40 protein-coding genes are annotated in these 42,907 nt (G+C 52.3%); 17 read left to right on the top strand and 23 right to left on the bottom strand.

The features are described 5' to 3' along the window. Nucleotides 1–856: 856 nt before the first annotated feature. From dacB to VE954_RS39760, 4 genes are all read left to right on the top strand, one after another. A complete protein-coding gene (dacB, locus tag VE954_RS39775) occupies nt 857–2,311 on the top strand; it encodes a D-alanyl-D-alanine carboxypeptidase/D-alanyl-D-alanine endopeptidase (protein ID WP_324963678.1) in 1,455 nt (484 codons plus the stop codon). A 78-nt stretch (nt 2,312–2,389) separates the two neighbouring features. Then, nucleotides 2,390–3,784 (top strand): FAD-binding oxidoreductase, encoded by a 1,395-nt coding sequence (locus VE954_RS39770; RefSeq protein ID WP_324963676.1) that lies wholly within the window; start codon nt 2,390–2,392, stop codon nt 3,782–3,784. Further along, the gene (locus VE954_RS39765; protein WP_324963674.1) at nt 3,781–4,512 is read left to right on the top strand and encodes a helix-turn-helix transcriptional regulator; all 732 of its coding nucleotides are present in this window, start codon (nt 3,781–3,783) and stop codon (nt 4,510–4,512) included. The genes VE954_RS39770 and VE954_RS39765 overlap by 4 nt, the downstream gene beginning before the upstream one ends. Next, on the top strand, nt 4,509–4,796 hold the full coding sequence (locus tag VE954_RS39760) for a hypothetical protein (RefSeq protein WP_324963672.1): 288 nt from the start codon (nt 4,509–4,511) through the stop codon (nt 4,794–4,796). The genes VE954_RS39765 and VE954_RS39760 overlap by 4 nt, the downstream gene beginning before the upstream one ends. 3 nt (nt 4,797–4,799) lie before the next feature. Here the strand turns inward: VE954_RS39760 and VE954_RS39755 are convergent, their stop codons facing one another. The 4 genes from VE954_RS39755 to VE954_RS39740 are packed head-to-tail and all read right to left on the bottom strand — an operon-like array spanning nt 4,800 to nt 10,299. Next, nucleotides 4,800–5,813 carry an SGNH/GDSL hydrolase family protein gene (locus VE954_RS39755; RefSeq protein ID WP_324963670.1) on the bottom strand — a complete coding sequence of 338 codons (1,014 nt, stop codon included), beginning with the start codon at nt 5,811–5,813 and terminating at the stop codon, nt 4,800–4,802. Between the two features lie 14 nt (nt 5,814–5,827). Next, complete coding sequence (locus VE954_RS39750) at nt 5,828–6,376, bottom strand: PDC sensor domain-containing protein (RefSeq protein WP_324963668.1); 549 nt, start codon at nt 6,374–6,376, stop codon at nt 5,828–5,830. An 18-nt stretch (nt 6,377–6,394) separates the two neighbouring features. Next, nucleotides 6,395–8,089 carry a methyl-accepting chemotaxis protein gene (locus tag VE954_RS39745; RefSeq protein WP_324963666.1) on the bottom strand — a complete coding sequence of 565 codons (1,695 nt, stop codon included), beginning with the start codon at nt 8,087–8,089 and terminating at the stop codon, nt 6,395–6,397. 20 nt (nt 8,090–8,109) lie between these two features. After that, the gene (locus tag VE954_RS39740; protein ID WP_324963664.1) at nt 8,110–10,299 is read right to left on the bottom strand and encodes a response regulator; all 2,190 of its coding nucleotides are present in this window, start codon (nt 10,297–10,299) and stop codon (nt 8,110–8,112) included. 172 nt (nt 10,300–10,471) lie between these two features. Here VE954_RS39740 and VE954_RS39735 point away from each other — a divergent pair, with 172 nt between their 5' ends. The 3 genes from VE954_RS39735 to VE954_RS39725 all read left to right on the top strand — a co-directional run bounded on the left by VE954_RS39735 (nt 10,472) and on the right by VE954_RS39725 (nt 13,642). Next, nucleotides 10,472–11,482, top strand: coding sequence for a lysylphosphatidylglycerol synthase transmembrane domain-containing protein (locus VE954_RS39735; RefSeq protein ID WP_324963680.1), 1,011 nt, complete (start codon nt 10,472–10,474; stop codon nt 11,480–11,482). Nucleotides 11,483–11,552: 70 nt separating this feature from the next. Further along, a complete protein-coding gene (locus VE954_RS39730) occupies nt 11,553–12,788 on the top strand; it encodes a tetratricopeptide repeat protein (protein WP_324963662.1) in 1,236 nt (411 codons plus the stop codon). Between the two features lie 59 nt (nt 12,789–12,847). After that, nucleotides 12,848–13,642 carry an alpha/beta hydrolase gene (locus VE954_RS39725; RefSeq protein WP_324963659.1) on the top strand — a complete coding sequence of 265 codons (795 nt, stop codon included), beginning with the start codon at nt 12,848–12,850 and terminating at the stop codon, nt 13,640–13,642. Here the strand turns inward: VE954_RS39725 and VE954_RS39720 are convergent. Genes VE954_RS39720 through VE954_RS39650 form a run of 15 tightly spaced genes read right to left on the bottom strand, consistent with a single transcriptional unit; the run spans nt 13,639 to nt 26,429 of the window. Continuing rightward, complete coding sequence (locus VE954_RS39720; protein WP_324963657.1) at nt 13,639–14,235, bottom strand: hypothetical protein; 597 nt, start codon at nt 14,233–14,235, stop codon at nt 13,639–13,641. The genes VE954_RS39725 and VE954_RS39720 overlap by 4 nt on opposite strands. 22 nt (nt 14,236–14,257) lie before the next feature. Beyond that, the gene (locus VE954_RS39715) at nt 14,258–14,680 is read right to left on the bottom strand and encodes a PilZ domain-containing protein (protein ID WP_324963655.1); all 423 of its coding nucleotides are present in this window, start codon (nt 14,678–14,680) and stop codon (nt 14,258–14,260) included. 33 nt (nt 14,681–14,713) lie between these two features. Then, on the bottom strand, nt 14,714–15,124 hold the full coding sequence (locus tag VE954_RS39710; RefSeq protein WP_324963653.1) for a chemotaxis response regulator CheY: 411 nt from the start codon (nt 15,122–15,124) through the stop codon (nt 14,714–14,716). A gap of 12 nt (nt 15,125–15,136) precedes the next feature. Then, entirely contained in the window at nt 15,137–15,895 is a 759-nt protein-coding gene (locus VE954_RS39705; RefSeq protein WP_324963651.1) for a FliA/WhiG family RNA polymerase sigma factor, read from the bottom strand. Nucleotides 15,896–15,923: 28 nt separating this feature from the next. Beyond that, nucleotides 15,924–16,793 carry a MinD/ParA family protein gene (locus VE954_RS39700; RefSeq protein WP_324963649.1) on the bottom strand — a complete coding sequence of 290 codons (870 nt, stop codon included), beginning with the start codon at nt 16,791–16,793 and terminating at the stop codon, nt 15,924–15,926. Beyond that, complete coding sequence (locus VE954_RS39695; protein ID WP_324963647.1) at nt 16,790–17,965, bottom strand: hypothetical protein; 1,176 nt, start codon at nt 17,963–17,965, stop codon at nt 16,790–16,792. The genes VE954_RS39700 and VE954_RS39695 overlap by 4 nt, the downstream gene beginning before the upstream one ends. Before the next feature lie 22 nt (nt 17,966–17,987). Continuing rightward, nucleotides 17,988–20,087 carry a flagellar biosynthesis protein FlhA gene (gene flhA / locus VE954_RS39690; protein WP_324963645.1) on the bottom strand — a complete coding sequence of 700 codons (2,100 nt, stop codon included), beginning with the start codon at nt 20,085–20,087 and terminating at the stop codon, nt 17,988–17,990. Nucleotides 20,088–20,100: 13 nt separating this feature from the next. Next, a complete protein-coding gene (locus VE954_RS39685; RefSeq protein WP_324963643.1) occupies nt 20,101–21,177 on the bottom strand; it encodes a flagellar type III secretion system protein FlhB in 1,077 nt (358 codons plus the stop codon). Between the two features lie 8 nt (nt 21,178–21,185). Further along, nucleotides 21,186–21,968: a flagellar biosynthetic protein FliR gene (locus tag VE954_RS39680; protein WP_324963641.1), complete on the bottom strand. Its 783-nt coding sequence runs from the start codon at nt 21,966–21,968 to the stop codon at nt 21,186–21,188. A gap of 8 nt (nt 21,969–21,976) precedes the next feature. Further along, on the bottom strand, nt 21,977–22,246 hold the full coding sequence (fliQ, locus tag VE954_RS39675; RefSeq protein ID WP_324963639.1) for a flagellar biosynthesis protein FliQ: 270 nt from the start codon (nt 22,244–22,246) through the stop codon (nt 21,977–21,979). 12 nt (nt 22,247–22,258) lie between these two features. Continuing rightward, complete coding sequence (fliP, locus tag VE954_RS39670; protein WP_324963637.1) at nt 22,259–23,023, bottom strand: flagellar type III secretion system pore protein FliP; 765 nt, start codon at nt 23,021–23,023, stop codon at nt 22,259–22,261. Between the two features lie 12 nt (nt 23,024–23,035). Further along, on the bottom strand, nt 23,036–24,223 hold the full coding sequence (locus VE954_RS39665; RefSeq protein ID WP_324963635.1) for a flagellar biosynthetic protein FliO: 1,188 nt from the start codon (nt 24,221–24,223) through the stop codon (nt 23,036–23,038). A 16-nt stretch (nt 24,224–24,239) separates the two neighbouring features. Further along, entirely contained in the window at nt 24,240–24,668 is a 429-nt protein-coding gene (gene fliN / locus VE954_RS39660; RefSeq protein ID WP_324963633.1) for a flagellar motor switch protein FliN, read from the bottom strand. Nucleotides 24,669–24,679: 11 nt separating this feature from the next. Continuing rightward, nucleotides 24,680–25,663 (bottom strand): flagellar motor switch protein FliM, encoded by a 984-nt coding sequence (fliM, locus tag VE954_RS39655; RefSeq protein ID WP_324963631.1) that lies wholly within the window; start codon nt 25,661–25,663, stop codon nt 24,680–24,682. 13 nt (nt 25,664–25,676) lie between these two features. Beyond that, nucleotides 25,677–26,429, bottom strand: a complete 753-nt coding sequence (locus VE954_RS39650; RefSeq protein ID WP_324963629.1) for a flagellar basal body-associated FliL family protein — start codon at nt 26,427–26,429, stop codon at nt 25,677–25,679. 272 nt (nt 26,430–26,701) lie between these two features. On the opposite strand from VE954_RS39650, the gene VE954_RS39645 reads away from it, so the two are divergent. Both VE954_RS39645 and VE954_RS39640 read left to right on the top strand, forming a co-directional pair. Then, nucleotides 26,702–28,003 carry a hypothetical protein gene (locus VE954_RS39645; RefSeq protein WP_324963628.1) on the top strand — a complete coding sequence of 434 codons (1,302 nt, stop codon included), beginning with the start codon at nt 26,702–26,704 and terminating at the stop codon, nt 28,001–28,003. A 133-nt stretch (nt 28,004–28,136) separates the two neighbouring features. Next, nucleotides 28,137–28,628: a cytochrome c gene (locus VE954_RS39640; protein ID WP_324963626.1), complete on the top strand. Its 492-nt coding sequence runs from the start codon at nt 28,137–28,139 to the stop codon at nt 28,626–28,628. Nucleotides 28,629–28,694: 66 nt separating this feature from the next. Here VE954_RS39640 and VE954_RS39635 read toward each other — a convergent pair whose 3' ends face one another. Beyond that, nucleotides 28,695–29,954 (bottom strand): aspartate kinase, encoded by a 1,260-nt coding sequence (locus VE954_RS39635; protein ID WP_324963624.1) that lies wholly within the window; start codon nt 29,952–29,954, stop codon nt 28,695–28,697. Between the two features lie 121 nt (nt 29,955–30,075). Here VE954_RS39635 and rfaD point away from each other — a divergent pair, with 121 nt between their 5' ends. The 3 genes from rfaD to VE954_RS39620 all read left to right on the top strand — a co-directional run bounded on the left by rfaD (nt 30,076) and on the right by VE954_RS39620 (nt 32,720). Beyond that, entirely contained in the window at nt 30,076–31,056 is a 981-nt protein-coding gene (rfaD, locus tag VE954_RS39630) for an ADP-glyceromanno-heptose 6-epimerase (protein WP_324963622.1), read from the top strand. A gap of 70 nt (nt 31,057–31,126) precedes the next feature. Further along, nucleotides 31,127–32,356, top strand: a complete 1,230-nt coding sequence (locus VE954_RS39625; RefSeq protein WP_324963620.1) for a BamA/TamA family outer membrane protein — start codon at nt 31,127–31,129, stop codon at nt 32,354–32,356. Nucleotides 32,357–32,369: 13 nt separating this feature from the next. Then, nucleotides 32,370–32,720, top strand: coding sequence for a hypothetical protein (locus VE954_RS39620; RefSeq protein ID WP_324963618.1), 351 nt, complete (start codon nt 32,370–32,372; stop codon nt 32,718–32,720). Between the two features lie 68 nt (nt 32,721–32,788). Here VE954_RS39620 and VE954_RS39615 read toward each other — a convergent pair whose 3' ends face one another. The 3 genes from VE954_RS39615 to VE954_RS39605 form a co-directional block, all read right to left on the bottom strand. Next, complete coding sequence (locus tag VE954_RS39615) at nt 32,789–33,625, bottom strand: SDR family oxidoreductase (protein ID WP_324963616.1); 837 nt, start codon at nt 33,623–33,625, stop codon at nt 32,789–32,791. 12 nt (nt 33,626–33,637) lie between these two features. After that, nucleotides 33,638–37,261 (bottom strand): chromosome segregation protein SMC, encoded by a 3,624-nt coding sequence (smc, locus tag VE954_RS39610; protein WP_324963615.1) that lies wholly within the window; start codon nt 37,259–37,261, stop codon nt 33,638–33,640. Nucleotides 37,262–37,330: 69 nt separating this feature from the next. After that, on the bottom strand, nt 37,331–38,839 hold the full coding sequence (locus VE954_RS39605) for a hypothetical protein (RefSeq protein ID WP_324963613.1): 1,509 nt from the start codon (nt 38,837–38,839) through the stop codon (nt 37,331–37,333). A gap of 197 nt (nt 38,840–39,036) precedes the next feature. Here VE954_RS39605 and VE954_RS39600 point away from each other — a divergent pair, with 197 nt between their 5' ends. From VE954_RS39600 to VE954_RS39580, 5 genes are all read left to right on the top strand, one after another. Continuing rightward, nucleotides 39,037–39,501, top strand: a complete 465-nt coding sequence (locus VE954_RS39600) for a single-stranded DNA-binding protein (protein ID WP_324963611.1) — start codon at nt 39,037–39,039, stop codon at nt 39,499–39,501. Between the two features lie 365 nt (nt 39,502–39,866). Then, the gene (locus tag VE954_RS39595) at nt 39,867–40,745 is read left to right on the top strand and encodes a hypothetical protein (protein ID WP_324963609.1); all 879 of its coding nucleotides are present in this window, start codon (nt 39,867–39,869) and stop codon (nt 40,743–40,745) included. Nucleotides 40,746–41,225: 480 nt separating this feature from the next. Beyond that, a complete protein-coding gene (locus tag VE954_RS39590) occupies nt 41,226–42,005 on the top strand; it encodes a hypothetical protein (protein WP_324963607.1) in 780 nt (259 codons plus the stop codon). After that, nucleotides 41,989–42,219, top strand: a complete 231-nt coding sequence (locus tag VE954_RS39585) for a putative signal transducing protein (RefSeq protein ID WP_324963605.1) — start codon at nt 41,989–41,991, stop codon at nt 42,217–42,219. Before VE954_RS39590 ends, VE954_RS39585 begins: the two co-directional genes overlap by 17 nt. A 130-nt stretch (nt 42,220–42,349) precedes the next feature. Then, on the top strand, nt 42,350–42,907 hold a 558-nt coding region (locus tag VE954_RS39580), incomplete at its 3' end, for a S1 family peptidase (RefSeq protein ID WP_324963603.1).

Here is a 42,907-nt window from a genome sequence, read left to right as displayed (position 1 = left end):
TCATCTTTTATGGCCTTCTTTCATCACAACCATACATCATGCGGCAGCAAAGAAAAAACAAAATTATCTCCGACCTGGGAGATGGCGGCAGCCCTTATATCTCCAACCAAACCCGTCTGTCCCCTCGCTGACTCGGGACGGGCTATGGTTGGAGTATTACGGTCTGACTCGATAAAGAGGATCAGCGCAAAGAAGATGAAAGTCCTTGCACTTTGCTGCCCACTGCGGCGTGCGTTATAAACAGCATGCCCGATAAATAGCATGCCGGTGGCTAACACAGGATGAAAATATAGGGTATAGTGCGCAAAAACCTGAACAGGCGTGAAGAGGATAAGACCTCAGCAGACCAAGGCGGACGCCGTCATAAACCAGGCATACCAACGGCGCTTTTCACTGAATATTTCGGTCATTTGCGTGCCGGCTTGACGGAATTTTTTCCGCCCAATTTTCATACAGGGGCGAACATCATGATTGCATTGGAATCTTTCCGCTTATTTCATAATTCATCAAGTTGACTACCTGGCCAGGCAATCGCATGATAGCTGCAAGAAACACAGATTCTTTGCCGACTTCGGAGTCAATCGAATGGATATGAATTCAGCGTGGTGGCGTTTGGCCATCACCATGTTGGCCATCAAGAGAAAGTCGTTTTCTTCACGAAGCCAGGCGCATACCACAGCACGACGTTGCCTGGCGACCTTCGCATTTTGTGGACAGTCATAATCGTGGGAGCCCCATCGCAACGCAAATCCGAAGCCTGGCGGGCGTTTTAACACATCTGAATGGCATGTGCTCTTTTCCTAGCGCGGTGTTATAATGGGCCGGAATTCGGTACGGCCTGCGGAAAGGATGCCTCATGCGTTTACCTTCGATCTCTGGACTTCTTTTGATTGCTGTCTTTGGAACAGGCGTTGCCAAGCCTGCCTCCTCGCTCACGAATATGAATGGCAACGTTGAATCCATTCTGGTGCAACGTCTCAGTGATGGGAAAGTGGTTTATTCCAGCGGCCCGGAGCGGGCTCTCACGCCGGCTTCCGTCACGAAAGTGATTACCTCAGCCGCGCTGCTGCATTATTTTGGTCCTGCTCATACCTTTAAAACCCGTTTCTATTATAGCGGCATGCGCAGTGGCGAAATGATTCAGGGCAATCTTTATGTGAAGGGCGACGGCGATCCCCTGGTCATCAGTGAAAAACTCTGGCAACTCGCGGCCGATCTTCGTCATCTTGGAGTCAAAAGTTTCAGCGGTGATCTCATCATCGACAACGATCTCTTCGATAATGAAAAGCGCGACTCGTCCAGGCAGGACGGCATCACGTCATCCGATCGAGCCTATGATGCGCCGGTCAGTGCTTTTGGTTTGAATTTCAATACTCTGCCGATCGCTGTTTCACCCGGTAACGATCCTGGAATGAAGGGGCGCGTTGAATTTGATCCGTTTCCCATACCCAATCTCCCGCTCGTGAATAACACGAACACGACCAGCGGCAGCAAAAGCTCCATTCAAGCCGTGAGGCAGAGTCGTGGGAATCAATCCTCCCTTGTGGTGTCCGGAACCATCGGCACCCAGGCGCCTATGGTCAAGGTTTATCGCTCGATGGGTGATGCGGTCGAGGAAGGCGGTGAGCAGCTGCGATCCTTTCTCACGGCTTCGGGCATCATGATTCATGGCAAGGTGAAGGAAGGTTCCACGCCGGTCTCAGCACGCTTGCTTTATACTCTGGAAAGCTACGATCTGGGCTTTATCGTGCGTGGCCTGAATCATTATTCCAATAATTTTATTGCGGACATGCTGGTCAAACGATTGGGCGCGGCCTTTCCGGAACGGGGCGCACCCAACAGCGACGGCAGCGGCACCCTACGAAATGGTGTGCAGGCCATTGAACGCTTTCTGCGAGATGAAGTCGGCATCAAGGATAAATTTGAAATTATCAATGGCTCAGGCCTGGACAATCGCAATCGCTTCAGTGCGGAACAGATCGTCAAAGTCCTGGTCTATATGCAGCGGAACATGCAACTCTATCCGGAATTTCTAGCCAGCTTCCCCTCCTCAGGCCTGACCGGGACCTTGGAAAAACGCTTTAAAAATCTGGGCGGCGGGGACATTCAGGGTCTTGTTCGCGCCAAAACGGGTACGCTTTCCCAACCTGTATCGGTGTCGAGTCTGGCCGGATATATGGGCCATCCCAAACACGGCATGCTGGCTTTTGCCATCTTGAATAACGGGCAAAGTCCGAGCAACCAACCCACTGTGGCGGAGTTTCGCAAACGCCAGGATCAGGCTTTGTACGAGATTCTCGAGAAGTACTGAAACGCCCCTGGAACACGCTAGGCTCAAGGAAATTTCCCTGCTAAGATCCTGGGCCTAAGCCTCATGAAAGGATATGCCGTGAACGCCGCGCACCTTGAAGCCTTCAAAGCCATCGTTACCGACTCGCGTTTAACCGTAAAACCCGATGATTTGCAGGTTTACGGCAAGGATTGGACTCGTTCCACTCCCAATCCACTCGCGGTGGTTTTTCCTAAAACCACAGACGAGGTCAGTCGGATCCTGCGTTACTGCAACGAGCATAAAATCAACGTCGTCCCGAGTGGCGGCCGAACGGGTCTGGCGGGTGCGGCCAATGCCTCGCATCTGGAGCTCGTGATTTCCCTGGAAAAAATGAATCAGATCCTGGGCATTGACCCGATCAATATGAGCGTAACCGCCGAAGCGGGCGTCATCATTGAAACCCTGCAAAAAGCGGCAAAAGACGCTGGTCTTTTTTATCCTGTGGATCTGGCCGCGAAAGGCAGCTGCCAGTTGGGTGGCAACATCGCCACCAATGCGGGTGGTTTGAAACTCATTCGCTACGGCGGCACCCGTGAGCAGGTCCTGGGGCTCGAGGTCGTCCTGGCCGACGGCACGGTGCTCGATCTGAACTATGATTTGCGGAAAAATAATATCGGCTACGATTTGAAGCAGCTCTTTGTCGCATCCGAGGGAACCCTCGGCATCGTGACCAAGGCGACGATGAAGCTGGTGACGCTGCCGAAGGATCTGCGGCTGACCTGCATGGCCACCGATAGTTTTGAAAAGATCACACAGCTGCTCGGTCTTGTGAACCTGCGCGGGATTCATCCCACGGCCTTTGAATTTTTCACCAAAGCGTGTTTGAACCTTGTTTTGAAGCACCAAACGCAAAGGCAAAATCCGTTTCAGGACAAGCATGCGTTTTATGTCCTGCTGGAATTTGAAAAGCAGCCCGAGGGCGCCAAGGATCCCATGGAGCCCTTCCTGGAGGAAGCCTTTGAACGCGGTCTGATCAGCGATGCCGTGATTGCCACCAGTTCATCTGAATTCCATAATATTTGGGGCCTGCGCGAACTGATCAGCGAATCCGTGTCGATGGAAGGCCTCGTTCGCAAAAATGATATCGCGCTGCCGATCAGCAGTCTGCCGCCCTTTATCAAGGAAATGGAAAAGGTTCTGGGCAACGTCAAGGACGTGCAGATGTTCCTCTTTGGTCATATCGGTGATGGCAATCTGCATTTGAACTACTCAGGACCCACCAGCATGGACTATGAAGCCTTTCGCAAACTCACGCGTGAAACCGAGCTTGAGGTTTTCAAACTCGTTGAAAAATATCGCGGCAGCATTTCCGCGGAGCATGGCATCGGCGTCCTGAAAAAGGCCGACCTGCATTTCTGTGCACCCAAGGAAGTTGTGACGACCATGCGCAAGATCAAAGCTGTGTTTGATCCCCAGGGCATCTTGAATCCAGGGAAGATCTTCGACCTATGACAACGACCGCTCAATCACTGGCCGCCGCGATCTCCCGCTGGCTGGATGGACGGCACACGCGGAGCCTGCAGATGCTGGCCCGTCTGTCGTCAGTGAGCTATTCCACGGTGCGGCGTGTGGCCCAGGGCGAAGTGGACCCTTCCCAGGAAGTGGCCATTGCCATCGCCTCGATCATCATGCCGGAAGCGGAACTGCGGGATTTTGTCGGCAGTCGTTGGCCAGCGCTCAAACGCTTTGTGGTGAATGTCAGCTATCGCACCACGGAAGATGATCTGGCCAGATTCCTGCATTCCGAGGAGCATCTCAAGGTGCTGGTTCTGGCGAGTTATGTTCATGGTGTCGATGAGAAGGACGTGGTTGAAGCCTTTGGGCAGGGTCTCCTGCCTTATTTCGAAGATGTCGTGGCCTCGGGCGTCCTGACCCGTAAAGGGGATAAATGGATTTTGGATCAGGACGTGGGCAGTTCCTCGTTCGCCCATGCCCGCCGCACTCTGGCTACGTTTATAAGCATGTGTTCCCGCAAAAATGATGAGCTCAAAGGCGCATCGGCAGCCTATGTGGGCTGGGAATCCCTCAACAAGGAAGCCGCGCTGAAACTCGCGGACCTCGAAGCCAAATTCTGCGAGGACGCTTTCGCCATCATTGGCGACAAGAGCAATCGGGGCGACGTTCTGGTTTTTTTTGGAACTCTGTTTAATATCCTCAAGGGTCAGGAGAGATTGATATGAAAGTCTTTTGGTTGTGCATGGCCCTTGTCTGTTCGAGTCCGGCTCTGGCCGGCGGCGCCATCGGTGGCTCGACAGGTTCCAAATGCAGGGAACACATCATTCTGAACAGAGTGGAATTTCAGCGTCTCGTACAGACGGCCTTGAGTCAGGGTGAGCTCATCATTCAAGGCGAGAACATGCGCGTGGAATCGCTGGATCTGAATGAGCAGGTGCTTCAAATGCGCTCGCTTGACGATGACGACTTCAGCATCATCTGGATTATCGAAGTTCGCGACTGGGATTGAGTCCTAAGGAAGCTGGCGGCAGGCCGCGTAGGCCTTATCCGCATCAACGGTCTGCAGCCAACCCGCTTCATGCAAGGACAAGAGAAAGCGCGCCGCATAGTAGCAGTGCATCCGGCTGTTGGGATGCGTGTAGTCCCAGAATTTTACCCCAAAATAATCCGCACAAAAATCAGCTTTACCATAAAAATTGCCGCGATAGTCGCCCTGATAGCAGGCTTCGGTCGTACTGGTAAAGCCATAGTCATCAGGTCTGTCCAGCGTCGCCTGATTGATTTCATAAGCATCAAACAGCGCAATGGATTTGCTGGGGAATTCCTGCTGTAGGTCCTGAATCAAGGCTCTCATGTTCTGATTATGGGCGCGGGTGACCTCACGATAATGGTCCACCGGTATCGGATGCGCCGAAGCGGGCGATTTCAAGAGTGAGCCCAACTGCGCCATGGTGCTGATAACAAGCCGCTGGACGGGCCCCTGGAGGAGCACACGCGCTGAGGCTTGGATGTGATCCCGCACCTTATCAGGGCGCATCTCATGGTCGCTGAGATAATCGTTGGCGCCGATCCAAATCACGGCCACACTTGGGTCGGTGCGAGGCGCTGCACTGAGATATTCGTCCACCTGCGTATCGAGCGGTCGCAAAAACCAGCGCATAGGAATGGAATCCAGCCGAGACGGAGCACCCGCCACAGCAAAATTCTGTTGGCGACAGGGCAAGGCCCCGCACACATAATCCGTCCAGTTGGGTCCGTTCGTCACACGGCCCTGCCAGTAGATTTCAGGTGGCATATAAAGACCAAAGCTGAGATCGTGCAAGCGCCCTGTATCGGATACGCTATCACCAAAGACCACGAGCTCATGGATGCCATGGAATGCGTCGGTAGGGAGCGCCGCGCGCAGAGATAATTCCTGGCCCGGCTTTACGAGGGTCTGCACATGCGGACGCGAGGACACGCTGTGACAGCTGGTCACAAGGTTCAGAAGTGCACACCAACGCAGAGTGATGGATCTGGACCTCATGAAGTGCTGCCTTTTTAAAGCTTGTTGACAGCCACGCCTATAACGAGCGAACCGATGGGTTGGCCCGCATCCAGGATCGGCAACGCAAATTGCACCTGACTCAAACCAGTAGACGCATCTTTTTCCGGCTGCCCGATCCAGGTTTTTCCGGCCATGGGTTCATCATGTTTAGGCTTGCCTTTGTGGGACCAATTGCTGGTTTTCGAAAGAAAACCCACCTTGGTTCCATCGGCGCCTGATACAAACCCTTCTGACATGACTTCTGATTTTTTATTCTGCAGGAATTTGGCTGTTGCATTGGAACGTAGATCCTTGACGATGGGATCCATGATGGTGAGAGTGGCCCACTTGTCCTGATCCATATCCTGGGTGCTCGCGCGGCCTTTGCTATTATAATCGCGAACAGCGGCGACCAGCTCCGGATTTTTCGCCCAATCATTCACCTGTTTGATAAGCACTTCGAGTTTTTTGGATTGATCCGCTGTCATGTCGAGAGCTCGTGCCTCAAAGGGCAGGATAGCCATGACCCACAGAAAAGCTGGCAGAAGGCGTTGCAGGATCATAAGGACTCCACGTTTAAATTATCCAACCTGAGGCATGGATTCGTTCTCATCTTTGTCATCATCGACGTCATCCAGTTCTTCTTCAAACTGGTCAGGGGCAACAGCCGTGGCATGGAGCGGAGCGGCTGTGCCATCGAGAAAGGTCCGTAGATGCTCGACTGTTTTTTCCATTTTTTCCGCTGACGCCAGCAGTTTGTGAACAATATCACTGGAGTCATGGGCTTTATTGGCATTGGTATCGGCCATCTGATGAAGCTGATGCAGCGAATTGGCAATTTCCTGGATAGCCTGGCTCTGCTCACGCGTGGCCGTCGATATCTGATCGGTGTTAAATTTCACATCGATCGAATGCTGAACGATCGCTTTCAGTTGATCACGGCCTTTGTCCACGCAGGCAATCCCAGCCTTGACAGCGGTCGTGGCATGCGAACGCACCTGATTCGAGCTGTCCTGGATTCTCTCGGCAATGGCGTTGACCTTGACGGAGCTGTCAGCCAGCAAATTGGAAATTTGATTGGCCACATCACCGGTCATTTTTGAAAGCTTGCCCACTTCCTCGGCCACCACAGCAAAGCCTTTGCCATACTCACCGGCCCTTGCTGCCTCCACAGAGGCATTGAACGAGAGCAATTTGGTTTGAAACACAATATCATTGATGAGGCGGGCTTTGTCTGTGACATCATGGAAGATGTGGGCGATGGTCGTCACATCCTTCGCTCGATCCTCCATGTTGCGAACAAATTCCTGGGTCGAGGCTTCGATGGTCTGCATGGCTTCAGCAATTTGCGCCACCGATTGATCACCCGCGACACTCGCTTCCTGGGCCAGCGAGGCAAGCTGGGTGGAACGGCTGGCATTCTGATGAGCCTTGTCCACCATCTGCGTGATTTCGGTAAGGTTGGCCACACAGATCTGTAAGGACTGGGATGTGCCGTGAGCCCCTTCATCCAGAGTCTGACTCAGGCCTTCCACTCTTTGGGCGGATTCAAATACTTCATGGCTGTGGGTCAGGACGCTTTTCATAATGGAGTGCAAGGACCGATCGATATTCTGTATCAGAAAAAGCCCGCTCATGGCGATCACAAAGAGAAGAAAAGCCACCATCCCTAGCATGCCAAGTCGGGATTTTTGGGTGAGACTCTCGGCTGCCGCTCGCTGCTGCGAGCTGGCTTCGGTGTTCCGGGTCGAGATATGGTCCAAATTTTGTTGAATGGCGCCGCGCAGCACTTCGATTTTCTTACGGTAACGATCCGCAAAAATCTCCCGATCGGCAGCGGATCCCGTGATCACCTGATCAAGAGATTGATTGATTTCAGTTTGGAAATCCGTCCAGGAGTTTGCAATGGCCTGGATCGGCTCAGCCTCGGCCGAGTCTATCTTCAAGGTTGATAGTTTTTTGAGCTGGGTATCGAATTTTTGCAGTTCAGCCTTGGACCGATGATAGGCCGCTTCAATTTCCGCGTCCGTGATGCCTGGCAGGGTAATCTCCAGAAGACTGATCTGACAATCCTTGAGTGATTTTTCGAGGGAATTGATCATTTCCATCGAAGATATGGTATCCGAGGCGAGGCTCGCGACCATGCGGTTGAGCGATTGAACGGCAAAGAGTCCGACCCAGCCGATCAACAGCAGCGAGACGATCGAGATGATCAAAACGCTGCCGAGGCGCCAGCGCATCGCCATGGTCTGGGAGATATGGGCAAGGAACTTCAAACGTATTGACCTCGTTAAGACTAGCCGCCGGTTGCAGCCATTTTATCGGCGCCCATGGATTCGGCTCGCTCGATGGCTTTTCTCGGGTTAAAGCGCACCTGGCCTTCCAGCATTTTGGTGATTTTTGCGCTGTGCACCGAACTTTTATAAACCATATGACAAGCCATGTCCCCGGGCTTGTTATCGACCACGGCAAGGACCTTGCCTTTTGCGGCTTCCTTGGCTTCATCGGCTTTGTGGTTTTCACTAGACTTGCCGGGAGCCGTGCCATGCAATTCACCCATAGGGCGATTTTGGGCGTGATCATTCTTCGCAATCGTCAGCTGGGTACCTTTTTCAATCGCGTGTTGGACCCTTTTGAGCAGGGCTTCCGCACGGACTTGAGTCTTGGATGTTTTATGCTGGATCGCCTGTTCGAGCGACGTTCTCGCTTCGATCAGTTGATTGGCCCGCACATGCGCAAAGGCTATATTATAGTGAACGATGCCTTTGATGTCGGGACGCTCATCGGGAATGGCTTCCAGAGTTTTCTTATAGCCTTCAATACCTTCCTGAATCATGCCGCATCGGGCCAGGGCCACGGAACGGTTGTTCATATAGGCCACGACGTTTTCCATGGCCTTCAGCTGGGCCATGATTTTCTTGGCCACACTCGTTTCGCCATTGTTGATCGCGGCTTTGGCTTCGGCTTCCATCACCCTTTGACTATCAGGATCGATGTCCTTGGCCTCTTCCAAAATTTCATTGGCCTTGCTGGTATCGCCGAGCTCCGAATGAATTTCCGCGATCTGGCAAAGGCGTTCCAGGTTCAATGGCGCCAAGGTTTGGGCCTTTTGAAAGCATTTTAAAGCGGTTTCGAATTCCCTAAGGTTGATCAGGGCCTTGCCCAAAAGGTTCAGAATAAAGATGGATTCACCGGCGTGCTTGATCGCTTCAATGCCGAAATCCCGGGCTTTTTCGTTGTCACCGGAGGCGTAAGCGAATTCGGCTTCGATCAGTTCCTTGGAACCAATATTAATGGTCGTATCCGCGATGTAACGTTCTTTGATTTTGGCAGCCTCATCGAACTGACGTTCGGACAGCAATTGGCGCATCTTGCGCTCCATGCTGCCCTGCTCGGTCGGCTGACGGTCCTGTTGGATGGTCCAGATGATGGATTGCACCAGTTCTTTGCGTTGAAAAGGTTTCTGCAGGGTGTGAGCCACACCCATCTCGCGCACAAAAGGTATGTCTTCCTTCTGGATGAGCGAGCTTACCATGATCACCGGCGTAGCCTTGGCGCCTTCCTCCTGAGCCCTCTGCAAAAACAAAGGCCCTGTGAGTTTAGGCACGCGCCATTCCTGAAGAATGAGATCCGGGTTATTGTGCTGCTTGATATGCTCATGGGCACTGATACCGTCTTCGAACGAATGAATGTTTTCCACACCCATCTCGGTCAGGGCCGACTGAATTTCCGTACGAATCGAGGTGTCGCTGTCAAGGATGATGGCGGTCTTTAATCCGAGCATGTTCATGCCCGTGCCAGTCACCTGGGTCATGTCCTCACCGGGAAGATGAGTGGCGCAAATCTGTTTAATGGCGCCTTCCAGTGAGCTATCAATTTTTTTGACCTGCGAAATGATGGCTTTCGCCTCATCGATCTTGCCGGTTTTAATCATGGGCACAGCCAGATTCAAATACTGACCCAGATCCCCTGGTGATAATTTCAAAAGTTGACGCTCAAAGGCCAGCAGCTCCTCGAAGAGCCCAAGGTTGGTCAAATTCTGGCGCAAATAGGAACCGGCCATCGCACTCGACTGCCAGTTGGATTTCTCATAGCGTTGCAGAAAGTCTTTCAGCTCATGGATGAGCGAATCTTTCGTGAAAGGTTTTTTATGATAGGACAAAAGCCCACGCTCAAAGCAGGCTGGCAGCACATCCATTTCCGTTTCTTCCACCAAAGCGGAGACACGCAGCTGCTGCAGGTCGGGAACCGAGTTATAGAGATTGAGCACCTGGAGCAGGTTTTCATGTTGATCGGAGAACACGGGTGTGATTAACCAACGGACCTTTTCAACCTCCATGAAGCTCAAGGCATCCTTGAGGTTGGGAACGCCGTTAACATCGGTGAAGCCGAGACTTCGGATCACTTCTGACAGAAGGGTACGGGAAGCGCCCGATGGATCGACCACCAGGACCTTGACGACTCTGTCTCTAAAAAATATATCCATGGCCACCACCGCTTAACGTTTAAAGCTGGCTCCTCAGGATTATCGACAATCCTGATGCCAGGATGAGGTTGGGTGGGTCCGGACGCTATTAACCCGCGACAAATCCAGGCAATTTATTTACAATCAGGTCCCCATAGTACGAACACAAGGGAGGAGCATCTTCGTGCTTCGAATGAAACCCATACTCATCACTGCCTTAAAGCTCGGCTTGGCCGTGACTCTCATCGCCTGGCTGGTGGGATCTGGCAAAGTGGACCTTTCTCAAATGCGCCGATTTGCCACTGAATACGACCTACTGGCCGCCACGATTGGCTACTGGGTCGTCGCTGCATGCATGATGGGGACCTGGCGGTGGAAAACCCTGCTCGAAGGTGCTGGCTACAAAATTACCTGGAAACGTGCCCTGCAGCTCCAGATTACCGGCTTCTTTTTCAACACGGTCATGCCCGGTGCTGTAGGTGGTGACATCATTAAGCTGGCCTACGTAATCCGTGATAACAAGGATAAGTCCAAGACCCAGGCGATGATGACGGTTTTGCTTGATCGTATTGTGGGTCTCAGCGGCCTTTTTCTGATCGGCTGGCTGTTCATGCTGGGCAGTTTGAAGGATCTCGTTCAGGATGCGAGCCTGCTGCCTCTGGTCACCATGATGGGCGCCGTGAGTCTGGGTTTTGTCGTGTTCTACACAGCGGCTCTCTATCATTACCGCGGTCGCGATCCCTTCCTCCGGTTTTTATCACTGCCCATTCCTGGTGTTGGCGTTTTTTATAAGCTCTATAACGCCCTCCGCACCTATCGCTATGCTCGCGGGGCCATTGCCCGCAGTATCATGCTGTCCTTGGCGATTCAGGGCCTGAGCCTCTGCCTATTTTATCTCATCACCACCAAGATTCTGGGTAATGCTCCCGAGTTTGGTCGGATTGCCTCGATCTTTCCGATTGGCGTTTTGACGACAGCCATTCCCGTCACACCTGGTGGTCTCGGTGTGGGTCACGTGGCTTTTGATCGCCTGTTTAACATGATTGGCCTGAATCATGGCGCGACAGTCTTTAATCTTTACGTTATTTCACAACTGTTGCTGAATCTTCTAGGGGTGATTCCCTATATCAGCCTGCGGCGTCACCAGCCTCTGCCTGAGAGCAATACGGATGTGGATAGTTCCGCGGTGATTTCCGCCTATTAGAATGTTTCCATAAAGTCCATGGGCCACCTGCCGATTCACCATCGGGTTTGTTTTATTATATGGTGTGCTTATGGCAATTGATCGCTTTATGGTTTTGGATGATACCACCGGCAACACGCTCTTCTTTGAGATGCTGCTGAAGGAAATGGGCTTTTCCAATATCACGATATCTCCGACCGGCGATGACGCTCTCATCCAGGCTGATAAGAATCACATTCAGTTTTTTATCGTGGCCTGGGAACTCAAAGGCATGCCTGGCACTATTTTTATCCAGAAAGCACGCTCCAAGAAGAAGCGCCGTTTCGTGCCCTGTATCATCTATTCCAAACGCATGGCGTCCGATGACGTGAAGCTGACCAGGGATCTGGGCTTTACCAATATCCTCTCGCTGCCTTTTGATCGGCAGCAGGTGAAGGATATGATCACGAGCATAGTCAAATACGAGAGCAATCTCGAGCCGCGTGAAAACCAGCTGCGCAAGATCGAAATGTATGTCTGGGATGGATCGCCCGGCGAAGCTTATAAAATGTTCACCGATGATCTGTTCTCCCCTGGTCCCTACCAGACGCGCGCTCTGCTCGCGGCCACAGAAGTCTTTATGGGTCTGGCCAAGACCGATAAGGCGGAAAAATGTGTCAACGACGCCTTGCGCAATCAGCCTGACAACAATCGCGCCATGCAGCTGAAGGCTCGCCTTCTGTCCCGCAAAGGGCTGCATGATGAAGCGATCGGTATTCTGGAAAAACTGGTTTCCGGTTCACCGAAGAATATTTCCAACAAGATCAATCTCGGCAGCGCCTATATCGAAGCCGATCGCCATGATGATGCCCGCCGCGTCTTCAAGGGTATTATGGATGAAGATCCCGGCAATCAGGATTGCAAGGATCAGATGGCCACGCTGGCCTTCAAGGAAGGCGACTTCTCGCTGGCCGAGCAGTTGATCGCGGAAACGGAAAATGGCAACGAGCTGGCTCGTGCCTTTAACAACCTCGCCATCTCTCAGGTCGCCAAAGGTGATTTTGATAAGGGTATCAGCACCTATAATAACGCCATGCGTATGCTGGCGGACAAAGCCCGTCTCTATCTGCTTCAGTACAATCTGGGCCTCGCCTATCGCAAAAAGGGCGCGCTGGAGAAAAGCCTCAAAGAACTGGCTCGCAGCTATACCTCCGAACCCTCCTTTGAAAAAGCCTATGTCGCCATTGCCCGGGTGGTCCAGGAACTCAAGGCCAAGGGCGTGAAACCTGAGGCGACGCTGATTCGGGATGTGAAACAGGCCCGTGAGATCGCCAAAAAATCAGCTTAAATTCCCCGCGTGCTTCGCCTATTCTTCCCCTCGGAATGACCGAACGGGAAGGAAACCTTATGCCCTTCATGGTACGCGATGACGTTGAAATCTTTTATGAAGTCCTGGGAACCGATGGGCCCTGGCTGACCCTGGTCAATGGCCATACCCGGAGCAGCCGCGATTTTCGCCTGTTGGCCGGCAATCTTTCCAAACAGGGCGTCCGCTGCCTTCTCTTTGACAACCGTGGCGCCGGTGAAACGAAGAACAGCCCTCATTTTACCCTGGATGATATTGCCGAGGACATCCTGCAACTTTGGGATGAACTCGGAATCGATCGTTCCATCGTGATGGGCCTTTCCATGGGCGGGATTGTCAGCCAGATCCTCACGCACAAAGCTGAGGGACGCGTGCAAGGGCTGATTCTGGTTTCCACCGCCAGCTCAGAATCGTCGCTCTCGTCAGCCGCGTTCACACCCTGGGGTCAAACCGAAGACAGTGTCTTTCAAAAGTTGCAGGCGTATTTTACGGAAGGTTTTCTGCAGCGGAATAAACTTTTGGTTCAGGCCATGGCCAAGCAGATCCTGCAGAGCATCACAGCGGATCATTTTGAAGAACGCGCCCATCATCAAAGACAAGCCATGCGAGGCGTCGATACGCGGACGTTTCTCGGCAGTCTGCACCTTCCCACCTTGATCATTCACGGCACGGATGATCGCATCATTCCCGTGTCCGCGGGTGAGGAGCTGGCGAAGCTGATACCCGGCGCCCAGTTGAAGAAACTTCCGGACGTCGGACATTTGGTTTTGGCAGAATATAGTAAAAATCTGACTCAGGATGTGCTGGAATTCTTGAAGAGCAACGGTTGGCTTTAAGCCATCGAGGCAATCAAATTCACATCCGACTCGGGCATACCGAGTTCGGCAGCCACTTGGGACGAGGATAGGCCTTTGGAGAGAAGAAAGCGGGCATCGACATACTTTTTGTCTTCGATCTCGGCCAGCACTTCCTGATAGGGAATTTTCTTATCAAAAAAGCGGGCCAGTTGCTCGGCGCGGGCAATGGCTTTTTGCAGGATCTGACGTTCCTCGCGGCTTTTTTGAATCACCGAACTCAGCACCGTGCGCTGCTTCTGTGCCTTGGCCAGAGGTTCCTGGATCTGCTTCGTCACATCACCGACCACGGACGCGACTTCCTGAGCCAGGATGCTGCCGCTGGATTTCAGGCCGATTTCCGTTTCGGTGGCCATGGTCGCGACTTTTTCATAGAGATGCTTCATTTCGGAATACTTGGTGAGCAGCTCATCCCGTACCGAATCACGCAGCTCCTTCAGAAGGCGCTGCTCTGCGTGAATCTCCCGCAGGAGTTCAATGGGATCTGCCTGACTGCGCCGACGAAAGGCAATCATCACGGCGCCCACCAGAATCAGATCCATGGCAATGAGGATGACAAGCAGAATGGTGATCATGCGGAGCTCCCAGCGAACCTGATTAGCCTTCCTGGAGGAATGCCTTCAGGACCTGTTCATCGATCTCGTCCATGTTCACAGTGCGGCACAGGACAATCTTTTTCTTGCCACGCTTGCCGACGTCTTCGGTCGAGACAACCTTGGCGAGAATCTTGAAATTGCCTGGTGTATCAATGCGGCTATAATCGACGAAACGCTGCTTGCGTTCCCAGTAATCCGGCATATTGATATGAATTTTGAGCAGGTCGCCCTCTTCATAATCCTCAGTCACCCGGAATTGAATTCCATAAGGGCTGATATGCACAGTCAAGCCTTCTTCGGGATTCAGTTCGGCATTGAGACCGTACCGCGCCACCGCCAGACTCAAACGGCGGTTGGAACGGGGATACTTTTTGACGAGATCTTCATTAAATGACAAAGGATTTTCGTCGTTTTCCTGGCTCATCCATCACCCTCCCTGGGAACACTTGACCGAGGATCACTTGGCTTTTTGCTTCTTAAGCATTTGATCTATCTTTTCCAGCTTATCCTTCAAAGCCTGTCCTGTAAAGGGCTTCACAATATAATTGCTGACCCCGGCTTTGACGGCTTCGATGATATTTTCTTTTTCCGCTTCCGCGGTCACCATCAGAAAAGGCAAATGCTTGAACTTGGGATCGGCGCGAACCGTCTTCAGGAATTCCAAACCTGTCATGTTCGGCATGTTCCAGTCCGAGACGATCAGCTCGAAATCACCATGTTCCTGCAGCGCGCGGTAGCCCTGCTCGCCATCTTCTGCTTCGGTGAAGTTATTGAAGCCGTTCTGCTTCAACAGAGTCTTGACGATCCGCCTCATCGTGGGAAAATCGTCCACCACCAAAATTTTAAGATCAGGTTTCAAAATCGTCATCGAAAGACTCCATTAATCCGATAGGATGGGCTTAAGTCGGGACCGAAGTTTCTCCACCGCCTGGGTATGCAGCTGACTCACGCGGGATTCGGTGACCTCAAGGATCTTGCCGATCTCTTTCAGGTTCAAATCCTCGTAGTAATACAGCGAAAGGACCAGCTTCTGCTTCTCAGGCAACTCTTCGATGTGCTTGACGAGAAGCTCCCGGACGCCTTTGCTCTTCAGCTGCGTGAAGGGGTTTTTCGAACTGACGTTCTCCAGACATTCCAGAAGGCTCTTGCGGTCCTGCTGATTGGGGCCGGACAATTCATCGATCGAAAGCAGGGTGACAGCTTTCACCTTGGCGATCATATCGTAGTACTCGTCCAGCTCGATCCCGAGAGCCTTCGACAGTTCCTTATCGGAAACCGCGCGGCCGAATTTCTGCTCGAGTTCGGCATAGGTTTTTTCGATCTTCTTGGCCTTATCCCGCACCGAACGCGGCACCCAGTCCTGGGAGCGCAGCTCATCGAGGATCGCGCCTCGGATCCGGAATTCGGCATAAGTCTTGAACTTATTGTCCCGAGAAGGATCGTATTTCTCGATCGCATCCATCAAGCCGATCACGCCGGCACTGATGAGATCGTCGATATCAATATTGGACGGCAAGCGTGCCGCAATTCTTTGGGCCACAAATCGAATCAGTGGAGCGTAGTCCATGATCAACTGGTCCCGAAGTTTGCCATCAACGCCTTTGGTATCCTGCTTATAGCGTTTGACAAGTCCCTTCACCGGATTGCCCCCCTTCGTATTCTCTAGGCTAGATGGCGTTTACGCTGCGCAACGTAGGTTGCGGAAACATCAGATCCTGCCAGCCACGCTTCCCGGATGGGTCGCGATACTCGTTGAGTCGCTCAAGAGTCTTGCGCGTGATTTCGTTCCAAGCCTGACCTGAACGTGTGTGCGTTATATGCTCGTCCGCCGCCCTTTGCATCATGACCGATCGCTCGACCAAGGCGTCTTTGGGCACAGTTCCAGCCAGAGTTAAATCGATTTCCAGAAATCTTCTCGCTACATCGGCCACGCGCTGATAAATCTTGAGCCCCTGGCCTTCTGATATCGCCTGGTTCACGATTATATTAAAGTTCTTGCGGCCATAGTTTTCGTGCATGACTTTTAGAAATGCGTAGGCATCCGTTAAAGCATGCGGCTCAGGAGTGGTCACCACCATGATTTCATCGGCGATCGAATTCAAGTGCAGAACATTACTGGAAATTCCGGCGCCACTATCAATCAAGAGCAACTGATAAGGCTTGGAAACTTCAGCGATTTTATCGAGCAGCTGCACCCGCTGAACGAGCTTCATGTCAGCGAGTTGGGCCAGCCCGGAACCTGAAGGAATGATACGGACGCCAAGGGGACCTTCGAGGATAATATCCTTGAGTTCGCAGCGTCCCTCGAGCACATCACCCAGGTTGTATCGGGCACGCATGCCCATCACGACATCGACATTGGCCAGACCGAAGTCGCCGTCGAGAATCATTGTGCTGAGTCCAAGACGACGAGCCGCGAGAGCCATGTTCACCGTCGTGAGCGTCTTGCCGACTCCGCCTTTGCCACTGGCAATGCTGATAATCCAGGGTCGGTCAGCTGGCTTTGCATCGAGGTTCAATTCCCTGTCCTTTCTCATAAACCAAATATTCTTTCTACAACACGTTCCCGACTGGCTCGCTCCAGATCTTCCGGAACGGATCGACCCACTCCAAAGAAACTGATGGGAAGGCTCCAGCGCAGGCTTAGGTTAAAGATCTCGCCATAACTCCAGGATTCATCCAGTCGATTGAATATAAGGCTCTGCAGACCAAGATGGGAAAAGCCGCGGATCATGCGATCCATCTGCACTTCCTTTTCCGTCATCGCCAGGGTCAGATGAAAGCTCACTGGCAAATCGATATCGCGGAAATCAAGGAGGTCACCCAGATCATCCTTGGCCCGGGGACATTCGGCAGCGCTATCCACCACCACCAGATCCCAATCTTTTTTCTTATTCAGAATTTCCAGAAGATCCCGCGGGCGCTCGACGGACTCATAGGCCATGCCGAGGACCTTGGCGGTCACACGCAATTGTTCCCGAGCCGCAATGCGCTTGTTATCAAAAGATACCAGCAGAACGCGTTGTTTATGGTCTGTTTTGTAGTGATGGGCGATCTTGGCTGCGGCTGACGTCTTGCCAGAGCCCGAGGATCCGACCAGGACATGCACGGCACGTTCACCCATCACGGGATTCCAGGGCGGAGCCACCTTGATGCGCTTCATCATCCAGCGCACGGCCTGGGTCTGATAGTGCTGAAACAGCTGCTCAGTATCGCTGGATTTTTCGAAGGGCAGAACCTTGAGAAATTCGCCCAGTTTGCTCATCTCAGCTTCATCAAGACCCATCATTTTCAGGCGTTGAAATATCTTGCTGAGGCCGGGATTCATGCCTTCGATGAGGGAGCCCTTGGATCGAGCCATTTCCTCATAAACGATCGTCCGTAGTTCATGGAGACCGGCGTCCAATCGGAAAAGGTCCTGACGACGAGCCATATCTTCACTGAGCGATTTGATCGAACGCTCAATCGTTTTAAAGTATTCAACCATTTCCACGAGATTATCTTTGAGGTGGCTGGTATCCTGACTGCGGCTCGCGCCCTTGACCGATGCCTGGCTATTCTTCGCAGCCGTGACTTCGTAGACCTTGCCCTTGGACCCTTCCATTTTCTTTTCGCGGGTATTGAGGATCACTGCGTCGGTGCCAAACTGAGTTTTGACAGCTTTGAGAGCGTCGCGCATCGAGAAAGCTTCAAAGGTTTTGACGTCCACGTTTCCTCCTTTCCTTCAGGCATTAGATACTGACGATACCGATCGATTTGGTTTGTGTTCCTGCGGGAATCTCATCAAAGGCCAGGACCACGACACCGGGAATAAAACGATTCACTAGCTGACGAATATCCCAACGAATGAGCGAACCGCAGAGGATGACCGGCTGGGTACCGGTCGTCTGAAAGGCCTCGAGAGTTTCAGCGATTCCGTTGAGAATTCGCTGGGCCATTTCCGGTTCCAATTGAAGGGAGGTTGAACCATCTTCCCGATGCTGCAATCCCGCAACGATCAGGTCTTCGATGGCGCGATCCAGAGTGATCACAACCAGTTTGTCATCAGGTGTCATGTACTTCTTAATAATACCACGGCCCAGGGCTTTGCGTACATAACGGGTGAGCATATCGGGGTTCTTGATTGTACGGCAATAATCAGCCAGCGTTTCGAAAATGGAGCGCAGATCGCGCACACTCACCCGTTCCGCCAGGAGATTTTGCAGCACTCGCACCACTTCACCAAGACTGAGTCGATCACCGCCGATGACTTCCTCAACGACCTTCGGCGCCTCCTCTTTCAGGCCTTCGATCAGGTTCTGCGCTTCCTGGCGACCGAGCAGTTCCGCAGCATGCTCTTCCACCAGTTTCGTCAAATGCGTGACGATCACAGTCGCGCAGTTCACAACCGTGTAACCACGGAAACTGGCTTCCTCTTTTTGGGATGATTTGATCCAAACCGCTTCCAATCCATAGGCCGGCTCACGACCCGGAATGCCATCGATGGGCTCCACAATATCACCCGGATCCATGGCCAGATAGTAATCGGCCATCAGACTGCCGCGACCAATGCAGTTGCCTTTCAAGAGGATCTGGTAATCACCGGGCTTCAGCTGAATATTATCCTTCACCATCACCATGGGCACGACGATACCCATGTCCTGCGCAAACTGCTTCCGCGAGGAAACAATGCGTTCGAGAACTTCGCCATCCTGCTGCGAATCCACCAGAGGAATCAGGCCCACACCCACCTCAAGGGACAGGGCTTCAATATGCAGAAGCGATTCGATGGAATCCTTTTTTGGATCCTTTTGCAGTTCCAGTTCCTTGGCCTCGGCTTCGACCTTTTTTTCCGAAGCCGTCTGGACTGCGTAACGACCGAGGAAAAAAAGTCCAACAGCCAGAATTCCAAAAGGAATCGTGGGCATCCCGGGCACAATCGCCAGCAAAAAGAGCAAAACCGCGCAGATGAAAAGGGCCCTGGGATAGCCCATCAACTGGTTGTTAACGGTTTGCGAAAGGCCTTCATCATGATTTCCGGTTCGGGTGACGACGATACCGGCGGCGGTGGAAATAATCAGGGCCGGGATCTGGCTGATCAAGCCATCACCGACGGTCAGCAGGGTATAAAGCTGAGCCGCTTCCTGGAACGACATGCCGTGGAAACCCACACCCAGGATCAGACCCACGATGATGTTCACAGCCGTGATGATGATACCCGCAATCGCATCACCGCGGACAAACTTCGAGGCACCGTCCATCGCACCATAGAAGTCAGCTTGCAGTTCAATCTTTTGCCGGCGTTCCCGGGCCTCCTTCCGATCAATCAATCCCGCGTTCAATTCTGCATCGATCGCCATCTGCTTGCCGGGCATGGCATCCAAAGTAAATCGGGCGCCGACTTCAGCGACACGGCCAGCACCTTTGGTGATAACCATAAAGTTAATGACGACAAGGATAACGAAGATGACAAAACCAACGAAGTAGTTCCCGCCAATCACGAAATTACCAAAGGAGCTGACCACCGCGCTGGTATGCCCGGTATGAGCCTCGAGGAGAATCGTACGCGTCGTGGCCACGTTCAAAGCCAAACGGAACAGGGTCGTGACCAGAAGGACCGTGGGAAAGGTGGAAAATTCCATCGTGTCGCGAACATAGACGGACGTCATCAGGATCATGAGCGACGATGCCACCGAGGTCGCAAGCAGGACATCCAAAAGCCACAGGGGCATGGGCAGGATCATCGTGAAGATGATCGCCACCAGGGCCAGTGCAAACTGCACGTCCGGGGACTTCATTATCTTGAGGATCGAATTCGATTCCTCAACTTTTCCTACTGTGGCACCGGCCATGATTCAGCTCCTACTATTTCCGACTGATTTTTTTGCCTTTGAGCAGGAACACATAACGGATGACTTCAGAGACCGCCTTGTAGAGGGATTCAGGAATTTCCTGCCCAACTTTGCAGATCTTATAAAGCGTCCGTGCCAGGGGCTTGTTTTCGATAATGGGAATATCCGATTCCTTGGCAATCTCTTTCATTTGTTTGGCCACAAGGTCCTGGCCTTTGGCGACCACGATGGGCGCGCTCATGCCCAGTTCATAGTGGATGGCGACTGCAAAGTGAGTCGGGTTAGTGATGACAGCCGTCGCGGTGCGGGTGGCCTGGATCGTCTTGGCTTGCGACATTTCCCGCTGCATACGTTTCATGCGGCCTTTGACGTGCGGATCAAGTTCGCGCTTTTTGTATTCCTCTTTCACATCCTGCTTGGACATTTTCATCTTTTTTTCCAGGCTTAGGAAATTGTAGAGAAAATCGCCCGCACCCAGAAACAGGAGGAGACCGACGACCGACCAGATCAGTGTTTTGGTGATCGCCGTCCAGTAAGCCCAGGACTGCAGATAGGTCATATTGAGAAGCCCGGGCATCTTTACCCACTCACCTTTGAGGATGATATAGGTCATGCACCCGACGATAAGCATCTTGCCGAGACTTTTTATGACCTCGACCACAGCCTCGACGCTGAACATTTTCATGATCCCCTTCATGGGGTCCATGCGGCTGAAATCAGGTTCGAGTTTTTTCCAGGACCAATTCAGTCGAGTCTGAGCAAACGTCACGGCTATCGAGGCGACCGTTGTGGCCACAAAGATGGGACTGACCATGATGAGAAGTTCGCGGCCGACATTCGCCATATAAGCCGCTACCGTTTTACCGGTCACGTGCTGCGTATCCAGATGCTGAAAATGAACAATAAGAAAATGCTGCAGGCGATCCACCAGCCACATCATATAATAGCTAAACATCCCGACCACCGCGGCCAGCACCAGAACCGATGTCACTTCACGGGAGACAGCGATCTGACCACGCTCACGAAATTCGTCGCGTCGCTCGGGACTCGCTTCTTCGGTTTTGTCCTGGCTATCATCTTCACCCGACATAGCTCACCTTACGGGGCAATGCCCTTCAGAGTCAGAAGGATCTGCTCCTGGGACGTGTTGAAATGCTGGGCCACCCAACCTGGGAAAAAAGGCAGGCAGGCCATGTACACACCAAGGCCCACAAAGAAACCGACCGGAAAGCTCATGGTAAAAACGTTCAACTGCGGTACGGTTCGGGCGATCAGTCCCAGCGCGGTGTTGGTAAACATCAGGGCCACCAGGACCGGAGCCGACAGCTGCATGGCGACGCGAAAGATCCCCGAGGTCAAATCGATGAGAAACATTCCCATTTCCGCTTGCGGCGCGATGCCACCAGCCGGAATCAGGGCAAAGGTCCGAATCATGGCATCCAAATAGATGTGATGCAGATTCAAACCCAGAAATATCATCATCATAATGACCCTGTGAAACGCCGTAAAAGACGTCATCTGCACATCAGCATCGGGCATCATCAGATCCGCGGTACCAAAGCCCATCTGATAGCCCACCAGACTCGCCGCCATGAGGATGCCATCAAAGGCAATGCGCGCGGTAAAGCCAATGAAAAGGCCAATGCACAGTTCCTTGATGACGAGCAGGACATAGAGCAAGGGATCCTGAGGAAAGACCGTCAGCCAATCCGTCGGAACCAGACCTTGAACGGTAAAGGTCAAAGCCACGCTCAAAAGAATCCGAACACGAACGGGTGTCGGTTCATCACCGATGAACGGGAGCGCGAAAAGAATGCCGCCTATTCTGATAAATATCAGGGCCGCGGTGAGTATGGACTCAACGGTGATGCCGTAAATCATGCCGACCTTTAGTGCGTGAGGTTCGGAATATCACGAATCAGATTGATGGTAAAAGTCATCATCGTGCGCAGCACCCAGGGCCCACAGACAATCATGGCAGCGGCCATGGCCAGAATTTTGGGAATGAACGACAGGGTCTGTTCATTGATTTGTGTGGCAGCTTGAAAAATGGAGACGATCAGACCCATCACCAGGGTCGCCAGGAGCGCCGGGGACGAGATCTTGATCATAACCCAGATCGTATTCCAGCCGATATCAAGCACAGTCTGTTGAGTCATTGCAGGACTCCTTTAACTAAGGGAAAAGCTCCGAACCAAGGAATCGACAATCAATCCCCAGCCATCAACGAGGACAAACAGCACCAGCTTGAAGGGCAGCGACACGACAGTGGGAGGAAGCATCATCATACCCATCCCCATCAGGACCGAAGACACCACCATGTCGATGACGAGGAAAGGGATATAAATCAAAAAACCAATCTGAAACGCGGTTTTCAGTTCCGACACCACAAAGGATGGGATGAGAACCCGCATGGGCACGTCATCCATACTTTTCGGCTTCGGCAGCTTGGCAATGTTGAAGAAGGCCTGCAGATCCGACTCTTTCACTTCACGCAGCATGAACGTGCGTAAAGGAGCCATCAGTTCGTTGACCGCCTGTTCCTGGGTGATGGCTTTTTCCAGATAAGGGGTCAAAGCCCGTTCCTGAATGACATCAATCACAGGACCCATGGTAAAAAATGTAAGGAACAGGGACAAACCAAGAATCACCTGGTTGGGTGGCATGGTCTGAGTTCCAAGCGCCTGTCGCACAAAACTGAGCACCACCACAATCCGCGTGAACGAGGTCATCATCAGCAAAATCGCAGGTGCCACACCGAGAATGGTGAGCAGGGCAATAATTTTGAGAGCAGGGACCAAAGCATCGGGATCATCAACTTCATAGATATTGAAGTTGAGTCCTGGAATCTTGGTTTCTGCATAGGCCTGGCTGCTGCCGATAAGCAGAGCCAGTGCCGCCCCAACCAAACCTTTTTTGACAAGCGAGGATGCCATGTAAATCCCTGGTTAGACTTTGGGAAGATCACGCAATCTCTTGCGAATCATGCGCGTGACATCATCAACGCTGCTGGGCTCGTCCGACGCACGAGGCTCGGACGAGGCGCGATTCTGGCTTTTCATATTTTTGATGCCCTGATCGCTGATGCCGTAGGATATGGCGCTGCCGGGTTCCGGCAGTTCACTCCGCGGCGTCGCCCGCTGGCGGGGAGCGGGACGTGGACTGACGTCGTCCAGAACCGGACCGCTGCGACGAACCTGAGCTTCCTTGGGCAGAGCCTGCTTTTGAAACATCGCCGGATCGATCGCGACTCGGGGCTGAGCCTGAGTTTCGCTCGGTTTTTTCAGCGATGTTAAAAAATTGATATTGTCGGGTGAAACGCCGAGCAGGATCTGCTCCTGTCCCACCTGCACAACCGTCAGCTTCTGCTTGGGACCTACCGCATGCGTGGCCAGAGTTTTTAAGGAGTAGTCCTCAACAGGGGCACCGGGCCACTTTTTAGTCATCATGCGGCGCCAGCTCTTCATTCCGATCAGAAGCATCAGCATCACGGCGAGAAAGCCCGTGACCAGGACCAGCTTATCCTGCAGACCATCACTCCACGCAGGAGTTTCCGGTGCCGTAGCTGGAGCCACCTGAGCTTTTGCCGCCGCTTCTTTAGGGGCGACTTGGGTTTTCGCAGGGTCGGGAATATCCGAGCGGACCTCGGTTTTCTTCACGACTTCTTCAGCGGTTGGCCCACCGGTGACGGGAACGCCATCGAAATGAGCCAGAAGCTGCTTCTCGGCTTCGACGTGATCGAGCATGATCACGACGCGATTTTCCAAAATGTCCGTGGTTACCGCACCAACGAGGTGGCTGGCTTCCTTGGTAACGAACATCCGGAGGCCCGCTGTCTGTTCGTCGAGTTGAAAGGCGGCAAATTTACGAATGTAAGGACTGTTGGCCTCGATAAACTGTCCAGGCTTCGGCACCATGGTTGATGGCAGCGTCACCTGAATGAAGCTCCCCATGGCTTCCACCTTGGGCTTGGGAAAGCCCGGTTTGCTATCATAGCGCACGGTGATGATCGAAGCTTTCTGATCCGACTCGCCATCGATGGGCCCCATGGTCATGAGGGTCGGGCTCGCCGGAGTTTCCTGAGCGATCAAACGCGTGCTGAACATAAACACAAGCAATGCAAACAGGCGCAACATGCCAAAGTCCCCTTTATCAGGCATTATGACTCATATCACCCAGACCAAACTGGGAAACAACATCAGTCAGACGCACACCGAATTTTTCGTTCACAACCACGACTTCACCCATGGCCACGAGCTTGTCGTTGATCAGGATCTCCATTGGTTCACCAGCGATCTTGTCGAGTTCGATCACGGAACCCTGACCGAGTTGCAAGAGATCGTTGACCAGCATTTTCGTGCGGCCAAGTTCGACCGAAACTTTCAGGGGCACATCGAGAATCATCTTCAGCTTGGAAAAGTCAGTCCGGGCGAGGCGCGAGTCCTCGGGCGTCATGACGATATTTTCGTCCTTGTCATTACCACCGCCTTTGCCGCTGTCGTCTCCACCAGCAGCTGCAGCAAGGGCATCATCCAAATCACCACCTAAACCAAAATCTTCCGGATTTAGATCATCAGCCATGGGCGTTCTCCTCAGGTTTCAAACATGGATTCCGTAATACGTAAAGCGCGATTGCCGCGCAAAAGACCGGGTATGCCTTTGAATTTGGGAATGCCTTCGACCATGACATTGAGGGGCATGGTAGCATCAGTATCGAGTTGGATGATGTCACCGACTTCCAGGTTCATGAGATCACGCACCTGAATATTGGCTTCGCCCAGTTTCACCACGATATTGGCCGTGGTTTGCATGATCTGCTCCTTCACCCGGTTGATCCAGATGAAGTCGACTTCGAGCTGCTCACTCTGGAAACCGACCGAAAGCTTGGACTTGATCGGTTCGAGTGTTGAATAAGGAATCACGATCTTGATCGTGCCGGATACCTTTTCGAGTTCGACGTCAAACGTTGTCGCGATCACAACATCGGATGGCGGCACCACGGCCACGAACTGCGGATTGATTTCGGTACGGCTATAACCGATCTTCAAGGGATACACAGGTTCCCAGGCTTTTTCCAGATCATCGATGGCCGACAGCACCACGCGACGGGCGATCTTGATTTCGATCTGGGTAAAGTCCTTGCCTTCGATCTTGGTGTAAGGCACATCATTGCCGCCAAAGAAACTATCCACCAGCGCATAGAGCAACTTGGATTCGATCACCATGACCGCCGCACCGCGCAAGGGGTCCAGGCGCAGGATATTCAAGCACGAGGGCAAAGGCAGTGAGTTCATGAACTCGGAAAACTTCAGGGGACCTGTCGAGTTCACGCTCAGGTTGGCCATTTTCCGCAGGGCGTTGGACAGCGTCACCCGGAACAGTCGGATGAAGCGGTCATGAATGATGTCGAGCGTGGGCATACGACCACGAATGATCCTGTCCTGGTTGGCAAGATCATACTGGACGACGCCGCTCTGCAGTCCCTCGGGACCGCTGTCGTCATCAGAGTCGACCCGGTTATCCGAGACCGCGGATAAGAGTGCATCGACTTCGCTCTGGGATAGTACCTGACTCATCAGCCACTCCTCGTTATTCGATCAGCATATCAGTAATATAAACAGCTTCGATTTTGGTCTTCATATAGCGATTGATTCGCGTGAGAATCTCTTTGCGGAGCGCTTCCTTGCCATCGGGAGCCAGCAGGAATTCACGGGTTTTACGCTGCAGGATACCGATGATGGCATCGCGCAGCTGCGGCATGCGCTTTTCGATTTCCTGCTTGGTGGCATCGCCGCCCTTGTATTCGAGCGAAATTTCCATCCGGACGTAACGGTTTTCGAGAGCATTGCCGAGGTTGATATTGAAACCGGTCATCTTAAAGGTATCACCGAAATCAATATCCAGTTGAGGCTTGGCATCCTTTTTATCGGCCGAGGTGCCATCGGCTTTTTTCTCGCCTTCACCTTGTCCTTCGGCGCCTGGCTCGCCTTCTTTTTTCTCGCCGCCAGCATCGGCTTTTTTCTCGCCGCCAGCGTCGGCTTTTTTCTCGTCGCCATGACCCTCGTCTTTTTTGGCTTCATCTTTCTTTTCACCGCCCTGGTCATCCGCTTTTTCTGCAGTACCTTTGGCTGTGATTTCATGCTCGCCTTCAGCCTTGGATTTCTTGCCTCCGCTCAGGAATACGAAAGCACCGGCGCCGCCGCCACCAATCAGAAGTATGCCCAGAATCGCCATGATCAGAAGCTTCTTCTTACGCTTCTTGGCATCCTGCTCAGGATTTTCCTCGGCAGAGGGTTCCCCTTCTTTTTTTTCTTTCTCTTCTTTTTTACCTTCTTCTGCCATAAATACTCCTGTTGAGCCAGGGTCATGATTACAAGAGATATGCCAAGGGTTCGACGCGTCCAATTCTTAACAGAACCCTAAAAACCTTGGGACATCGGCGCAAAAGCAAGCGCTTGCACACCTAACGCGATAGTCATAGGATAAAGTAGATTCTTTTGCGGAATGAACCAACGCGAGGCGTCAGCAGTCTGACGATAGGAGTCAAGAGCGTGACGGGGAGTCAAAAATTGTACTCATCATTTGTCAGAAGACTGACGCGCGGAGTCATGCTCATGACAAGCATGCAGGTAACCGCAGGAAGCGCCCAGGCTCAGGACGAATCGAAGGTCTCGGCACCTCTTGTCCAGGCTCAAGAATCGAGGGTCACCGCACCTCTTGTCCAGGCTCAAGAATCGAAGGTCACCGCGCAAACGGCTCGGGCTCAAGACGAGGTCCGGCGTTGGTTTCTGGACAGTGAGGTCGTCTGCAACACCCAATGCCCACGGTTGAATCATTTTCGCTTTGGCCTGCGCATGCCTTGGGGTGATCGGCTTTCTTTGCAACTGGGCTGGGATCCGGGGCATGTGGATAAGCCCACCTGGGAAGATACTTACGAAGTTTTGGGTCAGACGCTCCCCCCGCGTCGCACCTGGTTTGATCGTTATGCCTTGCGCTTCAAAGCCACCGATGCGGTGGAAGTCAGCCTGGAGAATTGGTCCGCGGCCACGCTTCTGCCCGACGCCAGTGGTTTAAGCTATGCTCACGCCCTGCAGGATAGCGGCTGGAATCAATCGGCCTTGCGCATCAGCGTGATCGATCCGGATCAGCCGATCAATTCCTGGAGTGTGATCACCGGTCTTGGTGAAGGCGAGCGATTCGAGGATCGTGATCACAAACCCTATCTGTCTTTGATGCTGCGCCGTGAGTTAAGCGAGGGTTTGGAATGGCAAGGAGCCTGGTCCCTGGATACGGACAGCATGGAGCCTGAACAATTTTATTGGCTGGATACGGTCGAACGCCAGGCCGCCAGTGAAGGGTTCAGGACCGAGCGTCAGGCCTTATCCCTTATTTTAACGGGCCAGCATCGCAGGGCCCGAGGTCTGCGGGCAGCGATTGGCTGGCAACGCAATCGGATTCGTGGGCCTCAAACTCCGGCCGCGGTGACTCCATTGCCAGTTGAAGAAGGTCCGTATGATCCCACCGAAATTCTCGCCGAAAACTGGGGCATGCGCAGTGATCTCGAACGTCGCACGTTGGCGTTCAGTGCCTCTTATTTGATCCTGGCCGAGTATCTGCTCGCCGCGCATCATCAGCAGCTCGATGTGAAACTAGGAGCCGACGCTCAAGTTCGAGCCTGCCACAGCCTGGATCCCGAGGGCCGTTGCCTGGAAGCTCCGACCGAACACGGGCAACTCCGCATGCAGGAGCAGACCTATGGGATCGGACGCATCAGCGAAAGGGGTTGGAGCCTCTTTGTGGAAAATTTTTCCGTAAAGTATGACCGCCTCTATGAGCTTTATCATCTGGCGCCGGGCTCGGATCGGCGGCAACGGTCCCTGTCGTTCACTCAATTGCGTCTCACCTGGAGCTGGTAACGAGCCCTTGTTCGCGGGCACCAAAGACCTTGAAAACAGGCAAGTCGAACTCAATTTGAATCAGTATTTTTCTTTGGTGCCCCAGTTGATTATGCTATACATGGCTCCCTGGACCGCATCAAAAGGAGAAAGCATGAAAATCAGACGCACCCTATTGGCTCTCTCATCCCTTGCCTTCGGGATGGTTCTGAGCGCTTGTAAATCCTGCACCGAGCAACATGACCCGCGGCCCGCGCAGGAGCGTTTCAGACAGGAAGAGACCAATGCCAATCAGGCTATCGAGACACTGAATCCGGATGGATCGGTGCCCGCACCAAAAGCTGTGGCGAGCAGCGGTGGAGCCACTGGCGGGGTAGGGCAGGACAAATACAACACCTTCTGTGCGGCCTGTCATGATGTCAATGGTACCGCTTCGGGCCCAGGCGCGGTGGCCATGAACCCTAAACCTCGGAACTTTGCAGACGCCAAGTGGCAGGCTTCCGTGGATGATGCCCGTATTGCCAAGGTGATCAAGGAAGGCGGCGCCTCCGTCGGCCTGAGCGCAACGATGGCACCTTGGGGCGCAGCCTTGAGCGATGCAGAAATCGCTGAAGTCGTAAAATGGGTTCGTCAGTTTAAAAAATAATGGGACTGACCCCAAAAAAAGGCGGCGCATCTTTCGAGATCGCCGCTTTTTTATAGGTGCTGCTGATCAGGCCCTTTCATCTTCGATAAAGGCCCGATGCAAAGCCTGCGCCGCGCGATCCCCCTCGGCCTCGGCCACCACGCAGGATATTTTAATTTCGGAGGTCGAGATCATCTGAATGGCAATGCCGGCATTTTCGAGGACCGAGAAGACTTTGCTGGCCACACCCGGGTGGCTTTGCATGCCCAGGCCCACTACGGAAACCTTGGCCAGATTGCGCTCAGCTTCCAAATGCACGACTGAACTTTGCTCCTCGCTCCAGCGACGCAGCATTTCCTGAGTGCGGACCAGATCCGCGGCTCCAATGGTAAAACCCACCCGCAGGGCATCGGATGTTTCCGACTTATTATGCACGATGATATCGACGTTCACGCCAGTGGCGGCAATTTTTTCAAAAAGCGCCGCAATCACCCCATGACGAACAGGAAGCTGGCTCAGACTCAGGCGCACCACATTGCGATCCAGGGTCACGCCGGAAACCACAGGGGCTTCAAGTTTGCGTTGCGCGTTAAAGCTCATGATGATCGTCCTTTGATGGTCATTGGGTTTGAATGTATTGCGTACCACGATCGGCATTTGGAATTTGGCGCCTAACTCCACACAGCGTGTGTGCAGGACCTTGCTGCCAAGCGAAGCCATTTCCAGGGCCACTTCAAAATCCATTTCCTTGACCAGGTGCGCGGACGGCACCACACGTGGATCGGCCGTATAAACGCCATCCACATCGGTATTGATTTCACAAAAGGCAGCGTCCAGGGCCACAGCCAGTGCCACTGCACTCGTATCACTGCCGCCGCGACCCAGCGTGGTGATTTCGAGATCCTCGGTCACACCTTGAAAACCTGCGACCACAGGAACAATTCCCTGCTCCCAGCACTTATGCAGTTTGCTGCAATCGATATCATGGATGCGTGCTTTGGAATGGAGACTGCTCGTCATGATACCCAATTGATAGGCAAGAAAACCATGCGACGGCACACCGGCTTTTTCCAGCGCCGCAGCCATCAGCGCGACAGCGACCTGCTCGCCGGCTGACACAGCCATATCATAATTGCGAAGAGAGGTATGAGGATTGGTGGCGGTGACGAGGTCGACAAGCTTATTCGTTTCACCTGACATCGCACTGACGACGATGGCAACGTTCTTCAGTCCATTTCGATACTGATCGGCAACCCGCTCTGCTACATTTTGGATGCGTTCCACAGTTCCGACCGAGGTCCCACCGTACTTCTGCACGACGGGCCTATCACCTGCAAGATGATACATGATTGTCTTCCCTGGAAAGGGGTTTCGATTTCTGGACAGGGCAGGTATATACTAGATCATTTGGGCTTGCAATCGTGAGCTGATGTGCTGGCAACGGCTTTGTAGGAAGGGGTTTCAGAGGATGATACTGATTACCGGCGGCGCTGGCTTCATTGGCAGTGCATTGATTTGGGCGCTGAATGAAAAGGGTCATCATAATATCATCGTCGCGGACCACCTGGGTTTGGGCGACAAATGGAAGAATCTCGCAAAACGCCGTATTGACTACGTCGTTCCCAAGGATCAGCTCTTCACCTGGCTCGACGACGCAGGACATCCGCTGTTTGAAGCTGTTTTCCACCTCGGCGCCTGTTCGACGACGACCGAACGTGACGCTGATTATCTCATGAACAATAATGTTCTCTTCACCAAAAAACTCTGGGACTACTGCGCGCAGCGGGACATCCCCTTTCTCTATGCATCCTCCGCCGCCACCTATGGGGCCGAGGAAAAGGCTTTCTTCGATGAGCATGATCGCATTCCGCAACTCCGGCCGATCAACAAATACGGCTGGAGCAAGCAGCTCTTCGATGCCTGGGCTTTGAAACAAAAAACCACGCCGCCCTTTTGGTATGGGTTCAAATACTTTAACGTTTATGGGCCGCAGGAATATCACAAAGGCGCTCAGGCCAGCGTAGTGTTTCACGCGTTCCCTCAGGTTCGGGACCGAGGCACTTTACGTCTTTTCAAATCCTATCGTCCGGACATTGAACACGGTGAGCAGCAGCGCGACTTCGTTTATGTTAAGGATGTAGTGAAGGTGATGCTGCACTTCTGGAAGGAGCATCGTCGTATTCCATCCGGGCTTTATAATCTCGGCACGGGTGAGGCACGAAGTTTTGCTGATCTAGGTCGCGCGGTCTTTGCTGCCCTTGATAAAAAACCCAAGCTGGAATGGATTGAGATGCCCACGAGTCTGCAAAACCAGTATCAGTATTTTACCGAAGCCGATCTGAACAAACTGCGCACGGTTGCAGGCTATCAGGACGCTTTTTATAGTCTCGAAGCCGGCGTAAGCGACTACGTCAGACACTATCTCAATCAGGGTGATCCCTATCTTTGATTCATTTCACATCCGCTGGCTCATCCTCTGCTTTATCGGTTTGCCGCGTCTGGCCTGGGCGGAAGGCGGCATGTTCCAAATTCAGGAGGTCGATGTCAAAGGGCTCGGGCGCACGAACCTTAACTGGCTGATGGAATATGCGGGCCTGCAGTGCCCTTGCGAAATGAGCGGAACTGAAATTGATACGCTTAAGGTCCGCCTGCTCACCACTCAGGTTTTTCAGGATGTCGCCGTCCAGGTCGTACCGAATGGGGATATACCGTCCACATATAATCTCGAAATTGAAGCTGTAGAAAAGTGGACCGTAATTCCCGTGATTCGCGGCGCCTTTGGAGGCGGCACGCCCCTGCTGGTAGCTGGCATTTATGACACCCATGCCTTTGGCAGTCTCTGGACCGTGGGCGCCGAATCCAGAACCTTTGGCTCGGCACCGACCGGGGGCGTGATGTGGATCCGCGCTCCACGCTGGAACGGGGGCCGTCATTACTTAAATCTTGAACTCTGGCGGGACAACCGCATTCGTAGCGTATACGATAGGGAGGATCAGGAAGTTGCTCAGATATATGGCAGTGCGACGGCGGTGATCGCGGAGGCTTTGGTGCCCTTGGGCAGCAATCCTCAAACGCCCTGGCAGGTCGGTTTACGCCTGAATTATAGGCAGCAGCATGAGCTGGAATGGGACATGCAGAAATCCGCTACCGAGCGGGATGATTTCATTTTGCGCCCGATAAATCAGAAACGGCTCTTGGCCAGGCTGGTTTATGATGATATGGCTGTCCTGCAGCAGAATTTGCAGGGTCTGCGTGTCCTTCTGAATGTCGGACCCACCTGGTCTGAGGAAAAAAACCAGGCGAGTCTCGAACAGGAGTTGTTTTGGTACGGGCTTTGGAACGAAGATTGGAATCTCGTCTTTCATGAATGGCTGGGATTGAGCGATGATCGTTCCTATCAGAGCCTCTTTTTTTTGGGTGGCTTCGATTCAGTGCGCGGGTTACCCGATGGTGTTATGTACGGAAATAAGGCGGTCTATGGCAACCTGGAGCTTCGAAAAATATTTCATCGCTCCCATTACGTCTGGTGGCAGGCAGCCACCTACATCGATTATGGTGCGGCTGGGTATACCACGAGCGATTGGTCAGAAGAGAATCGCACGACGGCAGGCTTTGGCCTAAGGCTGGCTGTTCCACAGGTCAATCGACTGGTTTTTCGCGTCGATTATGCCTGGAGTCTGGATCAGCCTAAAACTGGCAGCATATCGATAGGCATGAACCAATTCATTGACCCCTATCGTCCCTTGTAAAGGAGAAGTAAGCATGGATGCACAGGTTCAAGTTCGTGAAAGTCTCCGTTGGTTGGATGGATTGGAATCGGGCACCCTGCCGACCAACGATCTATTTTTTCTGGCTGAAAAACTCGATCCCGTGCTGATCAGCCTCATGATCCGTTATCTTCGCAAAAAATATCCCAGCGCCAAGCCTGAAGCCGCCGGTGTGCTGGCCCGCATGCTGGAACTCACCAGCACCTATCCGCAGCTGGTGAAAAAAACCCGCGAAGCGGAGCAGGACCCGATCAGTGAGTGGTTTCTGGAAACCTATTCTTTCGCTGATTTTTACAGCAAGCCCACGGACCTGGTGCAGCTGATTGTCGATAAATTGGAAGGTTAAAGGATTGAGTTACCTGGCGTTCCATGAACAAGTCTCATCCCTTCGTCACAAGGGATGAGTTTTCTTTTTCACGCCGTGAGCTGTTCGCTCAGCTTCCACAATCTTTCCTGATCCTCTTCGGATAGCGCTGCCGCTGCCGGATTTTTTGCTTTGGACTGCTCGAAATAAGACCCATTTTGAGCGTCAAGGGCGGGTTCGGTCGCCACGAAAAGAGTGCAGCGTGAGCCTTTTTCCGGAGTCACCATGAAAACTTTGGCGACTTTCATCAGCCAACTGGGATAATCACGTCCGAGTTGAGTCGCGACCACTCCAGGATGCACGGCAAACGCCCGGACGTTGGTCGACGCGAGTCGTCGCGCCAGAGCCTTGGTCATCAGCACATTGGCCAGCTTCGATTGATTGTAGGCCTCCCAGCCTTTATAGGGCCGCGCCCTATACTGAAGATCCTCCCAATGCATGTGCCCCCGGTAATGCAAAGCCGAGGACAGCGTCACGATTCTTCCCTGGGGTGCAGCCGTGACCAAAGGCAGAAGGGTTTGGGTCAGCGCAAAGGTTCCGAGATGATTGACACCGAATGTCAATTCGAAGCCATCGCGCGTTTCCTGCCGCTGCAGACTCATGACGCCGGCGTTGTTGATAAGGATATCCAGGCGTGGATGCCGACGTTTTAAGACCTCGGCCGCGCTTTTGATATTCATGATGTTGGCTAAATCCAAGGCCATGACATCGACCTCGGCCTCTGGATGGCGCTGGAGAATAATGGCCCGGGCTTCTTCGGCCTTATAAAGGTTCCGACAGCCCAGGATAACATTCGCTCCACCGGCGGCAAGGCCCTGGGCCGTGGCCAGCCCGATGCCACCGTTGGCACCTGTGACCAAAGCCGTTTTGCCTTTCAGGTCTCTCATGCGATTCTCCGATCAGGTCCCGGTGGCTACGGTCTCTTCCGTTTTCTTGAAGGCTTTTTGCAAATGAGCCGGCAGATCCTTTTTCATATCCACACCGACCACTGTCGAGACGCCACCTTCCTGCATGGTCACACCATAGAGCTGATCCAGCACTTCCATGGTCCGACGGTTGTGGGTAATGACCACAAACTGGAAGCGATCCGACAGCGCATTGAGGACCTTGTTATAACGGCCCACGTTGGCTTCATCCAAAGGCGCATCGACCTCATCCAGAAAGCAGAACGGTGTCGGCTTGGTTTTGAGCAAAGCAAAAATCAGCGAGATCGCGGTCAGAGCTTTCTCACCACCGGAATAAAGTGTCATGCTTCGTGGCTTTTTACCGGGCATCCGCACCATGATTTCCACACCCGCGGTTAGGGCATCCTCGCTGGTCAATTCCAGTCGGGCCTCGCCACCTGGGAACAGAATCGGGAACAGCTCGATAAAGTTCTTGTTCACGACTTCAAAGGTGCTCAGGAATTTTTCTTTCGATGTTTCCTCGATCTCATCGATGGCTTCCTGAAGGAGGAGGATACTGCCCAGCACTTCCTCTTTTTGCGCGTCGATAAATTCATGGCGCTTGGAAATACGTTCGTATTCCTCGACGGCCACCATGTTCACGCCGCCCATGGTTTCCAATTGGCCACGGAACTTGCTGATTTCACGAGTCGTCTTATCAGCGTCAAAATTCGGATCCTCGACAAACTCATGGGTCATCAGATCGATCTGATACTTTTCCTTGGCCTGATCGAGAATACCGCGGCTCACCTGCTTCAGGCGTTCCAGTTCGACGCTTTTCTTGGATTTGCTGCGTTGAATTTCCATCTGCCGATCACGAGCTTCCCGCAGGCGGCTTTCAATCACTCGCAATTCTTCCAGAACGCCGGCACTCAACTCGCGGCGTTCCGCCAGCTGGCCTTCGAGTTCCTCACGGCGGCGGATATAGACTTCGATCTCCTGGGTGGCATGCGCCTGGTTGATCTCGGACTGCTCCAGTTCCACCTCGAGGCGATTTTTTTCCTCGTAGCGTTTTGTAATATTCGTCTGCAGCTTATGCAGCTGCTGCCGACTCTGCTCCAGGTTTTCCCGGTTGGACTGGGAGCGGGTTTCAAATTTAGCCAGTTCGAGCTGCCGCTGCTGATGCACCCGCATCACCTCGTCCTTGCGCTCGGCAATACTCGCGGATTCCTCCTGCAGCGATTCGAGTTCGCCCTGCTGGTGCTCTTTCTCCTGGCCCAGGGAAATTCGCGTTTCGCCCAGTTGCTCCAGCTCCCGCATCAAATCATGCTCGCGCTGCTCCAGCTCCTGGATCCGATGCGCGTTCTGTTCGATGATTTCCTTTTGATGATTGTCCTGATTCATCAGGTTCTGCATATCCGACATCGCGGCCAGGGCATCCTGATTCTGACTCCCCAGGCGATCGGTAATGTCCTTGAGGCGCGCGCGGGATTCGGCCTGCTGCTGCTCCATCACATCCATGGCGCTTTGGGCCGTTGCGAGTTTGCCTTCGCTTTCCTTCAGCTGCCGGGCGAGGCCTTCGATTTCATTCTTGCGGCTCAAACTGCCCTTGGCCTGGGTTCCACTCAGCAAAAGATCATCCCGTGAATGCACGAGGACACCCTGCGCGGTGAACAGAATCAAACCATACGGCAGACTGCGCAGCTCGTCCTCATTCACGCGAACGGACGGCAGATAGTAAAGCCTCTGCAGCAGAATACTGAGTGTGGCCTTGTGAGCATCCTGAACTTTCAGAACATCGAGAACAGGCACCGCATCATAGCGTTCCGCCCACTGACGAATATCACTCAGGTCATCCGTATTCCAAAGCGAAGCCAAACTTAAAGGCAAGGAAGCGAGCTGCTCCTGATTGACCAAACGAATCAGTTCATTGAGCGCCTCGCCCGATGGAATGATCAGTCGCTCCGACCAGCGTTCAAAGGCATGGACCGCACGCGGCGCCCATTCCTCGATGCTGGTGTCGAAGGCAATAAAATCAGTGAGCACACCATAAACCAACTGCCTGGCCTGGGGATGCTTGCCGTAAAGCTGGTGCAGACTCGATTTTAAATCGCCAGTGCTGGCTTCCACTTCCTCCAGCGTTCCCAAACGGGCTCGGGCATGGAGGTAGGTTTCCTTATGGGTATCCCGTTCCCGAGCCCCTTCACGAATCTGCTCATCGCGTTTCTGCACTTCCACTTCCAGGTCCTGCTTCATCTGCAGTTCCTGATCCAATCCAGCCTGCCGGTCGTTGAGCAGGCTGCGCGCCTGCTCCAGTTTTTCAGCAATGCCTTTGAGCGACTGCTGCAAAGAATCCTGACGCGCCTGATAATTTTGGTGTTCGATCATGATGCGCTTGCGATCACGCTCGATACTTTCGCAACGCAGACGGTTGCTTTCGAGGAGGAGTTCAAGGTTCTTGACTTCGTCTTCAAGCTCCTGGGCCCGGTTTTCAAAAACCTGAGCCGACTCCTCGACCTGATCCACTTCATCCTGAAAGGAGGCGATCAGCTCCTGCAAACGCTCGACTTCGATCTGCATGCGGACATAGTCCGCCTCTTTACTGGCGACCATATTCTCCAGCGAGGTCAGACTTTCCTGATCCTCCTGAATATTGGCCTGCAATTCACCGAGACGCTTCTGCCCCTGCTCGCCGGTCCGCATGGCTGCTGTAATGGTGCCTTCCGCCCGAACGATTTGTTCACGCAGATTGGAAATTTCCTCACGCAGCTGATCGAGTTCCGGATCAGATTCCGACAGCTGGCCCTGCAGCTCCTCAACGCGAGCTTCCAAACCAGACAGGTCGGTCATCGCTTTGACTTCACTGTCCTGGTCGTTATCCAGCTGATGGGCGATCTCCAGGAGTTTGGTCGAAAAATGCCGGAAATTGTGCGAGAAAAGCTTAAGCTCCGCATCCTTCAGCGCCCCGCTGAGGTGCTTCCATGCCGCAACCTTTTCCACCTGCTCCTTGAGCTTTTCGAGCTGGCCCGCGAGTTCGCTCAGGATGTCGTCGATCCGTTTGAGGTTATCGTTGGTGCCTTCCAATTTCTTCATGGCCGCCTGGCGACGGGTCTTGAATATCAGAGTACCCGCGGCCTCTTCCAGAATCTCGCGAACGTCTTCCGGTTTGGCGTTCAGGATACGGTCGACCTGCCCCTGCTGAATCATCGAATAGCTGCGGCCACCTAAACCCGTGGTCGCAAAAAAACCGACAATGTCCTTCAAGCGGCAGGGTTTTTTATTGATAAAGTATTCGCGCTCCCCATCGATATAAAGACGACGGGTCAGAGCGATCTCAGGCTCGTGACGATACTCCGGGGGACAGAAATGACTCTGATCCTTGTTGTCAAAGACCAGGGTAACTTCGGCCATACCCAGCGGTTTACGCTTTTCCGAGCCGGCGAAGATGATATCCGTGGCCACATCACCGCGCAGGTGCTTGGCATTCTGCTCACCCATGACCCAACGCACGGCGTCAATCACATTGGACTTGCCGGAGCCATTCGGCCCGACAATTCCTGTGATTCCATCATCGAAGTTTAGCGTGACTTTGTCGGCAAACGACTTGAAACCAGAAACGATCAACTTTTTAAGATGCATGCATGACCCTCATCCCGCGTGGTCCCCCGAGCAGGGACGCAGCGCAGGACATGCCAAAGATACGGCGTATCACTCTATCCGAATCGGAGTTTGTTCCCTCATACTAGTACGAGGACGCACATCAAACAAGTACAGTGCTTGTCCGTAGAACGAGCAGGTCAGAAGCTTTCCGGTTTTGGAAACCGCCAGCTGATAAAATGAGGACTCGTAGGCCGTGGAATCATAACTCGTGGCCTGCTGCAGTGAATAGGGCGTATTTAAGAATTTGCGCGTGATGCTATAAAAAGGAGCGTCACGGAAATTGATAAGATCCCGGAAATGGTTGACCAGCAGCATGGGTTCGCCGTCGATTTCCGTCACGGCAAAGGCTCCAGGATAGCGGCCAATGCTATCACGGTCATTGGCAAAGCCATAGACGCGCTGGACTTTGAACATATCGGAAAACTTGGACGTGGCGGGTGCAGCCAGGGCTGTTGGATTGACTTCAACGCGCAAGACGTTATTGCTGGTCGAACCGTAACTGTTGCCGCGTTGTGAGAGATAAAAGGCATTTGAGGCGGCCCCTGGGGCCGACTTCGCCATCCAGAAGTTAGTGCGATAGATACGGCTGTCAATGTCGATCGTACCTTCACCGGACGCCGGGGTTCCATCCAGGTCTGTCAGCGTGAAATACACAAAGCGCATTTCTGCATTGGCCTGATTGGGTTTGGCAAAGGTTCCCGTCTCCAAATAGCGAAAGCGCGCGGTTCCAATATTGGGATCCGCGGGAGAAGCGGCTTCTTCAGCCGTTACGTTGTAAATAAACATCTGGTAGGGATAACCGTTGCTGGGTCGACGACGGGCCTGGGGTGTGTCCTGAAGCAAATCAGGAACTTCATCCGCGCCCTCTTTCATGGCATCGGTGGCCAGATCATAGCTTTGCTTATCAACGGCTGGATAGTCATCGGCATCGGGGATATCAAGATCCGATGGGAAGCCAAGCAGCCAGGTGTTGGCGCCATTTTCATAAAAATAAAGAGCTCGATGCGCGTAACCGTAACTCCGCACCCGATCCAGAGTCGAAGCCGCCAGATTACTGCGATTCAGATGCCCCATGAAGACATCACCGTTCAAACAGGACACAACAAAATAAGGCTGTGAAGGCGCAATGATGCCGTTGACCGGCGAGCATTCGATACTGAATGAGGTAATAAGGGTCGGCGTTATTTCATTCTGCAGATCCCAGAGATCAATCCGACGATAGATTTCGTCACCTTCCGCATCGAAGGTAACCAACAAAAGATTTTGCGCCACATCCAGCGAGCGTCCGAGGCGCGGGATGGGAATGGTGGTACGCTTCGTTGGTGGATCCGATTCCGGATCGATCACCATGATCGAACCTTCGTTGTAACGGCGCTCATAGTCGGAATTCAGGGCATAAAAGTAGCTGCCGCTGGGCGAGGTGGCAACATCCACTGGACCAGCGATCTGTTCACCAAGCTTGGGCAACTTTTCCTCGGTTTTGCACGCCCAGAAGAGGCCGACGCTCAGCAAAACCAGAGTGCTGCCGATCCAAGCTCGAGTTTGTTTCACGATCATATGCGAAAGGCTCCTCAGACTAGGGCTGTATCCACCACGGGAAAATGTCGTCCGCTGACATAAACCAGCCCGGTAATTTCTCCTTGTGACCGAGTCACGAGCTTAGTTATAACCACTGCAGGGCTTGGCGTCCAATCCCAAGATCTGGAGCGGATTGGTGGCGCTTTTTAAAGCCGAAGACAAGAAGAGGTAAGGCGATGGCTTCCGTCAATAAAGTGATTTTAGTCGGCAACTTAGGCAAGGATCCCGAACTGCGCTACACACAAAGCGGCGTAGCTTTCTGTTCATTCAGCCTGGCAACAACCGACAACTGGACTGACCAGAGTGGGCAGCGCCAGGAAAAGACAGAATGGCATCGTATCACTGTCTGGAAAAAACAGGCAGAGAACTGTGCGAAATATCTGCGCAAGGGCAGCTCGGCTTATGTCGAAGGCCGTTTGCAAACACGCTCGTGGGACGATCCGTCCGGCCAAAAACGATACTCAACGGATATCGTGGCGGACAACGTGAAATTCCTAGGCAGTGCCGGTTCAGGCGCCAGCCGGGGCGAATCCAACTACGAGACGCCTGCGTCGGGCTTCAATCCTCCGCCGGTCGAGCCACCTTCGGACAGCGTGTTTGGCAGTCACAGCTCATCCAGTTTGGATGATATTCCGTTCTGAAGAACATATGAGTCCAAGTGTTAAGAACGGAATCTTTAATTCAAGATAAGTAGTTTAATTTCTTGAATAATTAACACCTCGCTTTCTGTAAAGAACAGCGAGGTGTTTTTTTTCGTCAGTAAAGTCACATTGGCATCATTGAAATAGTTTGCATAACATCTTGATAATGCCTGCCGTCAAATTTCCACCCATTATACCATCGGCGTTACTTACAATTTGCACAAGGCAGTTGGTGAATTAGCAGCACACTGTGACGCCAACAAACTGGGCAAGATACATCTGGATTACAAATATTCGGGATGAAGCGTCCGGATAACACTGGAGGCTTTGAACACAAGCGCCTTGACACCGGGGACGTGCTATTTATGCGAGAAAAAAGATTATTGGTTGTAATCGTCGCCATTTTTTTAGCGAGTAACGGCACTGTTATTACAAAAAAAATTTGGGATGACAGGACGCGGAACGTAGGGGAGGCAAAGCAAACTGAGGCTAAGGGTAATGAAGCGAGCGCGATAGGAAGCCCTGACAGCAGGGGCGAAGCAATCGCAGATTCTGGCAAAGATGAAGCATCTGCTTTTAAAGCGGACTCTGTCCCAATTGAATCAATCCCCAAGGGGACTCGTGCGAAGACGAAAGGCGATAAAACAACCCCATGTACACCAGCTTACGAAGATATGATGGAGGTTCCCAACAATCCCTCAGTGCTGGAAACGCTTGCAAGCAAGATCACAGAAAATTGCACGATTGAACTGTCAAAGAACGTAAGAACTTGGGACAAAGCCATGAAAAGCATGATGGAGTCCTGCATGGGAGATAAAGAAAAATATACTGATCGCGATATGGCCTCGCTGCAATCCATGCTGATCGGTAGGTTGATGAAGTCCAACCCAGAGAAGTACGAGAATGAATTCTATTCAACGCTGAGCGATATCGAAAGGAGGTCGCCCGAGGCGAGTCTGATTGCAAGGATTTTAAGATATAATAGTAAAATTGAGGATCCTGATTTTCAGGCTGAGTTGGTTGAGTTCATTCAGCGTTATCCGCAGGAACCCTATGGGCACCATATCAAGGCAGCTCTGCAGGCGAGTAAAGAGGATTGGGCTGGCGCGGATGCGCTGATGGTAAAAGTCATGTCTTTGCCTTTATCCGAAAGAGATAAAAAATTCTATCAAGCTGAGCGAGAAAAGTTCGCTGCCAAGCAGAAGGGCTACACCAAGCGATTTTCGGTTTCCCTTGGTGCGTAGCCGATAGGTAGCTTTCAGTAGCGATGACTATGAACATTAAAGTGAATGACTTTGGCAGTTAATAGCCTTCTGAGTGACGCCATTGTCGAAAACGCCTTCTAACTCAAGAAGTCCCATCTGTTATTACCGCCAAAGAGGATTAACTTGTTGTTCATAAGCAGTTTTTTCGGGGACAATCTTGAGTCGACATAACGCCAAAGTTCGCGCACGCAACTCATGGAAGCTCACGAAGGTGAAGCAAAATGAGAGTTGATGCTCCGGCTTTCAAACATGTACAAGAGCAAGTGACAGTATATGCGGAGGAGGTGTGAGCCCTACCTTCCTCGTAAAGCATGCATGCCAGGAATACCAATCAGACAGCGCCTTCTTCAAATGCGAGGTGCATACTGCGATTACGTTTGGCGAGAATCCAGGCAAAACGATGGGTAAGCTTGTCGGATCCCAAAGGCTACTGACTGCCTAAAATGAAGGAGGTTTCCTATGAGCAAGAAGATCTTCGGAATGGCTTTATTGGTTCTGGTGCTAATTGTGTCAGGTACTTATATCTATAAGACCAGGGTCGCAGAAAAAGCTGTACTTTTCGATAGATTGGATCAAAAAGAGACCCCCTTAGCGCCTTCTTCGAATGATTTGAGCGTAGTCGATCCGAATATCGCGGGCAAGACTCTGAAACATGGCTCGGAAAATAAGCAAAAGGAAAAAAGCATTGTAACGGAAGAGGTTGAAGGCAGAGCAATAAGCGCACCCCCCCGAACAAGTGCAGGGGCTAACAAAGACGCATTTTTCAGGATTTTAGCGAATAAGCTTTCAGCAAACGGATTTTCGGATAGCATACAGAACTGCATTGAAAGGCACTTTCAAGAAAATTTAAAGCTGACCAAACCCCTTAGCTCAGAACAGATAGTGGAGAATTGCGGACGAGCTGCTGACTTACCGGACTCTGACCTTAAAAATATAAATCAACTCTTAAGCTCCACTTTCAAAGAAAGTCAGAATCCTGTAGATGTTGTTGCTTGGTTTGAATGCAGCTTAAAAAAGTCTTTTTCTGGCACAAGTCCATGCTTCAGAGAAAAGATGAAAAAAGCTATCGATCAGTTCTATGGCGAGGCTAGCGTAGATGGGCCGAAAATGAGTTCTGAAACTTTCGATTCAAAATGGTCTTCAAAAGTCGAAGTTGTTACGCAGCAGATTGCCAATGAGTGCCCCAGTTCAGATTTGGACTTTCTCAGTGAGGTAGCGTTACATGAATGCAAATATTGAAAAATGGGTCCTTCTGACGTCATTCTCAGATCGTTTGCAGGCGGATCTCGCGGCAAGTGCAATACGAGGGTCTGGAATCAGAGTTGAATTGAAATCAGACGATGCTGGCGGCCTCTACCCGCCCCTTACGGTAGCCAATGGAGTTGAACTGTATGTTCCTGAGGAGCAGCTCGATCATGCCAAAGAACTTCTGCAAGGTATATCGGATGCGTAATATTCAACCTAGTCCTTCTTAACGACTACAATGAAATTACTAGCGTTGTTTTTTAAAAGTCGGAGTAATTAGATTTTGTTGAAAAAGGCCGTGCATAATTTTTTAGAAAAGTGTTCGCACTGAGGAAACCATGAAAAATATTGCTACTTTTATTGGATTTATTGCCCTTATATTGTCCTGCAGTAGTCCAAAAACTTCACAACCAAAAATTGTTGGAGGTGCCTCGGCAAGCGAACACTATCAGTTTTTTGTTGGCCTTCATGAAGTTGGCTCCTCAAAAAAATACTTCTGCGCAGATGTCGTAGCAACTGCAGCCCACTGTGTGCATAAGATGACCAATAAACTTCAAGTTATTTTAAATCCAGGCAGCAAAAACAGTGCTTTTAACGAGGACGTAAGAAACGTAAGTGCTGTACAGATTCATCCTGAGTGGGACGTTACAACTGATTCAAATGACATAGCGCTGCTCTTCTTGGAATCCAAAGCTAACGATAGAACATTTCTGAAGCCAATAGATTTGAACTCGACTATTCATGCGCCTAAAAATGTTGCTACACTCCGTGTTATCGGGTATGGGAATTTGACTTCAGTTGGGACACTCAATGCTTCGAATCTTCATGAAGTTGATTTGCCCGTAATTCCTAATGAGATTTGCAAATCGGCTTACAGTAACCTGAAAGACACCATG

It is taken from the genome of Oligoflexus sp. (assembly GCF_035638955.1).
GTDB lineage: Bacteria > Bdellovibrionota_B > Oligoflexia > Oligoflexales > Oligoflexaceae > Oligoflexus.
This window is presented reverse-complemented; position numbering and strand designations above follow the sequence as displayed.

Coding starts and splice junctions, on each gene's coding strand:
- VE954_RS39665 (WP_324963635.1), bottom strand. CDS start 24,223: ATGTTGCGCCTGTTTGCATTGCTTGTGTTTATGTTCAGCACGCGTTTG.
- fliP (WP_324963637.1), bottom strand. CDS start 23,023: ATGGCATCCTCGCTTGTCAAAAAAGGTTTGGTTGGGGCGGCACTGGCT.
- flhA (WP_324963645.1), bottom strand. CDS start 20,087: ATGGCCGGTGCCACAGTAGGAAAAGTTGAGGAATCGAATTCGATCCTC.
- fliQ (WP_324963639.1), bottom strand. CDS start 22,246: ATGACTCAACAGACTGTGCTTGATATCGGCTGGAATACGATCTGGGTT.
- VE954_RS39755 (WP_324963670.1), bottom strand. CDS start 5,813: ATGAGGTCCAGATCCATCACTCTGCGTTGGTGTGCACTTCTGAACCTT.
- VE954_RS39750 (WP_324963668.1), bottom strand. CDS start 6,376: ATGATCCTGCAACGCCTTCTGCCAGCTTTTCTGTGGGTCATGGCTATC.
- fliM (WP_324963631.1), bottom strand. CDS start 25,663: ATGAGTCAGGTACTATCCCAGAGCGAAGTCGATGCACTCTTATCCGCG.
- VE954_RS39760 (WP_324963672.1), top strand. CDS start 4,509: ATGAAAGTCTTTTGGTTGTGCATGGCCCTTGTCTGTTCGAGTCCGGCT.
- VE954_RS39645 (WP_324963628.1), top strand. CDS start 26,702: ATGACAAGCATGCAGGTAACCGCAGGAAGCGCCCAGGCTCAGGACGAA.
- VE954_RS39620 (WP_324963618.1), top strand. CDS start 32,370: ATGGATGCACAGGTTCAAGTTCGTGAAAGTCTCCGTTGGTTGGATGGA.
- smc (WP_324963615.1), bottom strand. CDS start 37,261: ATGCATCTTAAAAAGTTGATCGTTTCTGGTTTCAAGTCGTTTGCCGAC.
- VE954_RS39635 (WP_324963624.1), bottom strand. CDS start 29,954: ATGTATCATCTTGCAGGTGATAGGCCCGTCGTGCAGAAGTACGGTGGG.
- VE954_RS39605 (WP_324963613.1), bottom strand. CDS start 38,839: ATGATCGTGAAACAAACTCGAGCTTGGATCGGCAGCACTCTGGTTTTG.
- VE954_RS39585 (WP_324963605.1), top strand. CDS start 41,989: ATGAATGCAAATATTGAAAAATGGGTCCTTCTGACGTCATTCTCAGAT.
- VE954_RS39650 (WP_324963629.1), bottom strand. CDS start 26,429: ATGGCAGAAGAAGGTAAAAAAGAAGAGAAAGAAAAAAAAGAAGGGGAA.
- VE954_RS39740 (WP_324963664.1), bottom strand. CDS start 10,299: ATGGATATATTTTTTAGAGACAGAGTCGTCAAGGTCCTGGTGGTCGAT.
- dacB (WP_324963678.1), top strand. CDS start 857: ATGCGTTTACCTTCGATCTCTGGACTTCTTTTGATTGCTGTCTTTGGA.
- VE954_RS39725 (WP_324963659.1), top strand. CDS start 12,848: ATGCCCTTCATGGTACGCGATGACGTTGAAATCTTTTATGAAGTCCTG.
- VE954_RS39680 (WP_324963641.1), bottom strand. CDS start 21,968: ATGATTTACGGCATCACCGTTGAGTCCATACTCACCGCGGCCCTGATA.
- VE954_RS39640 (WP_324963626.1), top strand. CDS start 28,137: ATGAAAATCAGACGCACCCTATTGGCTCTCTCATCCCTTGCCTTCGGG.
- VE954_RS39720 (WP_324963657.1), bottom strand. CDS start 14,235: ATGATCACCATTCTGCTTGTCATCCTCATTGCCATGGATCTGATTCTG.
- VE954_RS39735 (WP_324963680.1), top strand. CDS start 10,472: ATGAAACCCATACTCATCACTGCCTTAAAGCTCGGCTTGGCCGTGACT.
- VE954_RS39595 (WP_324963609.1), top strand. CDS start 39,867: ATGCGAGAAAAAAGATTATTGGTTGTAATCGTCGCCATTTTTTTAGCG.
- fliN (WP_324963633.1), bottom strand. CDS start 24,668: ATGGCTGATGATCTAAATCCGGAAGATTTTGGTTTAGGTGGTGATTTG.
- VE954_RS39710 (WP_324963653.1), bottom strand. CDS start 15,124: ATGACGATTTTGAAACCTGATCTTAAAATTTTGGTGGTGGACGATTTT.
- rfaD (WP_324963622.1), top strand. CDS start 30,076: ATGATACTGATTACCGGCGGCGCTGGCTTCATTGGCAGTGCATTGATT.
- VE954_RS39590 (WP_324963607.1), top strand. CDS start 41,226: ATGAGCAAGAAGATCTTCGGAATGGCTTTATTGGTTCTGGTGCTAATT.
- VE954_RS39715 (WP_324963655.1), bottom strand. CDS start 14,680: ATGAGCCAGGAAAACGACGAAAATCCTTTGTCATTTAATGAAGATCTC.
- VE954_RS39615 (WP_324963616.1), bottom strand. CDS start 33,625: ATGAGAGACCTGAAAGGCAAAACGGCTTTGGTCACAGGTGCCAACGGT.
- VE954_RS39685 (WP_324963643.1), bottom strand. CDS start 21,177: ATGTCGGGTGAAGATGATAGCCAGGACAAAACCGAAGAAGCGAGTCCC.
- VE954_RS39765 (WP_324963674.1), top strand. CDS start 3,781: ATGACAACGACCGCTCAATCACTGGCCGCCGCGATCTCCCGCTGGCTG.
- VE954_RS39700 (WP_324963649.1), bottom strand. CDS start 16,793: ATGAGAAAGGACAGGGAATTGAACCTCGATGCAAAGCCAGCTGACCGA.
- VE954_RS39730 (WP_324963662.1), top strand. CDS start 11,553: ATGGCAATTGATCGCTTTATGGTTTTGGATGATACCACCGGCAACACG.
- VE954_RS39625 (WP_324963620.1), top strand. CDS start 31,127: ATGTTCCAAATTCAGGAGGTCGATGTCAAAGGGCTCGGGCGCACGAAC.
- VE954_RS39600 (WP_324963611.1), top strand. CDS start 39,037: ATGGCTTCCGTCAATAAAGTGATTTTAGTCGGCAACTTAGGCAAGGAT.